This window comes from Micromonospora sp. NPDC047670, from assembly GCF_043204915.1.
Lineage (GTDB): Bacteria > Actinomycetota > Actinomycetes > Mycobacteriales > Micromonosporaceae > Micromonospora.
Genome location: NZ_JBIDDA010000014.1, coordinates 115,343 through 162,074, shown reverse-complemented (window position 1 = coordinate 162,074; position 46,732 = coordinate 115,343). Strand labels below are relative to the sequence as shown.

The 46,732-nt window shown below is 75.5% G+C and carries 10 protein-coding genes; 8 read left to right on the top strand and 2 right to left on the bottom strand.

The window, feature by feature from the left end:
* The 7 genes from ACGF7U_RS26530 to ACGF7U_RS26500 form a co-directional block, all read left to right on the top strand.
* Positions 1-4,155: SDR family NAD(P)-dependent oxidoreductase (locus ACGF7U_RS26530; RefSeq protein ID WP_393111108.1), on the top strand; the 4,155-nt coding region annotated here is incomplete at its 5' end.
* A gap of 47 nt (positions 4,156-4,202) precedes the next feature.
* On the top strand, positions 4,203-15,158 hold the full coding sequence (locus ACGF7U_RS26525; RefSeq protein ID WP_393111106.1) for an SDR family NAD(P)-dependent oxidoreductase: 10,956 nt from the start codon (positions 4,203-4,205) through the stop codon (positions 15,156-15,158).
* Positions 15,159-15,194: 36 nt separating this feature from the next.
* Entirely contained in the window at positions 15,195-20,189 is a 4,995-nt protein-coding gene (locus tag ACGF7U_RS26520; protein ID WP_393111104.1) for a type I polyketide synthase, read from the top strand.
* A 47-nt stretch (positions 20,190-20,236) separates the two neighbouring features.
* Entirely contained in the window at positions 20,237-29,683 is a 9,447-nt protein-coding gene (locus ACGF7U_RS26515; protein WP_393111102.1) for a type I polyketide synthase, read from the top strand.
* Positions 29,684-29,714: 31 nt separating this feature from the next.
* Positions 29,715-35,189, top strand: coding sequence for a type I polyketide synthase (locus ACGF7U_RS26510; RefSeq protein WP_393111112.1), 5,475 nt, complete (start codon positions 29,715-29,717; stop codon positions 35,187-35,189).
* 87 nt (positions 35,190-35,276) lie between these two features.
* Positions 35,277-36,329 carry an ABC transporter ATP-binding protein gene (locus ACGF7U_RS26505; protein WP_393111100.1) on the top strand — a complete coding sequence of 351 codons (1,053 nt, stop codon included), beginning with the start codon at positions 35,277-35,279 and terminating at the stop codon, positions 36,327-36,329.
* Positions 36,326-37,159, top strand: a complete 834-nt coding sequence (locus tag ACGF7U_RS26500) for an ABC transporter permease (protein ID WP_393111098.1) — start codon at positions 36,326-36,328, stop codon at positions 37,157-37,159. The genes ACGF7U_RS26505 and ACGF7U_RS26500 overlap by 4 nt, the downstream gene beginning before the upstream one ends.
* A 413-nt stretch (positions 37,160-37,572) precedes the next feature.
* On the opposite strand, the gene ACGF7U_RS26495 is transcribed toward ACGF7U_RS26500, so the two are convergent.
* Both ACGF7U_RS26495 and ACGF7U_RS26490 read right to left on the bottom strand, forming a co-directional pair.
* Positions 37,573-40,395: an AAA family ATPase gene (locus ACGF7U_RS26495; RefSeq protein WP_393111096.1), complete on the bottom strand. Its 2,823-nt coding sequence runs from the start codon at positions 40,393-40,395 to the stop codon at positions 37,573-37,575.
* A gap of 679 nt (positions 40,396-41,074) precedes the next feature.
* Positions 41,075-43,927, bottom strand: a complete 2,853-nt coding sequence (locus ACGF7U_RS26490; protein ID WP_393111094.1) for an AAA family ATPase — start codon at positions 43,925-43,927, stop codon at positions 41,075-41,077.
* Between the two features lie 1,408 nt (positions 43,928-45,335).
* Here ACGF7U_RS26490 and ACGF7U_RS26485 point away from each other — a divergent pair.
* On the top strand, positions 45,336-46,715 hold the full coding sequence (locus ACGF7U_RS26485; RefSeq protein WP_393111092.1) for an AMP-binding protein: 1,380 nt from the start codon (positions 45,336-45,338) through the stop codon (positions 46,713-46,715).
* The last annotated feature ends 17 nt before the right edge of the window (positions 46,716-46,732 follow it).

Genomic DNA, 46,732 nt, shown 5'->3' with positions numbered 1-46,732 from the left:
GGTGCGGACGGTACGGGTTGGGGTGAGGGTGTCGGTGTGCTGCTGGTGGAGCGGCTGTCCGACGCGCGGCGTAACGGTCACCGGGTGTTGGCGGTGGTGCGGGGTAGTGCGGTCAACCAGGACGGTGCGTCGAACGGGTTGACGGCGCCGAACGGTCCGTCGCAGCAGCGGGTGATCCGCCAGGCGCTGGCCTCGGCGCGGCTGTCCACGGCGGACGTGGACGTGGTGGAGGCGCACGGCACCGGCACGACGCTCGGCGACCCGATCGAGGCGCAGGCGCTCCTGGCCACCTACGGGCAGGACCGGGACGAGCCCCTGCTGCTCGGTTCGGTGAAATCGAACATCGGGCACACCCAGGCCGCCGCCGGTGTCGCGGGTGTGATCAAGATGGTGCTGGCGATGCGGGAGGGCGTGGTCCCGGCGACGCTGCACGTGGACGAGCCGTCGCCGCACATCGACTGGTCGGCCGGCGCGGTGGAGTTGGCGACGGAGTCCCGGCCCTGGCCGGGAGTGGACCGTCCCCGCCGGGCGGCGGTGTCGTCGTTCGGCATCTCCGGCACGAACGCGCACGTCATCATCGAACTGCCCGAGGACGTGCCCGCCGAGCACGCGGAGCCCGCCGCCGATGACGGCGCGGACCCGGGCCCGGGGCTCGTCGCCTCGGACGTCGTCGTGTGGCCGCTGTCGGCGCGGTCGAACGCCGCCCTCGCCGGTCAGGCGGCCCGGCTGGCCCGCTACGTCCGCCAGCACGGGGATCTGGACCCGGCGGCCGTGGCCTGGTCCCTCACCACCACCCGTTCGACGTTCGACCAGCGGGCGGCCGTGGTCGGTGCCGGCGTCACCGAGCTGCTGGCCGCCCTGGACGCCCTGGCCGCCGGCGCGCCAGCGGGCAACGTGGTCACGGGCACCGCGTCCGGTCATGGTGCGGGTCCGGTGTTCGTGTTTCCGGGTCAGGGTGCGCAGTCGGCGCGGATGGCGGCCGGTCTGGTGGGTCGTGCGCCGGTGTTCGACGCGCGGCTGGCGCAGTGTCAGCGTGCCCTCGCCCCGTACCTGGACGTCGATCTGGTGTCGGTGCTCACCGGTGAGGACGAGTCGTGGCTCGACCGTGTCGAGGTCGTGCAGCCGGTGCTGTGGGCCGTCGGCGTCGCCCTCGCGGCGGTCTGGCAGCACGCGGGTGTGACCCCGGCGGTGGTGGTCGGTCACTCGCAGGGCGAGATCGGCGCGGCCTGTGTGGCCGGCATTCTCACCCTGGAGGACGCGGCGAAGGCCGTGGCGTTGCGGTCGCGGGCGCTGACGGTGCTGCGGGGTACGGGGACGATGGCGTCGGTCGACCTGTCCGCCGACGCGGTGGCCGAGCGTCTTGCGGGGTTCCCGGGTGTCGGGGTGGCGGCCGTGAACGGTCCGTCGACGGTGGTGGTGTCGGGTCCGCCGCAGCCGGTCGCCGATCTCGTCGAAGCCTGCCAGGCCGACGGCATCAGGGCCCGGTTGATCCCGGTGGACTACGCCTCCCACTCCGCGGCCGTGCAGGACGTCGCCGAGCGGTTGCGTGCCGACTTGGCCGACATCACCCCCCAACCGGGCCACACGCGGCTCGTCTCGACGCTGACCGGGGACTGGGTGGACCCGGTGTCGATGACGGCTGACTACTGGTACGACAACCTGCGCCAGACGGTGCGGTTCGACGCCGCCGTGCGCGTCGCCATCGCCGCCGGGCACAGCGTGTTCGTGGAGATCAGCCCGCATCCGGTGCTCACCATGCCGGTCACCGCGATCCTCGACGACACCGGCACCAGCGGGTACACCCTGGGCAGTCTGCGTCGCGGTGACGACGACCCGACGCGCCTGCTGACCAACCTGGCCACCGCCCACGCGATCGGCCTGCCCGTCGACCTGACCAAGGTCCTCGCCGAGACCGACACCGTCGACCTGCCCACGTACGCCTTCGACCGGGACCGGTTCTGGCCGACCGCGACGACCGGGCAGGGCGGCGCCGACGAGGCCCCGAGCGGCGTCGACTCCGCGTTCTGGGCGGCCGTCGAGCGGGAGGACCTGGCCGCGCTCGCGGAACTCACCGCGCAGAGTGCCACGGAATCCCTGGAACGGCTGGGTGCGGCCCTGCCCGTGCTCGCCTCCTGGCGGCGGCAGCAGCGGGAACGGTCCACCCTGGACGACTGGCGGTACCGCAGCGTCTGGCAGCCGTACACCGGAACGCCGGTCAGCTTCCTCCCCGGCGCCTGGTGGGTCGTCGCCGACGAACGGCACCCGGAGGAGGGCGAGGCCGCCGTCGCCGAGCTGGGCCGCCGGGGCGCCGACGCCCGACTGGTGCTGCTGCCGGAGATCCTGACCGACCGGGCCGCCCTCGCCGCGCACCTGGCCACCGCGACCCGGACCGCCGACGGCGGACCGGCCCCGCTCGACGGGGTGCTGTCGCTGCTCGCCCTCGCCGACGGCGCGGTCGACGACACCCAGCCGGTGCCGCCGTTCCTCGCCCGGTCGCTGGCGCTGATCCAGGCCCTCGGCGACCTCGACGTGGCCGCGCCGCTGTGGTGCGTCACCCGGGGCGCCGCCGGCACCACCCGGGGCGGAACCCCCGGTCGCCCGGAGCAGTCGCTGCTCTGGGGCCTCGGCCGGGTCGTGGCCCTGGAACACCCGCAGCGGTGGGGCGGCCTGGTCGACGTCCCGGCCACCCTGGACGACCACGGCTGGGACCTGCTCTGCGCCGCGCTCACCGGCCTCGACGGCGAGGACCAACTCGCGGTCGACGGCGCGACCATCCTGGTGCGCCGGCTCGTGCGGGCGCCCGGCGGCGCGGCCGTCACCGACGAGGCGGGCTACCCGGGCACCACGCTGGTCACCGGCGGCACCGGCGCGCTCGGCGCGGAGGTGGCCCGCTGGCTGGCCGCCCGCGGCGCCGAGCACCTGCTGCTGGTGAGCCGCCGGGGCGCGGACGCCCCGGGCGCCACCGCGCTGGTTCGCGAGCTGACCGACGCCGGCGCCCGGGTGACCGTCGCCGCCTGCGACGTGGCCGACCGGGCGGCGCTGGCCAAGCTGCTCGACGAGGTACCCGCCGACGCGCCGCTGACCAGCGTGGTGCACGCGGCCGGTGTGCTGGACGACGGGGTGCTCGACGGGCTCACCGCCGAGCGGCTCGCCACCGTCCTGCGGCCCAAGGTGCTCGGCGCGCTGCACCTGCACGAGCTGACCGTCGACCGGGAGCTGCGCGCGTTCGTGCTGTTCTCCGCGATGGCCGGCCAGCTCGGCGCCGCCGGCCAGGGCAGCTACGCCGCCGCCAACGCCTACCTCGACGCCCTCGCCGAGCAGCGGCACCGGCAGGGCCTGCCGGCCACCTCCGTCGCCTGGGGCCCCTGGGCGGCCGGCGGGATGGCCGCCGCCGACCAGGCGGTCGAGGAGCGCCGCCGGCGTACGGGCGTGGCCCGCCTCGACACCGAGCCCGCCCTCACCGCGCTCGCGCGGTGCGTCGCGGGCGGCGAGCCGGCGACGCTGGTGGCCGCCATCGACTGGGCCCGGTACGTCCCCGGGTTCGTCGCCGTGCGGCCCAGCCCGCTCATCGCGGGCGTGGCCGAGGCGCGGCGCGCCGCCGCCGAGCGGGCCGAGGGCGCCGGCGTGTCCGCGGAGTCCCTGGCCGCCCTGCTCACCGGGCAGACCGACGCCGAACGGCGCAAGACCCTGCTCGAGCTGGTACGCGGCCAGGCCGCCGCGGTGCTCGGGCACGCCTCGATGGACGCCGTCGAGCCGGACCGGGCGTTCCGGGAACTCGGCTTCGACTCGCTGACCGCCGTCGAGCTGCGCAACCGGCTCACCGCGGCCACCGGCGTCCGGCTGCCCGCCACGGTGGTCTTCGACTACCCGACGGCCGCCGGGCTGGCCGAGTACGTGCGGGCCGCGATCGTCGACGGCGGAGTGGTCGGGGTCGCCCCGGTCTTCGGCGAACTGGACAGGTTGGAAGCGGCGCTCTCCGGCTCGGCGCCGGACCGCAGCGCCCGGATTCGGATCACCGAGCGGCTGCGGGCGTTGCTGGCCTCCCTCAACGAGGCCGACGCGCCGGCGGACGGCGACACCGTCGCCGAGAAGCTCCAGGACGCGACGCCGGACGAGGTCTTCGACTTCATCGACCGCGAGCTGGGGATGTCCTGACGTGATCGCTGCTGCGTCGACGGGTCAACACAAGGAGTGCGCGGTCCATGGCTGACGAGGCGAAGCTTCTCGACTACCTCAAGCGGGTCACCGCTGACCTGCACCAGGTGCGGCAGCGCCTGCGCGAGGTGGAGGCCGGTGAACAGGAACCGGTCGCCATCGTCTCCATGAGCTGCCGGTTCCCCGGCGGGGTGCGGTCGCCGGAGGACCTGTGGGAGGTGGTCGCGTCCGGCCGGGACGTGGTCACCGACTTCCCCGAGGACCGCGGCTGGGACCTCGGGTCGCTCTACGACAGTGACCCGGAGCAGGTCGGCACGTCGTACACGCGGCAGGGCGGCTTCGTCCACGACCTGGCCGACTTCGACCCGGGCTTCTTCGCGATCTCCCCGCGCGAGGCGCTGGCGATGGACCCGCAGCAGCGCTGGCTGCTGGAGACCTCGTGGGAGGCCCTCGAACGGGCCGGCATCGACCCGCACTCGTTGCGCGGCAGCCGCACCGGCGTCTTCGCCGGCAGCACCGGGCAGGACTACGGCACCGTGCTGATGGGCGCCGCACAGGGCCTGGAAGGGCACCTGATGACCGGCAACGCCGGCAGCGTCGTCTCCGGCCGGATCGCCTACACCTTCGGCCTGGAGGGGCCGGCGGTCACCATCGACACCGCCTGCTCGTCCTCCCTGGTCGCCCTGCACCTCGCCGGGCAGGCGCTGCGGCAGCGGGAGTGCACCCTGGCCATCGTCGCCGGGGTCACCGCCATGTGCACCCCGGCCGCCTTCGTCGAGTTCTCCCGGCAGCGCGGGCTCGCCGCCGACGGCCGGTGCAAGGCGTTCGCCGCCGCCGCCGACGGCACCGGCTGGTCCGAGGGTGTCGGCGTGCTGCTGCTGGAGCGGCTGTCGGACGCGCAGCGCAACGGCCACCCGATCCTCGCCGTGGTGCGGGGCAGCGCCGTCAACCAGGACGGCGCGTCCAACGGCCTGAGCGCCCCGAACGGGCCCTCCCAGCAGCGGGTGATCCAGCAGGCCCTGGCCAACGCCGGTCTCGCCGCGGGCGGCGTGGACGTGGTGGAGGCGCACGGCACCGGCACCCGGCTCGGCGACCCGATCGAGGCGCAGGCCCTGCTCGCCACGTACGGGCAGGATCGGGGCGACGCCGCGCCGCTGCTGCTCGGCTCCGTCAAGTCGAACATCGGGCACGCCCAGGCCGCCGCCGGGGTGGCCGGCGTGATCAAGATGGTCATGGCGATGCGGCACGGCGTCGTGCCGCCGACCCTGCACGTGGACGAGCCGACCCCGGAGGTCGACTGGTCGGCCGGCGCCGTCTCGCTGGTGACCGAGGCGACGCCGTGGCCGGCGGTGGACCGGCCCCGCCGCTCGGCCGTCTCCTCGTTCGGGGTGTCCGGCACGAACGCGCACACGATCCTGGAGCAGGCGCCGGCGCCCCAACCCGCGCCGACCGACGCCGCGCCGGTCGTCCAGCGGCCGGTCGTGCCGGTGCTGGTGTCCGCCCGGGACGCCGCCGGCCTCGCCGGGCAGGCGGAGCGCTGGGCCGTCCGGCTGGCCGCCGACGAGACCCTGCGCCCGCTGGACGTGGCCTTCTCGTCGGTCACCTCCCGGTCCACCCTCGACCACCGCGCCGTGGTGCCCGCCACCGACCGAGACGACCTGCTCGCCGGGCTCCGGGCGCTGGCGTCCGGCGCACCGGCGGGCGGTGTGGTCGTGGGCCAGGCCGGCAGTCGGGGTTCGCTGGCGGTGCTGTTCTCGGGTCAGGGCGCGCAGCGCGCGGGCATGGGCCGGGAACTGTACGCGGCGTTCCCCGTCTTCGCCGCCGCGCTGGACGAGGTGTGCGGGCAGCTCGATCCGTTGTTGCCGCGTCCGTTGCGGGAGGTGCTGTTCGCTGCCGAGGGTTCGGCCGAGGGGGCGCTGCTGGATCAGACGGTGTTCACCCAGGCTGGTCTGTTCGCGGTCGAGGTGGCGTTGTTCCGGCTGGTGGAGTCGTTCGGTGTGGTGCCGGACATGGTCGCGGGGCACTCGATCGGTGAGGTGACCGCCGCGTACGTCGCGGGTGTGCTGTCCCTGGGCGACGCGTGCGCGTTGGTGGCGGCGCGGGGCAGGTTGATGCAGGCGTTGCCGGCCGGTGGCGGGATGCTGGCGGTGGCGGCGGGCGAGGCGGCGGTGGTCGAGTCGATCGCCGGGCTGGGCGACCGGGTGGGGATCGCGGCGGTGAACGGGCCGACGTCGGTCGTGGTGTCCGGGGCCGTCGATGTTCTCGACGAGGTGGAGCGGCTCTGGAAGGAGCGCGGGGCGCGGACTCGTCGGCTGGCGGTGAGTCACGCGTTCCACAGTCCGTTGATGGAGCCGATGCTGGCGGAGTTCCGCACGGTCCTGGACGGGCTGGCGTTCGCGGCGCCGGTGCTGCCGTTGGTGTCGAACGTGACCGGCGCCCTCGCCGACGCCGAGGAGGTCCGCAGCTCGGAGTACTGGGTGCGGCACGTCCGTGAGGCGGTGCGGTACGCCGACGGCATCACCGCGCTGCGGGCGGCCGGGGTGGACACGTTCCTGGAGGTCGGCCCGCAGAGTGTGTTGACCGCGATGGCGGCGGACATCCTGCCCGACGACGACGTGCTGGCGGTCGCCGTCCAGCGCAGGGACCGGCCGGAGGCGCACGCGCTGCTGCACGCCCTGGCCGAGCTGCATGTGCACGGCGTGCCGGTGACCTGGCGGGAGTGGTTCGCGGACACCGGCGCGCGGCGGGTCGACCTGCCCACGTACGCCTTCCAGCGCCAGCGCTACTGGCCCGAGGCGGGGGCGGGATGGACCGGAGACGTCACCGCGGTCGGTCTGCGGCCCGCGCGGCACCCCCTGCTCGGCGCCGCCGTCGGCGTCGCGCACGCCGAGGGCTTCCTGTTCACCGGGCGGCTGGCCCGGCGTACCCACCCGTGGATCTCCGACCACGTCGTCTTCGACACCGTGCTGCTGCCCGGCACGGGCTTCGTCGAACTCGCCCTCCAGGCCGGCGCGCACGTCGGCGCGGACCACGTCCGCGAACTCACCCTGGAGTCGCCGCTGATCCTGCCCGAGACCGGCGGCGTGGACATCCAGCTATGGATCGGCCCGGCCGACGAGACCGGCTGCCGCTCCGTGTCCCTGCACTCCGCGCTGGACGGCGACCCGGCCGACGGCGCCGGGGAGCGGACCTGGACCCGCAACGCCAGCGGTGTGCTGGCCGGCGGCCCCGCCGGACCGGGCGGGCCCTCGGGTTGGTCCGACCTGACCGCCTGGCCGCCGCCGGGAGCGACCGAGGTCGCCACCGACGACCTGTACCTGAACCTCGCCGCCCAGGGCTACGACTACGGTCCGTCCTTCATCGCGCTGCGCTCCGCCTGGCGGCGCGGCGACGACCTCTTCGCCGAGCTGGCGTTGCCGGAGGCCCCCGCCGCCGAGGCCGACGGGTACGGACTGCACCCGGCGCTGCTCGACGCGGCGCTGCACACCCTCGGGCTGGCCACGCCCGCCGCCGCGCCGGCCGGGGCCGGCATCCCGCCCGGATACGGCCGGCTGCCGTTCTCCTGGAACGACGTCGCCCTGCACGCCGCCGGTGCGGCGGCGGCCCGGGTGCGGGTCTCGCACACCGGAGCCGACAGCATCTCGCTGCTGCTCGCCGACGTCACCGGCGCGCCGATCATCTCCGTCGGCTCCCTCGTCCTGCGGCCGGTCTCCGCCGACCAGCTCCGCACCGCCGGAGGTGGCGGGACGGAGTCGCTGTTCCGGGTCGAGTGGGCCCCGCTCGCCCCGGCCGCCGGGCCGTCGACCGTCGACTGGGCGGTGGTCGGCGACGCGCCGTCCCTCACCGAGGCCGTCGCGGCCACCGGGACGGCCGTGTCGGCGTACCCCGACCTGACCGCCCTGGCCACGGCGATGGACGACGGGGCGGACGTGCCCGGCGTGCTGGTCGTGCCCTTCCTCGACCCGCCCGCGTCGGCCGACGTGCCGCGCGTCGTCGCCGAGGTGACCCACCGGGCGCTCGCCGTGCTCCAGCAGTTCCTGGCCGACGACCGGTACGCGGCCTCCCGGCTGGTCGTGCTGACCCGGGGCGCGGTCGCCACCGACCGGGACGCCGACCTGACCGACCTGGCCGGCGCGGCGGTGATCGGCCTGCTCCGCTCCGCCCAGTCGGAGAACCCCGACCGGTTCGTGCTGGTCGACGTCGACGACGTGGCGGGCTCCGCCGCCGCGCTCGTCCCGGCCGTCGCCACCGACGAGCCGCAGGTGGTGATCCGCTCCGGCGTCGCCGCCGGTGCCCGCCTCACCCGCGTCCCGGCCGTGGCCGAACCGCCGGCCGCCCCGTTCGACGGGGAGGGGACCGTCCTGATCACCGGCGCCACCGGCACCCTCGGCCAACTGATGAGCCGGCACCTGGTGACCGCGTACGGCGTCCGGCACCTCATCCTGACCAGCCGGCGCGGCCGGGCGGCCGAGGGCGTCGACGAGCTCTGCGCGGAGCTGGCGGCGCTCGGCGCGACCGTCACCGTCGCCGCCTGCGACGTGGCCGACCGGACCGCCGTGGCGGAACTGCTGGCGGGCATCCCGGCGGAACGCCCGCTCACCGCCGTCATCCACGCCGCCGGCGTCCGCGACGACGGCGTGATCTCCTCCCTCACCCCGGAGCGGATGGACGGCGTGCTGCGGCCCAAGGTCGACGCCGCCTGGAACCTGCACGAGCTGACCGCCGACCTCGACCTGAAGGCGTTCGTCTCGTACTCCTCGCTCGCCGCCACCGCCGGCGGACCGGGCCAGGGCAACTACGCCGCCGCCAACGCGTTCCTCGACGGGCTGGCCCAGCACCGCAAGGCACGCGGGCTCACCGCGCTAACCCTCGCCTGGGGCCTCTGGGCCGACCGCAGCGGCATGACCACCGAGCTGGACGACGTCCACCTCAACCGGATCTCCCGCTCCGGCGTCGCCGCCATGGAGGCCGAGGAGGGGCTCGCCCTCTTCGACGCGGCCTGCCGCACCACCGACGCCGCACTCGTCCCGGCCCGCCTCGACCTCGCCGCGATGAAGGCGCAGTTCGCCGGCGGCAGCATCCCGCCGCTGTACCGGGCGCTGATCCGCACGCCCGCCCGCGCCGCCGCCGCGGCCACCACCGGCGCGTCCCTGGTGCAGCAGCTCGCCGCGCTCGGCGACACCGACCGGGCCGCCGCGCTGGTCGAGATCGTCCGGGGGCAGGCCGCCGCCGTGCTCGGCTACCCCGACCCGGCGGCCATCGAGCCGCGCCGGGCGTTCGGCGAGTTCGGCTTCGACTCGCTGACCGCCGTCGAGATGCGCAACCGGCTCAACAACGCCTTCGGGATGCGGCTGCCGGCCACCCTCGTCTTCGACTACCCGACCCCGCACGACCTGGCCACCTTCCTGGGTACGGAGATCGCCGGCACCCCGGTCCCCGTGCGGCCCACGACCGCCACCGTGGCGGTCGGCGACGACGAGCCCCTCGCCATCATCGGCATGGCCTGCCGGCTGCCCGGCGGCGTGTGGTCCCCCGACGACCTGTGGCGGCTCGTGGCCGACGGCGTCGACGCGATCACCGGCCTGCCCACCGACCGGGGCTGGGACCTCGACGCCCTCTACAGCCCGGACCCCGACGCCAGCGGCACCTTCTACACCCGGGGCGGCGGCTTCCTCGACGGCGTCGACCGGTTCGACCCCGGCTTCTTCGGCATCTCGCCCCGCGAGGCCCTGGCCATGGACCCGCAGCAGCGGCTACTGCTGGAGACCACCTGGGAGTCGTTCGAGTCCGCCGGCATCGACCCGACCGCCGTGCGGGGCAGCAGCACCGGCGTCTTCGTCGGCACCAGCGGCCAGGACTACGGCTCGTTGCTCGCGTACTCGCCGGAGGCCGCCGAGGGTTACCTGCTGACCGGGATGACCAGCAGCGTCATCTCGGGCCGGGTCGCGTACACGTTCGGCCTGGAGGGGCCGGCGGTGTCGCTGGACACGGCCTGCTCGTCGTCCCTCGTCGCGCTGCACTGGGCCGGCCAGGCGCTGCGGCGCGGCGAGTGCGACATGGCCCTCGCCGGCGGCGTCATGGTGATGGCCACCCCGACCGCGTTCGTAGAGTTCTCCCGCCAGCGCGGCCTCGCCGCCGACGGCCGCTGCAAGTCCTTCGCCGCCTCGGCGGACGGCACCGGCTGGTCCGAGGGCGTCGGCATGCTGCTCGTGCAGCGGCTCTCCGACGCCCGCCGGCAGGGCCGCACGGTCTACGCCGTGGTACGCGGCTCGGCGGTCAACCAGGACGGCGCGTCGAACGGGTTGACGGCGCCGAACGGTCCGTCGCAGCAGCGGGTGATCCGCCAGGCCCTCGCCTCGGCGCGGCTGTCCACGGCCGACGTGGACGTGGTGGAGGCGCACGGCACCGGCACGACGCTCGGCGACCCGATCGAGGCGCAGGCGCTGCTCGCCACCTACGGGCGGGACCGACCGGCCGACCGGCCGCTGCTGCTCGGCTCGATCAAGTCGAACATCGGGCACGCGCAGGCCGCCGCCGGCGTCGCCGGTGTGATCAAGATGGTGCAGGCGATCCGGCACGGCCTCGTCCCGGCGACGCTGCACGTCGACGAGCCGTCCCCGCACATCGACTGGACGTCCGGCGCCGTGGAACTGGCGACCGAGTCCCGGCCGTGGCCGGCGGTGGACCGTCCCCGCCGGGCGGCGGTGTCGTCGTTCGGCATCTCCGGCACCAACGCGCACGTCATCATCGAGCAGGCCGACGAGCCGGCCGAGGCCCCCGCCGCGACCGGCCCGGGCCTGGTGGCCTCGGATGTCGTGGTCTGGCCGGTGTCGGCGCGGTCGAGGGCCGCCCTCACCGGTCAGGCCGCCCGGCTGGCCGAGTATGTGCGCGGGCACGACGGTCTGGACCCGGCGGCGGTCGGCTGGTCCCTCGCCACGACCCGGTCGACGTTCGACCAGCGGGCCGCCGTGGTCGGTGCCGGCGTCGCCGAACTGCTGGCCGGCCTGGATGCCCTGGCCGCCGGTGCGCCGGCGGGCAACGTGGTGACGGGCACCACGTCTGGTCATGGTGCGGGTCCGGTGTTCGTGTTTCCGGGTCAGGGTGCGCAGTCGGCGCGGATGGCGGCCGGTCTGGTCGGTCGTACGCCGGTGTTCGACGCAAAGCTCGCCGAGTGCCAGCGGGCCCTCGCCCCGTACCTGGACGTGGACCTCGTCTCGGTGTTGACGGGCGAGGACGAGTCGTGGCTTGAGCGGGTGGAGGTCGTGCAGCCGGTCCTGTGGGCCGTCGGCATCGCCCTCGCCGCGCTTTGGCAGCACGCCGGTGTCACCCCGGCGGCGGTGATTGGTCATTCGCAGGGTGAGATCGGCGCGGCCTGTGTGGCGGGGATCCTGTCGCTGGAGGACGCGGCGAAGGCGGTGGCGTTGCGGTCGCGGGCGCTGACCGTGCTGCGGGGCACCGGGACGATGGCGTCGGTGGACCTGCCCGCCGAGGCCGTCACCGCCCGCCTGGACGGGTTCCCGGGTGTCGGGGTGGCGGCGGTCAACGGCCCGTCGACCGTGGTGGTCTCCGGTCCGCCGCAGCCCGTCGCGGACCTTGTCGACGCCTGTCAGGCCGAGGGTGTGCGGGCGCGGTTGATTCCGGTGGACTACGCGTCGCACTCGCCGGCCGTGCAGGAGGTCGCCGAGCGGCTGCGTGCCGATCTGGCCGACATCGTCCCGCAGCCCGGTCACACCCGCCTGGTGTCGACCCTGACCGGGGACTGGGTGGACCCGGCGTCGATGACGGCGGACTACTGGTACGACAACCTGCGCCAGACGGTGCGGTTCGACGCCGCGGTGCGCGTGGCGGTCGCCGCCGGGCACAGCGTGTTCGTGGAGATCAGTCCGCATCCGGTGCTCACCATGCCGGTCACCGCGATCCTGGACGACACCGGCACCAGCGGGTACACCCTGGGCAGTCTGCGTCGCGGCGACGACGACCCGACCCGGCTGCTGACCAACCTGGCCACCGCCCACGCGATCGGCCTGCCCGTCGACCTGACGAGGATTCTCGCCGAGACCGACACCGTCGACCTGCCCACCTACGCCTTCGACCACCAGCGGTACTGGGTGGAACCCCCGGTCCACCGGGCGCAGGACGTCAGCTCCGCCGGCCTCCAGGACGCCGGACACCCGCTGCTCAGCGCCACGCTGACCTTCCCGGACAGCGAGCGGATGGTCTTCACCGGGCGGCTGTCGGTGCGTACCCACCCGTGGCTCGGCGAGCACCGGGTGATGGACAACATCCTGCTGCCCGGCACCGCCTTCGTGGAGCTGGCCACGTACGCCGGCGAGCAGGCGGGCTGCCCGACGGTGGAGGAGCTGACCCTGCTCGCCCCGCTCGTCCTGCCCGAGATGGGCGCGCTCCAGGTGCAGCTGATGGTCGGCGACCGGGACGACGACGGGCGGCGCACCGTCCAGCTCTACTCGCGGCCCTACCGGGACGGCTCCGACGAGATCCTCGCCGACGTGGCCTGGACCTGCCACGCCACCGGCCTGCTCGCCCCGCGGCCGGCCGAGGGCGCCGCGCCCGCCTTCGACCTCGGGGTGTGGCCGCCGCCCGGCGCGACCCGCGTCGAGTCCGACGACTTCTACTCCGGCATCGAGGCGACCGTCTTCGGGTACGGCCCGGCGTTCCGCGGCCTGCGCGCCGCGTGGACCCGCGACGACGAGGTCTTCGCCGAGGTCGAGCTGCCCGCTGACCACCACGCCGAGGCCGGCCGCTTCGGCGTGCACCCGGCGCTGCTGGACGGCGCGTTGCAGGCGATGTCGATCGGCGGCTTCCTCGGCCGGATGGGCGACGGCGCGGACGCCACCGTGCCCCGGCTCCCGTTCGCCTGGACCGGGGTCTCCCTGCTCGCCGCCGGGGCCACCGCCCTGCGCGTGCGCGTCGCCGCGGCCGGCGAGGTCGGTGTCTCCTTCCAGGTGGCCGACGCCACCGGCGCCCCGGTGCTGCACGTCGACTCGCTGATCATGCGCCGGGTCACCGGCGACTCGCTCGGCGCGGCCCGCTCCGGCCGGCACGAGTCGCTGTTCCAGGTGGACTGGCCGGCGCTGCCGGTGCCCACCGGCCCGGTGCCGGCGGCCACCCGCTGGGTGGTGCTCGGCGGCGACGATCTGGCCCTCGCCGCCGCCTGCGAGGCGGCCGGTGCACGGGTGCGCACCGACGTCGACCTCGACTCGCTGGGCGACCTGCTGGCCGGCGGCGAGCCGGCCCCCGAGGTGGTGATCGTCCCGGTCGGCGGCGTCGGCGACCCGACGGACCCGGCGCTGGCCGGGCAGGCGCGGGCCACCACGCACCGTGCCCTCGCCGCGTTGCGGACCTGGCTCGCCGACGACCGGTTCGCCGAGTCCCGGCTGGTGCTGGTGACCCGGGACGCCGTCGCGGCGGGGGAGCAGCCGGTGGTCAACCTGCGCCAGGCCCCGGTCTGGGGCCTGCTGCGCACCGCGCAGCTCGAACACCCGGGCCGGTGCCAGTTGGTCGACCTCGACGACGCCGCCGACAGCGCCGCCGTGCTGGCCGCCGCGATCGCCTCCGGCGAACCGCAGCTCGCCGTGCGGGCGGGGCAGGTCCGGACGCCACGGCTCGGGCGGGTCCCGGCCGGGGTGGACCTGCTGCCCGGCGGGATCGACCCGGACGGCACCGTGCTGATCACCGGCGGGACCGGGGTGCTGGGCCGCATCCTGGCCCGCCACCTCGCGACCACCCACGGCGTACGGCATGTGCTGCTGGCCGGGCGGCGCGGCGCGGCGGCCGACGGGATCGGCGACCTGGTCACCGAACTCGCCGGCGCCGGCACGGAGGTGACCGTCGCGGCCTGCGACGCCGCCGACCCCGACGCACTGTCGGCGCTGCTGGCCGGGGTGCCCGCCGAGCACCCGCTCACCGCCGTGGTGCACGCCGCCGGCGTCCTCGACGACGGCGTGCTGGAGTCGATGACCCCCGAGCGGGTGGACGCGGTCGCCGTGCCGAAGATCGACGCGGCGTGGCACCTGCACCGCCTCACCGCCGACGCGAACCTCGCGGCCTTCGTGCTCTTCTCCTCGGCGGCGGCGACGCTGGGCAGCGCCGGCCAGTCCAACTACGCGGCGGCGAACGCCTTCCTCGACGCCCTCGCCGCGCACCGGCGGGCCCGCGGCCTCGCCGGCGTCTCCCTCGCCTGGGGCCTGTGGGAGCAGGCCAGCGGCATGACCGGCCACCTCGACGACGCGGACGTGCGGCGGATGGCCGAGCAGGGCGCGGCGGGCCTGGCCACCGAGCAGGCGCTGGACCTGTTCGACGCTTCCTGGCGGCTCGACGCGGCGGCGGTCGTGCCGATGCGGCTGGACGTAGGGACGCTGCGGACGCAGGCCGAGTCCGGCACCCTCGCGCCGATGCTCCGGGCGCTGGTCCGGGCGCCGATGCGACGCTCCGTCGACGCGGCCGGCACCCGCTCCGGCGGGGTGCAGCTCGGCCAGCGCCTCGCCGGGCTGGCCGGGCCGGAGCGGCAGAAGGTGGTGCTGGACGTGGTCCGGGCGAACATCGCCGCCGTCCTCGGCCACGCCGGCGCCGACGCCGTCGACCCGAACCGGCTCTTCACCGACCTGGGCTTCGACTCGCTCACCGCCGTCGACCTGCGCAACCGGCTCAACGCCCTCTCCGGGCTGCGGCTGCCGGCGACGCTGGTCTTCGACTACCCGACGCCGACCGCGCTCGCCGAGAAGCTGACCGGCGAGATCGCCGCCGACGAGGCGCCCTCCGCCCAACCCATCTTCCAGGGCATCGACACCGTGGAGAGCCTGCTCAACACCATCCCGCTCGACCCGGCGGCCCGGGCCCGGTTCACCGCCCGGATGCAGGACCTGCTCGCCAAGGCGTCCGACCTGGCGGCCGTGCCCGCCGCCGAGTCGGACCGGCCCGATCTCGACTCGGCCAGCGATGACGAGATCTTCGACTTCATCAGCAAAGAGTTTGGAATCTCCTGAGATGACCGACTTCCGAACCGAGGCAGGTGCCACCCGATGAGCGACGACAAGCTGCGGTACTTCCTCAAGCGGGTGACCGCCGACCTGCACGAGACCAGGCGCAAGCTGCAGACCGTCGAGGCACGCGACCAGGAGCCGCTGGCCGTCGTCTCCATGAGCTGTCGCTTCCCCGGCGGCGTCCGGTCGCCGGAGGACCTGTGGGAGCTCGTCGCCGACGGCCGGGACGCCCTGACCGAGTTCCCGGACGACCGGGGCTGGGACCTGGAGGCGCTCTACGACCCCGACCCCAACAAGCCGGGCAAGAGCTACACCCGGGTCGGCGGGTTCCTCGACGGCGCCGGCGACTTCGACCCGACGCTGTTCGGCATCTCGCCGCGCGAGGCTTTGGCCATGGACCCGCAGCAGCGGTTGCTGCTGGAGACGTCCTGGGAGGCCATCGAGCGGGCCGGCATCGACCCGCTGTCGCTGCGCGGCAGCTCTACCGGCGTCTTCGTCGGGCTGAGCACCTCCAACTACGGCATCGGCCTGCCGCACGTGCCCGAGGGCGTCGACATGTACCTCGGCACCGGCAACACCACCAGCGTCGCGTCCGGCCGGATCTCGTTCACCCTCGGCCTCAACGGCCCGGCCGTCACCGTGGACACCGCCTGCTCGTCGTCGCTGGTGGCCCTGCACCTCGCCGTGAACGCGCTGCGTCGCGGCGAGTGCGACCTCGCCATCGCCGGTGGTGTCACCGTGATGGCCACCCCCGGCGTCTTCGTCGTCTTCTCCCGGCAGCGCGGCATGTCCGTCGACGGCCGGTGCAAGGCGTTCGCGGCCGGCGCGGACGGCACCGGCTGGGGCGAGGGCGGCGGCGTGCTGGTCGTGGAGCGGCTGGCCGACGCCGAGCGCAACGGCCACCCGGTCCTCGCCGTGATCCGGGGCAGCGCCCTCAACCAGGACGGCGCGTCCAACGGGCTCACCGCCCCCAACGGCCCCTCCCAACAGCGGGTCATCCGGCAGGCCCTCGCGAACGCCCGGCTCGGCACCGCCGACGTCGACATGGTCGAGGCGCACGGCACCGGCACCACCCTCGGCGACCCGATCGAGGCGCAGGCACTCATCGCCACGTACGGGCAGGACCGACCGGCCGACCGGCCGCTGTGGCTCGGCTCGGTGAAGTCGAACATCGGCCACACCCAGAGCGCCGCCGGGGTCGCCGGGCTGGTCAAGATGGTGATGGCGCTGCGCAACGGCGTCATGCCGGAGACCCTGCACGTCGACGAGCCGTCCCCGCACGTGGACTGGACCGCCGGGGCGGTGTCCCTGCTCACCGAGTCCAAGCCGTGGCCGGAGCTGGACCGCCCCCGCCGCGGCGGCGTCTCCTCGTTCGGCGTGAGCGGCACCAACGCCCACGTCATCCTGGAGGAGTACCGGCCGCGCGTCGCCGCCCCCGGGACCGTCGACGGGGAGGAGGCCGCCGAGGCCGTCGCCGTCGAAGCCGCGCGACGGCCCGGCCTGATCGCCTCGGACGTGACGGTCTGGCCCGTGTCGGCCCGGTCGAAGGCCGCCCTCGCCGGCCAGGCGGTCCGGCTCGCGCGGCACGTGCGTGAGCACGGCGACCTCACCCCGGCGGCGGTCGGCTGGTCCCTCGCCGCCACCCGGTCGACGTTCGACCACCGCGCCGCCGTGGTCGGCGCGAACGCCGCGGACCTGCTGGCCGGGCTGGACGCCCTGGCCACCGGCCAGCCGGCCGGCAACCTCGTCACCGGCACGGTCACCGGGGCCGGCGCCGGCCCCGTCTTCGTGTTCCCGGGCCAGGGCGCCCAGTCGGCGCGGATGGCCGCCGGCCTGGTCGGTCGTACGCCGGTGTTCGACGCGCGGCTGGCCGAGTGCCAGCGGGCCCTCGCCCCTTACCTGGACGTGGATCTCGTGTCGGTGCTCACCGGCGAGGACGAGTCGTGGTTGGCGCGGGTGGAGGTGGTGCAGCCGGTGCTGTGGGCCGTCGGCGTCGCCCTCGCGGCCGTGTGGCGCGCGGCCGGCGTCGTGCCGGACGCGGTGGTCGGTCACTCGCAGGGCGAGATCGGCGCGGCCTGCGTGGCCGGCATCCTGACCCTGGAGGACGCCGCGAGGACCGTGGCGCTGCGCTCCCGCGCCCTGGCCGTGCTGCGCGGCACGGGGACGATGGCGTCGGTGGACCTCTCGGCCGACGCGGTCGCCGATCGCCTGCCGGCCTTCCCGGGCGTCGGGGTGGCGGCGGTCAACGGCCCGTCCACCGTCGTGGTGTCCGGCCCGCCGCAGACCGTCGCCGACCTGGTGGCGGCGTGCCAGGCCGAGGGCCTGCGCGCCCGGCTCATCCCGGTGGACTACGCCTCCCACTCCGAGGCCGTGCAGCAGGTCGCCGAGCAGCTCCGCGCGGACCTGGCCGACGTCACCCCGCAGGCCGGTCACACCCGGCTCGTCTCCACCCTCACCGGCGACTGGGTCGACCCCGCCTCGATGACCGCGGACTACTGGTACGACAACCTGCGGCAGACCGTGCGGTTCGACGCCGCCGTGCGCGTCGCGATCGCCGCCGGGCACAGCGTGTTCGTGGAGATCTCCCCGCACCCGGTGCTCACCATGCCGGTCACCGCGATCCTCGACGACACCGGCACCAGCGGGCACACCCTGGGCAGCCTGCGCCGCGGCGACGACGACCCCACCCGCCTGCTCACCAACCTCGCCACCGCCCACGCGATCGGCCTGCCCGTCGACCTGACGAAGGTCCTCGCCGAGACCGAGGTCGCGCCGCTGCCCACGTACGCCTTCGACCACCAGCGGTTCTGGCTGGACGGCAGCGGCGGCCCCGACCTGGAGAGCCTGCTCCAGGGCGCGGCCGACCCGAGCGACGCCAGCTTCTGGGCCGCCGTGGAACGCGGGGACCTCACCGCCCTCGCCGAGACCGTCGCCACCGAGGACACCCCGCCGCACGAGGCCCTCGACGCGCTGCTCCCGGCCCTGCCGCTGCTCACCTCGTGGCGCCGGCGGCGCCGCCGCCAGTCCGACATCGACAGCTGGCGCTACCAGGACACCTGGAAGCCGCTGACCGGTGTCGCCAACCGGGGCATGACCGGCACCTGGGTCGTCGTCCTGCCCACCGGCGACATCATCGAGCCCTGGCAGGACGCCTGCGTCGAGGCGTTCACGGCGGCCGGCGCGACCATCGTCCCGGTCCCCGTCTCCACCCCCGACGTCGACCGCGACCTGTTCGGCAAGCTGCTGCGGGAGGCGCTCGTCGGCGCGTCGCGCGGTGACGACGAGGTCGCCGAGGTGACCGCCGTGGTCTCGCTGCTCGCCTTCGACGAGCTGGCCCACCCCCTGCACCCGTCCGTGCCCGGCGGCTTCGCCGCCACCGTCGCGCTCTTCCAGGCCCTCGGCGACATCGGCCTGCGCGCCCCCATGTGGAGCGTCACCTCCGGCGCCGCGTCGGTGGGCCTCACCGACCTGCTGCGCTCCCCGGTGCAGTCGCTGGTCTGGGGCTTCGGCCGGGTCGCCGCGCTGGAGCACCCGCAGCGCTGGGGCGGCCTCGTCGACCTGCCCGAGGCCGTCGACGCGCACTCCGCCGACCTGCTGGTCGCGGCCCTCACCGCCGCCGGCGAGGAGGACCAGATCGCGGTACGCCCCGGCGGCCTGCTCGCCCGCCGGCTCACCCGCGTCCCGCTCGGCGACAGCCAGCCGGCGAACCCGTGGCAGCCGTACGGCACCGCGCTGGTCACCGGCGGCACCGGCGCGCTCGGCGGGCACGCCGCCCGCTGGCTGGCCCGCAGCGGCGTGGAGAACATCGTCGTCGTCAGCCGGCGCGGCATGGCGGCGCCGGGCGCCCAGCAGCTCGTCGACGACCTCACCGAACTCGGCGCCCGGGCCACCGTGGTCGAGTGCGACGCCGCCGACCGGGACGCGCTGGCCGCCCTGATCGACGCGATCCCCGTCGAGTACCCGCTCACCGCGGTCGTGCACGCCTCCGCCGTGCTCGACGACGCCATGATCAACGACATTCGGGTGGAACAGATCGAGCGGGTGCTCCAGGCCAAGGTCGACGTCGCGTACAACCTGCACGAGCTGACCATGGACCTGGACCTCTCCGCGTTCATCATGTTCTCGTCCTTCGCCGGCAGCGTGGCCAGCTCCGGTGTCGGCAACTACGCCCCGAGCAACGCGTTCCTCGACGCGCTAGCCCAGCACCGGCGCGGCCTCGGCCTGCCCGCCACCTCCATCGCCTGGGGCGCCTGGGCCGGCGGCGGCATGGCCGACGGCCCGCTCGGCGAGCTGCTGCACCGGCACGGCGTGCCCGAGATGACGCCCGACGCGGCCATCGCCGCGCTGCACCAGGCCGTGGACCACGGCGAGGCGTTCCTCACCATCGCCGACATCGCCTGGGAACGGTTCTCCGTCGCCTTCACCGCCACCCGGCCCGGCCCGCTGATCAGCGACCTGCCGGACGTGCGCCGGCTCCAGACGGCCGAGAAGGTGGCCAGCGTGGAGGCGGGCGACGGCCCGGACTCGTTGCAGGACCGGCTCGCCGGGCTGCCCGCCGCCGACCGGCTCGCCGTACTGCTCGGCCTGGTCCGCAGCCAGGTCGCCGCCGTGCTCAACTACCCGTCCGCCGAGTCGGTGGACGAGCACCGGGCGTTCCGGGAGCTGGGCTTCGACTCCGTCACCGCCGTCGAGCTGCGCAACCGGCTCGGCTCGGCCACCGGCGTGGCCCTCCCGGTCACCCTGGTCTTCGACTACCCGACCCCGACGACCCTGGCGGAGTACCTCTTCGCCGAGGTCGCCCACGACGACGTGGTCACCCCGACCGCGCTCCTCGACGACCTCGACCGGATCGCCGACAACCTCGACGTGGTGGCGCGGGACGAGGCGGCGCGGGTGCGCGCCACCGTACGCCTCCAGGCGATGCTCTCCCGGCTCGGCCAGGACAGCGGCGGCGCCGACATCGGCCGGCACCTGGACGACGCCACCGACGACGAACTGTTCGCGATGGTGGACAAGGACCTCGGCATCTCCTGACCCCAGCTCCGGCTCTCTCCCGTCCCTCCCGAGGAAGCGGCACTCCGATGGCCAATGAAGACAAGCTCCGCGACTACCTCAAGCGGGTCATGGCGGATCTCCACGACACCCGCCGCCGGCTCAGTGAGGCACAGTCGCAGGAACTGGAGCCGGTGGCGATCGTGGCGATGAGCTGCCGGTTGCCCGGCGGGGTGCGCAACCCCGACGACCTGTGGGAGCTGGTGCGGGACGGCCGGGACGCCGTCACCCCGTTCCCGGACGACCGGGGCTGGGACCTGGAGCGGCTCTACCACCCCGACCCCGACCACCCGGGCACCTCGTACGCCCGGGAGGGCGGGTTCGTCGACGGGGCCGGGGACTTCGACTCCGCCTTCTTCGGCATCTCGCCCCGAGAGGCGCTGACCATGGACCCCCAGCAGCGCCTGCTGCTGGAGACGTCCTGGGAGGCCGTCGAAGCCGCCGGGATCGACCCGGCCTCGCTGCGCGGCAGCCGGACCGGGGTGTTCGTCGGCACCAACGGGCAGGACTACGGCACCCTGCTCATGATGTCGCCGGACGGCGACGAGGGGCACTCGATGACCGGCGGCGCGGCGGCCGTCGCGTCGGGCCGGGTGTCGTACACGCTCGGGTTGGAGGGGCCGGCCGTCTCCATCGACACGGCCTGCTCCTCGTCGCTGGTGGCGCTGCACCTCGCCGTGCAGGCCCTCCGGGCGGGGGAGTGCGACCTGGCCCTGGCCGGCGGGGTGACCGTGATGGCCACCCCCGGCCTCTACATCGGATCCAGCCGGCAGCGCGCCCTCTCCCCGGACGGGCGGTGCAGGTCGTTCGCCGCGTCCGCCGACGGCGCCGGGTTCTCCGAGGGGGTCGGTTGGCTGCTGGTCGAGCGGCTGTCGGACGCCCGTCGCAACGGCCGCCGGGTCCTCGCGGTGGTCCGCGGCTCCGCCGTCAACCAGGACGGCGCGTCCAACGGGCTGACCGCGCCGAACGGGCCGGCACAGCAGCGGGTGATCAGCCAGGCCCTCGCCTCGGCGCGGCTGTCCACGGCGGACGTCGACGTGGTGGAGGCGCACGGCACCGGCACCAAGCTGGGCGACCCGATCGAGGCGCAGGCGCTGCTCGCCACGTACGGGCAGGACCGCGGGGAGGCCGCGCCGCTGCTGCTCGGCTCGGTGAAGTCGAACATCGGGCACGCCCAGGCCGCCGCCGGCGTCGCCGGGGTGATCAAGACCGTGCTGGCCATCCGGCACGGGATCGTCCCGGCGACGCTGCACGTCGACGCGCCGTCCCCGCACATCGACTGGACGGCGGGCGCGGTGGAACTGGTCACCGAGGCGCGACCGTGGCCCGAGACGGGCCGGGCCCGGCGGGCCGCCGTGTCCTCCTTCGGCATCTCGGGCACCAACGCCCACGTGATCATCGAGCAGCCGGACGAGCCGGCCGAGGACCGCCCGTCCGACCCCGCCCCCGGACTGGTCGCCGCCGACGCGCTCATCTGGCCGGTGTCGGCGCGGTCGAAGCCCGCCCTCGCGGGCCAGGCCGCCCGGCTCGCCGCGTACGTGCGCGGGCACGACGGTCTGGACCCGGCGGCGGTCGGCTGGTCCCTCGCCACGACCCGGTCGGCGTTCGACCACCGGGCGTCGGTCGTCGGCGCGGACACCGGGGAACTGTTGGCGGGCCTGGACGCGCTCGCGGGCGGGCTGCCGGCGGGCAACGTGGTCACGGGTGTGGCCTCGTCCCACCCCGCCGGTCCGGTGTTCGTGTTTCCGGGTCAGGGTGCGCAGTCGGTGCGGATGGCGGCTGGTCTGGTGGGTCGTGCGCCGGTGTTCGACGCGCGGCTGGCGGAGTGTCAGCGTGCTCTCGCCCCGTATCTGGACGTGGATCTGGTGTCGGTGCTCACCGGTGGGGACGAGTCATGGTTGGCGCGCGTCGAGGTCGTACAGCCCGTGTTGTGGGCCGTCGGCGTCGCCCTCGCCGCGCTGTGGCAGCACGCCGGTGTCACCCCGGCGGCGGTGATTGGTCATTCGCAGGGTGAGATCGGTGCGGCCTGTGTGGCCGGGATCCTGTCGCTGGAGGACGCGGCGAGGGCGGTGGCGTTGCGGTCGCGGGCGCTGACGGTGCTGCGGGGTTCGGGGACGATGGCGTCGGTGGACCTGTCCGCCGAGGCCGTCACCGCCCGCCTGGACGGCTTTCCGGGTGTCGGGGTTGCCGCGGTCAACGGCCCGTCGACCGTGGTGGTGTCGGGTCCGCCGCAGCCGGTCGCGGACCTGGTGGAGGCGTGTCAGGCCGAGGGCATCAGGGCGCGGTTGATTCCGGTGGACTACGCGTCGCACTCGCCGGCGGTGCGGGAGGTCGCCGAACAACTGCGCGCCGATCTGGCCGACATCGTCCCGCAGCCCGGTCACACCCGCCTCCTCTCGACGCTGACGGGGGACTGGGTCGATCCCGCAAGCATGACGGCGGACTACTGGTACGACAACCTGCGGCAGACCGTGCGGTTCGACGCCGCCGTGCGCGTGGCGGTCGCCGCCGGGCACAGCGTGTTCGTGGAGATCAGCCCGCATCCGGTGCTCACCATGCCGGTCACCGCGATCCTCGATGACACCGGCGCCAGCGGGTACACCCTGGGCAGTCTGCGTCGCGGTGACGACGACCCGACCCGGTTGCTGACCAACCTGGCCACCGCCCACGCGATCGGCCTGCCCGTCGACCTGACGAGGATTCTCGCCGAGACCGACACCGTCGACCTGCCCACCTACGCCTTCGACCACCAGCGGTACTGGCCCGCGCCGCCCGTCTTCCCCGCCCAGCAGGACGGCGAGCCGGACATCGACCGGTGGCGCTACCGGATCACCTGGCCGGCCCTGCCCGACCTGCCGCTGGACCGGCTCGACGGGACCTGGCTGGTCCCGATCCCCGCCGCGCTGGTCGACGAGCCGATCGTCGTCGAGGTGCTCGGCGCGCTCGGCAGCGTCGGCGCGGACGTCGTACCCGTCGAGGTGGACGCGATGACCGACCCGGCGGAACTGGCCGACCTGCTGCGCGCCGCGCTCCCCGCCGACGGCGGCCCCGCCACGGTGCTGTCGCTGCTCGGGCTGGACGAGCGGGCACACCCCGAACACCCCGCCACCTTTCTGGGCGTCACCGGGACCGTCCTGCTGGTGCAGGCGCTCGGGGCGCTCGACGTCGAGGCGCCGCTGTGGTGCGCCACCCGGCGCGCCGTCGCCGTCGACGCCGGGGACCCGCCGCCGCACCCGGCGGCCGCCGCGGTCTGGGGCCTCGGCCGCGCGGTCGCCCTGGAACACCCCGACCGCTGGGGCGGCCTGGTCGACCTGCCGGAGGCCCTCGACCCGTGGACCGGCATCCGGCTCTGCGCGGCGCTCGGCGACAGCGGCGGCGAGGACCAGCTCGCCGTCCGCGACTCCGGGGTATTCGCCCGCCGGCTCACCCGGATCACCGAGCCCGAACCGACCCCCGCGCCCGGCGCGACGCCGGACGACACCTGGCGGATGCGCGGCACCGTGCTGATCACCGGCGGCACCGGCGGGCTGGGCGGGCACCTGGCCCGCTGGGCGGCCCGCTCCGGCGCCGCGCACGTCCTGCTGGCCAGCCGGCGCGGGCAGGACGCCCCGGGCGCCGCCGAGCTGGCCGCGGAGCTGACCGACCTCGGCGTACGGGTGACCGTGGCCCGCTGCGACGTCACCGACCGGGCGCAGGTGGCCGACCTGCTGGCGGGCGTCCCCGGCGACGCCCCGGTGAGCGCCGTGCTGCACACCGCCGCCGTCCTCGACGACGGGATCGTGGACACCGCCACCCCGCAGCGCCTGGACACCGTCGCCGGGCCCAAGAGCCTCGCCGCCGTCCACCTGGACGAGCTGACCCGCGACCTGGACCTGGACGCCTTCGTGCTGTTCTCCTCGGTCGCCGGCACCACCGGCAACGCCGGGCAGGGCGCGTACGGGGCGGCGAACGCCTTCCTCGACGCCCTCGCCGAGCGGCGCCGGGCCGAGGGCCGGCCCGCCCTCTCGGTGGCCTGGGGCGCGTGGAGCGGCGCCGGCCTGCCCGCCGACAACGAACGCGCCCAGCAGCGGCTTCGCCGCGGCGGCATGGTCGGCATGGATCCCGACCTGGCCGTCGAGGCCCTCGCGCGGGCGCTGCGGCGCGGCGAGACCACCACCGTCATCGCCGACATCGACTGGACCCGGTTCGCCCCCGCGTTCACCCTGGTCCGGCCCAGCCCGCTGATCGGCGACCTCGCCGAGGTGCGGGAGGCCAACCGGCCGGACGCGCCGGAGACCGGCGCGGAGGAGACGGACGTACCGTCGGCGCTGGCCCGGCGGCTCGCCGGGCACTCCCCGGCGGAGCGCTCGGCGGCGCTGCTGGAGCTGGTCCGCCAGTGCGCGGCGACCGCGCTCGGCTACGGCGCGGCCGACGACATCCCGGCCACCCGGCCCTTCCGCGACCTCGGCCTGGACTCGCTGACCGCCGTCGACATGCGCAACTTCCTGGCCACCGCCACCGACCTGCGGCTGCCCGCGACGCTCGCCTTCGACTACCCGAACCCGACCGTGCTCGCCGCGCGCCTCGACGAGCTGCTCACCGGGGTCGCGCCGGACGTCGCGTCCCCCGCCCCGGCCGCCCCGGCCGCGGACGACGAGCCGATCGCCATCGTGGCGATGAGCTGCCGGCTTCCCGGCGGGGCGGACACCCCGGAGCAGCTGTGGCAGCTCCTCGCCGCCGGCGGCGACGCGATCGGCGGGTTCCCCACCGACCGGGGCTGGGACCTCGACCGGCTCTTCGACTCCGACCCGGAGAACGAGGGCACCAGCTACGCCCGGGAGGGCGGCTTCGTCGCCGGGGTCGCCGACTTCGACGCCGCCTTCTTCGGCATCAGCCCCCGCGAGGCCCTGGCCATGGACCCGCAGCAGCGGCTCCTGCTGGAGGCGTCCTGGGAGGCGATCGAGCGGGCCGGGATCGACCCGACCGCGCTGCGCGGCAGCCCCACCGGTGTCTTCGTCGGCACCAACTACCAGGACTACCGCAACCTGATGTACAGCACCGAGGGCGCCGAGGGGCACCTGATGACCGGCAACGCCGGCAGCGTGCTCTCCGGCCGGGTGTCGTACACCCTCGGGCTGGAGGGGCCCGCCGTGTCGGTGGACACCGCCTGCTCCTCGTCGCTGGTCGCGCTGCACTGGGCCTGCCAGGCGCTGCGCCAGACGGAGTGCTCCCTCGCCCTCGTCGGCGGCGTTACCGTGATGTCAACTCCCGGCGTGTTCGTCGGCTTCAGCCGGCAGCGGGGGTTGGCTCCGGACAGCCGGGTCAAGGCGTTCGCCTCCGCCGCCGACGGCACGAGCTGGGGCGAGGGCCTCGGCGTGCTGCTGGTCGAGCGGCTGTCCGACGCCCGCCGCAACGGCCATCCCGTGCTCGCGGTGATCCGGGGCAGCGCCGTCAACCAGGACGGCGCGTCCAACGGCCTCACCGCGCCGAACGGGCCGTCGCAGCAGCGGGTGATCCGGCAGGCCCTCGCCAACGCCCGCCTCACCGCCGCCGAGGTGGACGCCGTCGAGGCGCACGGCACCGGCACCCGGCTCGGCGACCCGATCGAGGCGCAGGCGCTGCTGGCCACGTACGGGCAGGACCGCCCGGCCGACCAGCCGCTGCTGCTCGGCTCGATCAAGTCCAACATCGGGCACACCCAGGCCGCCGCCGGGGTCGCCGGAATCATCAAGATGGTGCTGGCCCTCCAGCACGGCTACCTGCCGCGGACCCTGCACGTCGACGAGCCGACCAACCAGGTGGACTGGACCGCCGGTGCGGTCGAGCTGCTCGACGAGGGCCGCCCGTGGCCGGTCACCGACCACCCGCGCCGGGCCGCCGTCTCCTCGTTCGGGATCAGCGGCACCAACGCGCACACCATCCTGGAGCAGGCCCCGGAGCCGTCCGACGCGCAACAGCCGGCGGGGGACCCGGCCCGGTTGCCGGTGGTGCCCGTGCTGCTGTCGGGACGCACCGCGACCACGCTGGCCGCCCAGGCGGCCCGCTGGGCCGAGCAGCTGACCGGGCCGCAGGCCCCGTCGACGGTCGACGTCGGCTGGTCCTCGGTGGTCTCCCGGGCCGCCCTGGAACACCGGGCCGTCGTCCTCGCCACCGACCCGTCCACGCTGGGCGACGGGCTGCGCGCCCTCGCCGCCGGGGAGGACTCGCCGCTGCTGGTCACCGGCGCGGCCGCCCCCCGGCCGAAGGTGGCGTACCTGTTCTCCGGCCAGGGGGCCCAGCGGGCCGGGATGGGCCGCGAGCTGGCCGAGGCGTTCCCCGTCTTCGCCGCCGCGCTGGACGAGGTCTGCGCCGCCCTCGACCCGCACCTGCCCCGCCCGCTGAAGCCGGTGCTCTTCGCCGCCGCCGGCACCCCGGACGCGGAGCTGCTGGACCGGACCGAGTTCACCCAGCCGGCGCTCTTCGCCGTCGAGGTGGCGCTGTTCCGACTCCTCAAGGCGTGGGGCGTCCGCCCCGCCGCGGTCGCCGGACACTCCATCGGCGAGTTCGCCGCCGCCCACGCCGCCGGGGTGCTCGCCCTGGCCGACGCCGCCGAGCTGGTCGCCGCCCGGGGTCGGCTGATGCAGGCGCTGCCGGCCGGCGGCGCGATGCTCGCCATCGCCGCCACCGAGGCCGAGGTGACCGCCGCGCTCGGCGACCGCGCCGACCGGGTCTCGGTCGCCGCCGTCAACGGCCCCGCCGCCGTGGTGGTGTCCGGGGCCGGCGACGCCGTCGAGGAACTCGCCGCCGAGTGGACCGCCCGGGGCGTACGGATCCGGCGGCTGACGGTCAGCCACGCGTTCCACAGCCCGCTGATGGACCCGGTGCTCGACGACCTCGCCGCCGTCGCCGGCCGGCTGCGGTACCAGGACCCGACCGTCCCGATGATCTCCACCGTCACCGGCGCGCCGGTCGACGCGACGGAGATCGGCACGCCGGAGTACTGGGTACGGCACGCCCGCGACGCCGTGCGCTTCGCCGACGCCGTCACGGCGCTGCGGGACCACCACGTCACCGGCTACGTCGAGATCGGTCCGGACGGGGTGCTGACCGCCCTGGCCCAGGCCGTCCTCGCCGACGGCGCCCCGACCGGCGGCCGGGCCCCGCTGGTCGTGCCCACCCTGCGCCGGGAACGTCCCGAGCCGGCCACCCTGCTGCGGGCGGTCGCCGCGCTGCACACGCACGGTGTCCCGCCGGACTGGTCCACCCTGTACGAGGGCACCGGCGCCCAGCGGGTCGACCTGCCCACGTACGCCTTCGACCGGCAGCGCTACTGGCCGGAGCCGCCGCCGTGGGCCAGCCTGACCGCCGAGGACGACCGCACCGAGGTCGAGCGCCGCTTCTGGGCGGCGGTCGAGGCCGAGGACCTCGACTCGCTGGCCCGCGACCTCGACGTGCATCCCGACCAGCCGTTCCAGGCCGTGCTGCCGGCCCTGTCCGCGTGGCGGCGGCGCGGCCGAGAACGGTCACTGGTGGACGGCAGCCGGTACCAGGTGCGCTGGGAGCCCATCGCGGAGACCACGGCGGAGCAGGACGCCGGCCGCTGGCTGGTGCTGCTGCCCGCCGACCGGGCGGACGACCCGGACCTGCACTCCTGCACCTGGACCCTCGGCGGGGACGTGACCACCGTGGCCGTGGACACCGCCACCGGCCCCGACGAGCTCTGCGCTCGGCTCGCCGACGTCCTCACCGAGGCCCTCGGCGCGGCCGACGAGCCGTTGTCGATCCTCTCCTTCCTCGGCCTGGACGACGCCCCGCACGCCGAGCACCCGGCGCTGCCCCGCGGCCTCGCCGCCACCGTGCACCTGCTCCAGCAGCTGACCGACCTCGACGCCCGGGCCCGGCTCTGGTGCGTCACCCAGGGCGCGGTCGGGGTCGGCGACGGCGACGTCCCGGCCAACCCCCGGCAGGCGATGCTGTGGGGGCTGGGCCGGGTGGCGGCGCTGGAGCAGCCCGCCCGCTGGGCCGGGCTGGTCGACCTGCCCACCACCGTCGATCCCTGGACGTCGATGCGGCTCGGCGGCATCCTCACCGGCGGCGGCGCCGAGGACCAGCTCGCCGTCCGCGCGTCCGGCGTGCTGGTCCGGCGGCTCGCCCCGGCCGTCACCGCCGGGGAGCCCGAGCCGTGGCAGCCCCGCGGCACGGTGCTGATCACCGGCGGCACCGGCGCGCTCGGCGGGCACGTGGCCCGCTGGGTGGCCGGTGCCGGCGCGGAGCGGGTGGTGCTGACCAGCCGGCGGGGCACCGACACCCCGGGCGCGGCCGACCTGCTGGCCGAGCTGACCGGCCTCGGGGTGGACTGCCGGGTGGCCCGGTGCGACGCCGCCGACCGGGCCGCCATGGCCGCGCTCCTGGTCGACCTGCGGCGGGAGGGCCCGCCGCTGCGCGCGGTGGTACACGCCGCGGGGGTCAGCGAGGTGGTGCCGCTGGCCGACACCACCCTGGAGGACCTGGCGTACGTCATCGCCCCGAAGCTGTCGGGCGCCGAGCACCTCGACGAGCTGCTCGGCGACGCCGAGCTGGACGCGTTCGTGCTCTTCTCGTCCATCTCCGCCGTGTGGGGCAGCGGCGGGCAGGGCGCGTACGCGGCCGGCAACGCCTACCTGGACGCGCTCGCCGAGTGGCGGCGCGGCCGGGGCCTCGCGGCCACCTCCGTCGCCTGGGGCCCGTGGACCGAGTCGGGCATGTACACCGACGGCGCGGCGGAGCAGCTGCGCCGCCGCGGCCTGCGGGTGATGCCGCCGGGCGTGGCGATGGCCGGCCTGCGACACGCCCTGGCGGCCGATGACACCTGCGTCACCGTCGCCGACGTCGACTGGGCCACCTTCCAACCGCTGTTCACCGCGCTGCGGCCCAGCCCGCTGCTGGGCGACCTGCCCGCGGTGCGCGCGCTGGCCGCCACCCCGGCCGACGCGCCGGACGGGCCGGCGCCCGCCGGCCCGGACCTGCTCGCCGGGTTGCGGGCCCTGCCCGCCGACGAACGTCGGGCCGCGCTGCTGGAGATGGTGCGGGTCGACGCGGCGAAGGTGCTCGGCCACACCTCGGGCGACGTGATCGAGACCGACCGGGGCTTCCTGGACCTCGGCTTCGACTCGCTCACCGCCGTGGAGCTGCGCAACCTGCTCACCGCGGCGACCGGGCGCGACCTGCCCACCACGGTCGTCTTCGACTACCCGACGCCGGCCGGCCTCGCCGACCACCTGTACGAGGAGCTCTTCCCCGACGCCGACGCCGACGCCGGCGACGGCGGCGACGAGGAGACGGTCCGGCGGGCCCTCGCCGCGATCCCGCTGGACGAGCTGCGCCAGGCGGGCCTGCTCGACCAGCTGCTCCAGCTGGCCCGTACGAGCGCCGGCCCGGTGGCCGTGGCGCCCGCCGCCCCGGCCGCGCCGGAGGCCCAGATCCACGAACTCGACGTCGCCGGCCTGGTCCGGATGGCCCTGGAAGGGTCCGACTCGTGACCCGGCCCGCCCTGAGGAGCCCCCGATGAGTGTGTCCCTGGACGAGGTCGTCAGCGCGCTGCGCGCCTCCCTGCTCGACAACCAGAAGCTCAGGCAGCAGAACCAGCAGCTCACCGCCGCGCTCGGCGAGCCGGTGGCGATCATCGGGATGAGCTGCCGGTTCCCCGGTGGCGTCGGATCGCCGGAGCAGCTGTGGGACCTCGTCGCCGCCGGCGCCGACGCGATGTCGGCGTTCCCCGACGACCGGGGCTGGGACCTGGGCGCGCTCTACGACACCGACCCCGACAGCCGGGGCACGTCGTACGTGCGGGAGGGCGGCTTCCTCTACTCCGCCGGGGACTTCGATCCCGCGTTCTTCGGCATCAGCCCCCGCGAGGCGCTCGCCATGGACCCGCAGCAGCGGCTGCTGCTGGAGACCGCCTGGGAGGCGTTCGAGCGCGCCGGCATCGACCCGACCACGCTGCGCGGCGCGCCCACCGGCGTGTACGCGGCGACCAGCAGCCAGGGCGACTACGCCGCGCTGCTCTCCGGCGTCAGCGGCGGCGTCGAGGGTTACCTCGGCACCGGCAGCGCGGCCGCCGTGGCCAGCGGCCGGATCTCGTACGCCCTGGGGCTGGAGGGGCCGGCGGTCACCGTGGACACCGCCTGCTCCTCGTCGCTGGTCGCGCTGCACCTGGCGTGTCAGGCGCTGCGGCTGGGGGAGTGCACGCTGGCGCTGGCCGGCGGGGTGTCGGTGATGGCCACCCCGACGGTCTTCGTCGAGTTCTCCCGGCAGCGCGGGCTGTCCACCGACGGCCGGTGCAAGTCGTTCGCCGCCGCCGCCGACGGCACCGGCTGGTCCGAGGGGGTGGGCATGCTGCTGGTCGAGCGGCTCTCCGACGCCCGCCGCAACGGCCACCCCGTCCTCGCCGTGGTGCGGGGCAGCGCCGTCAACCAGGACGGTGCCAGCAGCGGCCTGACCGCCCCCAACGGCCCCTCCCAGCGTCGGGTGATCCGGCAGGCGCTGGCCAACGCCGGGCTGACCGCCGGCCAGGTCGACGTGGTGGAGGCGCACGGTACGGGCACCACGCTCGGCGACCCGATCGAGGCGCAGGCGCTGATCGCCACGTACGGGCGGGAGCGGCCCGCGGACCGGCCGCTGTGGCTGGGGTCGATCAAGTCGAACATCGGGCACACCCAGGCGGCGGCGGGTGTGGCCGGGGTGATGAAGATGGTCCTCGCCATGCGGCACGGGGTGCTGCCGCCGACCCTGCACGTCGACGAGCCCACCCCGCACGTCGACTGGTCCGCCGGGGCGGTGTCCCTGCTGACCGGGGCGCAGCCCTGGCCGGACACCGGGCAGCCGCGCCGGGCCGGCGTCTCCGCGTTCGGGATCAGCGGCACCAACGCGCACGTCATCATCGAGCAGGCCGCCGAGGCGGACGCGGTCGCCGCCCGGCCGGCCGGTACGCCCGCCCCGCCGACCCCCTGGATCGTCTCCGCCCGGTCCGCGCCGGCCCTGGCCGGACAGGCCCGCCGGCTGCTGGACCACCTGGCCGCCCACCCCGACCTGGCCCCCGCCGACGTGGCGTACTCGCTGGTCACCACCCGGGCGGCGCTGCCGCACCGGGCCGCGGTGACCGGCGACGACCGGGACGCCCTACTGGCCGGCCTGCGCGCCGTCGCCGAGGACCGGCCCGCCCCCGGCGTGGTGCGCGGGGTGGCCCGCCCGGCCGGCAAGCTCGCCCTCCTCTTCACCGGCCAGGGCGCGCAGCGCCCCGGAATGGGCGCCGACCTGCACCGCCGGTTCCCCGTGTTCGCCGCCGCCTTCGACGAGGTGGCCGGGGAGCTGGACCGGCACCTGAGCCGCCCGCTGCGCGAGGTGGTGTTCGCCCGCCCCGGCTCGCCCGAGGCGGAGCTGCTGGACCGCACCGAGTTCACCCAGCCGGCGCTGTTCGCGTACGAGGTGGCCGCCTACCGGCTGGTCACCGCGTGGGGCCTGCGCCCGCAGCAGCTGCTCGGACACTCGGTCGGCGGGCTGGCCGCGGCGCACGTGGCCGGCGTGCTGTCGCTGGCCGACGCGGCGACCCTGGTGGCCGCCCGGGGTCGGCTCATGCAGGCGCTGCCGGCCGGCGGGGCGATGCTGGCGGTCCGGGCGTCCGAGGCCGAGGTGGCCCCGCTGCTCGACGACCGGGTGGCGCTGGCCGCCGTGAACGGCCCCGCCTCCGTGGTGCTCTCCGGCGACGAGGACGCCGTGCTCGCGGCCGGGGAGCGGCTCGCCGGCCGGGGCGTGCGGACCCGCCGGCTGCGGGTCAGCCACGCCTTCCACTCCGCGCGGATGGACGCGGTGCTGGCCGATTTCCGGGTGGTGGCCGAGAAGGTCACCTGGCACCCACCGACCCTGCCGGTCGTCTCCGACCGCACCGGCGCGCCGCTCACCGCCGCCCAGGCCACCGACCCGGGCTACTGGGTCGACCACCTCCGGGACACCGTCCGCTTCCACGACGGCGTCGCCACCCTGGCCGCCGCCGGGGCGGCGACCTTCCTGGAGCTCGGCCCCGACGGGGCGCTGACCGCGATGGCCCGGGAGTGCCTGCCCGACGCCGACGCGGCGGCCTTCGTCTCGCTGGGCCGCCGCGACCAGCCGGAGCCGGCCGCCCTCCTCGCCGCGCTCGCCGCCGTCGACCTGCGGGGCGCCGGCGTGGACTGGCCGTCCCTCTTCGCCGGCACCGACACCGCCCGGGTCGAGCTGCCCACCTACGCCTTCCACCACGAGCGGTACTGGCCGGACCCGCCCGTCCTCGACCTCACCCAGCCCGCCGCCGCCAGTCAGGACGAGGAGTTCTGGGCCGCCGTGGAGCAGGAGCGGCCCGCCGCCCTGGCCGCCGCGCTCGGCCTGGACGCCGACGGGCAGGACGCGCTGACCACGCTGCTGCCCGCCCTCGCGGCCTACCGGGAGGGCCGGCGCCGCCGGTCCGCACTCGACGGCCTGCGGTACCGCACCGGCTGGGTGCGCGTCGATCCACCGTCCGTCGGCGCCGGCGCGACCCGCGATTGCCTGGTGGTCGCCCGGACGGGGACCGACGCCCCGGCGCTGCTGGCCGCCCTGCGCGCCGAAGGGCTCGACCCGGTGCTCGTCACCGTTGGCGACGACCCGGACGAGGTCGCCCGGGCGCTGCCCGCCGGGTCCGCGCCGTCGCTCGTGGTCTCGCTGCTGGCGGCGGGGGGGCCGGCCGGGGGCACCGCCGCGCTGGCCGGCACCGCCGCGCTGGTCCGGGCCCTCGGCGAGGCCGGGAGCGGCACGCCGGTGTGGACCGTGACCCGGGGCGCGGTCGCCGTCGGCGCGGACGATCCCGCGCCCGACGTCGCCGGGGCGTACGTCTGGGGGCTGGGCCGGGTGCTCGCGCTGGAGCAACCGCGCCTGTGGGGCGGACTGGTCGACCTGCCGGCGCACCCGGACGACGCCGCCCTCGCGGCGCTCGCCCGCCTCGTCGCGGCCGACGGCGACGAGGACCAGCTCGCGGTCCGCTCCGGCGGGGTGTACGCGCGGCGGCTGTCCCGCGCCCCGGCCGCCCCGGCCGCCGACGAGGGTTGGCGGCCCCGCGGCGCGGTCCTGGTGCACGGCGCGGCGGGGGTGCGTGCCCCGCACCTGCTGCGGTGGCTCGTGGACCGCGGCGCGACCCACCTCGTCCTCGCCGGCCCCGCGGCCCCCGCCGGGCTGACCGGGCCGGGCGTCGCCGTCACCGCCGTCGACGACCCCGACCGGCTGCCGGAGGTGCTGGACCGGCTGGCCGCCGACGGCACCGCGGTCCGCACCGTCCTGCACGTCGCCGACTCCGACGGGGCCGGCGAGCCGGTCGCGGCACTGCGCCCGAGCGACCTGGCCGGCGCCGTGGCCGCCCGCGCCGCCGCCGTGGCGCAGCTCGACCGGGCCTGTGCCGACCGGCCGGTGGACGAGTTCGTCGTCTTCGCCTCCACCGCCGCCGTCTGGGGCGGTGGGGGCGCGGCGGTCGCCGCCGCCGCCGGCACCGGACTGGAGGCGCTGGCCGCGCACCGCCGTGCCGCCGGCCGGCCGGCCACCGTCGTCGCCTGGGTGCCCTGGGCCGACGAGGTCGGCGACCCGGCGCAGCTGCGCCGCCGCGGGGTCCGCCCGCTCGCCCCCGACCTGGCCGTCGCCGCGCTCCAGCAGGCGATGGGCGGCGGCGACGACCACGTCGCGGTCGCGGACCTGGACTGGCCCGCGTTCGTGCCGGCCTTCACCGCCGTACGGCCCGCTCCGCTGCTGCGCGGCGTGCCCGAAGCGACGGCCGGCGCCGGACGGGACACCCGACCCGACGGCGAGGTGGCCGACCCGGCGCGGGTGCTGCGCGACCGGCTGGCCGGCGCCCCCGCCGCCGAGCGGCACCGGATCCTGCTGGACCTGGTCCGGGCGCGCGTGGCCACGGTGCTCGGGCACGCCTCGCCCGGCGCGGTCGAGGCCGACCGGGACTTCCTGGAACTGGGCTTCGACTCGCTGACCGCGCTTGAGCTGCGGGACGCGCTGCGCCACGAGACCGGGGCGGAGCTGTCCGCCACGCTGCTCTTCGACCACCCCACCCCGACGGCGCTGGCCCGCCACCTGCTCGCCCAGCTCGTCGACGGCGACGCCGACGCGGCCGGGGCGGCCCCGGACCCCGGGACACCCGCCTCCGGCGGCGCCGGCGGTGGGCTGCTCGGCGGGCTGTTCAACCAGCCCAAGGCGCGCGAGGATCCCGCCGGGTACGCCGAACTCCTGGTCAAGCTCGCCCAGTTCCGGCCCAGCTTCGGCGAACCGGCGCAGCTCACCCGACCGGCGGGCATCCTCCGGCTGGCCGGCGGCGGCACCGGCGCGCCACTGGTCTGCTGCTGCACCATGTCGCTGCTCTCCGGAGCCCACGAGTACGCCCGGCTGGCCGCCGGTTTCCGCGGCGTGCGGGACGTGTGGGCCCTGCCCAACCCCGGCTTCGGCGTGGGCGAGGAGCTGCCCGCCGACCTCGACGCCCTGCTGCGGGTGCACGCCGACACGGTGCTGCGTGCCGTCGGCGCCGGCCCGTTCGTGCTCGCCGGCCACTCCGGCGGCGCGATGGTCGCCAACCTGCTCGCCGGCGAGCTGGAACGCCAGGGCCGGTCGCCGGCCGCCGTCGTGCTGATAGACACCTACCCGGCGAACAGCGAGGTGCTGGGCAGGTGGGTGCCGCAGCTGCTCGACGGGATGATCGACCGGGACAGCGCGTACACGCCGATGGACGACTGGCGGACGACCGCCTGGGCGGGCTACCTGCCGCTGTTCATGGAGTGGCAGCCCGCCCCGATGGCGGCGTCGACCCTGCTGGTGCGGGCCAGCGAGCCGCTGGGGGAGTGGGACGGCGACAAGGACGGCTGGCGGTCCAGCTGGCCGTACCCGCACGAGGCGGTGGACGCGGCCGGCGACCACTTCAGCATGGTCGCCGACCGGGGGCCGGAACTCGCCGGCACGGTGCAGCGGTGGCTGGCCGCGCGGGGCCTGTGACCGGTGCCGCCCCTGGCGTGCCCCTAGCGCCCCCTATCGGCGCACGTACATCTATCGGACCGACGTTCCAGGACGGAGCATGACGACGTGGACGAGGCAGTGGTGGTCACGGAGCTGGTCAAGCGGTACCAGCCCAACATGCCACCGGCGGTGGACGGACTGAGCTTCTCCGTCGGCGCCGGTGAGGTCTTCGGCCTGCTCGGGCCGAACGGTGCGGGCAAGACGACGACGATCGGGGTGCTGACCACACGGGTGCGGGCCACCTCGGGCCGCGCCCGGGTGTGCGGCGCGGACGTGATCGGCGCGCCCGCTGTCGCGCGGCAGCTGCTGGCGGTCGTACCGCAGCGGGTGAACCTGGACCGGGCGCTGACCGTCCGGCAGAACCTGCTGTTCCACGCGGCGTACCACCGGGTGCCCCGGGCGGAACGCATCCGGCGGGCGGACGAGCTGCTGGAGCAGATGGGGCTCAAGGAATTCGCGAACCACCGTACCGACTTCCTGTCCGGCGGCCTCGCCCAGCGCACGATGATCGCCCGGGCGCTGATGCACTCGCCCCGGGTGCTCTTCCTCGACGAGCCGTCCGCGGGCCTGGACCCGCAGTCCCGGCTCTTCGTGCACGACCGGATCGCGGAGCTGAAGCGGTCCGGGGTGACCGTGGTGGTCACCACGCACGACATGGACGAGGCGGAGAAGCTCTGTGACCGCGTCGGCATCGTCGACCACGGCAAGCTGCTCACCCTGGACACCCCGTCCGCGCTGACCCGTACGCTGCCGGGCAGCAGCACCCTGACCCTCGTCGTGACCCCCGGCGCCCCCGCCGAGGAGATTCGGGCCGCGCTCGACGCCATCCCGGACGTGGAGCAGGTGGAGCACTTCAAGGTGACCGCCCCGGCGCCCGCCGCCGCGCCGGGGTTCCCCGGCATGCCACCGATGCCGATGCCCGCGCCGGCCCCCGACGCGCCCGCCGATCCGGACGCCCCGCTCTCCTTCCGGGTCTACACCAGCACCCAGCCGGCCAACGCCATCCCGATGGCGATGAAGATCCTCGCCGACCTGGGCTGCGAGGTCCGTGACCTCAACATCGGCCAGCCGAGCCTGGAAGACGTCTTCATCCACCTGACCGGAAGGGAACTTCGGTGAGCGTCGCCGCCCCCGCCACCCCGTCCGCGCCTCCGGCCTCGCCGCCGCCGGTGCGCGCGCTGGACCAGTTCGCCACGTTCCGGGCGGTGCTCTCGCGGGACCTGTTCGTCACCGGCCGGGAGCTGGTCGGCTTCCTGCTCCAGGTCTTCATCCAGCCGCTGTTCATGCTGCTGATCTTCGGCAAGGTGCTCGGCGACCTGGGTTACGCCAGCGACGACTTCGCCAACGTGCTGCTGCCCGGCGTCATCGCGCTGAACGCCTTCCTGATCGGGCTGGAGAACACCGCGCTGCCGATGATGATGGACTTCTCCTTCACCCGGGAGATCGAGGACCGCCTCCTGTCGCCCATGGCGATTCCGCTGGTGGCCCTGGAGAAGATCGTCTTCGGCGGCATCCGCGGGACGATCGCCGGCGTGGTGCTGATCCCGGTCGGCATGCTCATGCTCGGGGTCACCTGGCCCTGGGCGCTCGTTGCCAAGGTGATCGGGGTGCTGGTGGTCGGCGCGCTGGTCGGTGCGGCGGTCGGCCTCGCCTTCGGCACGCTGGTGCCGACGCAGCACATCCAGATCATGTTCACCGTGGTGATGACCCCGCTGATGTTCACCGGCGCGACCCAGTTCCCGCTGCTCGGCCTGGACGGGCTGCGCTGGTACCAGGTGATCTGCGCGCTCAACCCGCTCACCTACATCAGCGAGGCGACCCGGGCGCTGGTCGCCCCGCCGGGGGTCGAGTCCGTGCCGCTCTGGATCTGCATGACCGTGCTCGCCGGCGTCTTCGTGATGTTCTCGCTGATCGGCATGCGCGGCTTCCTGCGCCGCTCGATGGACTAGGCGTCCGGGCCGCCGCCGACCCGGCGGTGACCGCGGACGCGCGCAGAAACCTCCGGGTGAGGTGGGACTTGCCGGTCCCACCTCACCCGGAGGTCTTCGTGTGCCAGATCGTCGCGGCCCCCCGCCAGCAGCAGCACCTCCTGCCGCCCGCGCGGCGGCTGCCGGGGCCGACGCTGCGGGTGGACGGCGTTGGCCGCCCGCGCACCGCACGTGCCGGCCCACCCGCACGCGCGGGTCATCGTCGGCCGCGGCGCCGCCAACGCCGTCCACGTCGGCGCGCCGCGGCTGGCGATGCCGTTCGCGGGGCGGCCAGCCGGCGCGGCGCGTCGCACCGTCGGGGCCGTCGCCACCGGGCGTCGTACGCGCCGAGGGGGCGCCGCGCGGATGAGCGCGGCGCCCCCTCGGCGCGTACGTCAGGACGCCGCGCCCTGCGTCTCCTCGGTCAGCCCCTCCGCGTACGCGACGAGCCGGGACGGCAGGTCGGTGCGCCGCTTCACGTCCAGCTTGCGGTAGACCCGGGTCAGGTGCTGCTCGACGGTGCTCACCGTGATGAACAGCTTGCTGGAGATCTGCCGGTTGGTGTGCCCCTGGGCGGCCAGCGCGGCCACCCGGCGCTCGGCGTCGCTCAGCCCGTCGTCGGGTTCCTGCATCTCGGCGGCGCTCGGGTACGCCGGCAGCCCGCTGCCCGGCTCGCGCCGGATCAGGCGCTGGGCGAGCACCGACGCGCCGCAGTCCTGGGCCAGCTGGTAGGCCCGGCGGACGAGCAGCCGGGCGCGGGCGGAGTCCCCGGCCCGTTGCAGCGTCTGGCCGGTGTCGCCGAGGGCCCGCACGAGCTCCAGCCGGTCACCGCTGGCCTGCAGCAGGCTGACCGCCTCCGAGAGCAGCTTGCGCCGATGGTCCTGGGCGGCGGTGGTGGCGAGCAGCCGCAGCGTCCGGCCCCGGGTCCGGTCATCGACCCCGTGCGGCACCCGCAACTGCTCCTGGAGGAGTTGCGTGGCCTGCGTCTTGTTGCCGACGCTGAGCTGCACCCGGGCCAGCTCCAGCCGCCACGGCACCAGCCCGGCCGCGTCGATGCCCCAGGCGCGCATCAGCTCGCCGCACCGCCGCAGGTCGGTGATCGCGGCGTGGGGTCGGCGTACGGCCAGGTGGTGCCGCGCGCGGGCGGCCAGGTAGTGCAGGCCCAGCGGGGTGCGGAACATGCCGGGCGGCACCGGGTGGGCGAGCCAGCGGTCCGCCTCGGACAACCGGACCGCCTCGGTGGCGCAGGCGACCAGTGTGGCCAGCGGACCCGCGACCGCCACCCCCCAGGCCGGAGCGGGGATGTCCGACAGCGCGGTCCGGGCGTGGTGCTCGGCGCCGGGCAGGTCGCCGACGCGCAGCGCCGCCTCCGCCCGGACCGCCCGGATGACGGCCCGCCACACCGGGGCGTGCCGCGCGGCGGGCCGGTCGAGCAGCACGTCCCCCCACGCGGCGGCGCGGTCCGACCGGCCCGACCAGAGCAGCGCCAGCAGGGGAGCGGTCAGCAGACCCAGTGAGCCGTCGTCGGTGTGGTGACGCTGGAGGAGCTGTTCGGCGGTCGCGACGGTGTCGTTCTCCGCCGCCGGCGTCAGCGCGGCGTGCAGCACCGTAACGGCCTGCAGGAGCGGACTGATCGTGGTCGGCGCGCTCGCCGCCCGGCTCCAGGTGCTCGGGGTCTCCCGCACGGTGGCCAGATGGTCCGGGTGGGAGAGGGCCACCAGCAGCTGCATCATCCGCAGCCGCGCGGCGGCCCCGGCCGAGCCGGGCTGCTCCTCGGCGGAGAAGGCGCTGACGGCCTCGGTGGCCTCCTCCGCCCTGCCCTGCCAGAGCAGGTACGGCACGGCGGACAGGCCCGCGTCGGTCGACCACCCGGCAGCCCGTGCCGTCTCCACCAGCTCGGTGAGTTGCCCGTTCACGGCCAGCGGGTTGACCTGCCAGCGCGCGTTCACCAGCATCTCGGTGGTGGCGGTCCGCTGTCGATCGTCCACGCACGCGCGGGAGACCAGGCGCAGGCAGGCGGCGGCCACGTCGGGCCGGCCCGACGCCAGGGCGTGTCCGGCGGCGTCCTGGAGCACCGGCACCACCCAGGGCGCGTCCGCCCAGCCGGCGGCCACCAGGTGCTCGGCGACCGCGCTCGGCTCGGCGCCGTGGTCGTGCAGGACCTCGGCGGCCCGCTGGTGCAGGCTCCGCCGCTCGTCGGGGGAGATGTCGGCGAGGATCGAGTGCAGGATGCGCGGGTGGCGCAGCTGGTCGGCTTCCATCAGACCCGAGGTGCGCAGCACCCGCACCGCCGGGGCCGTGGATTCGGGCACCACGTCGAGGAGGTGGCCGAGCAGTTCGGTCGGCGCCGGCCGATTCAGTACGGCCAGTGCCTGCGCCACCCGGCGCACCCCCGGCTCGTGCCGGTAGAGGCAGCCGAGCACGGCCTGGTCGAACGCGTCGCCGACGGCCGGGCAGGCCTCGTCGCCCGGCTCGCCGCTGGCCCGCTCCTCGAGCAGCGCCCGGGTGAGCAGCGGGTTGCCCCCGGTCATGTCCACGCAGCGTGCCGCCGCCTCGCGGGCGTCGGCCGTCCCGGCGTCCCCGTCGATCAGCCGGGCCACGGCGTCCACGGTCAGCGGCGGCAGGGCGATCCGGGAGAAGTGCGGCTGGCTGAGCAACTCGGCGCGGAACAGCGGGTGCGGCGGGCGCAGCGTCGACGCCTCGGCGAGCACGACCATGATCCGGGCGTGGCGCAGCCGGCGGGTCACGTAGAGAAGGCAGTGCAGCGAGGCCGGGTCCGCGTGGTGCACGTCGTCGATGGCCAGGACCAGCGGTCCGGTGCCGGCCAGGTCGAGCAGGGTGGCGAAGAGGCCGTGCAGCAGCGGAGCCCAGGCCCGGTCACCCTCGGTGGCCTCGCCGCCGGGCTCGGGCAGGGGCGCGGTGGTGGCGTCCCGCAGCAGGTCTTCCACCCGGGCCGCCGCCTCGGGCGCGAGCCGGGCACTGTGGAACAACTGCCCGATCACTCCCAGGTGGAGCCCTCGCTCGGCGCGGGAACCGGCGGCGCTCATCACCTGCCCGCCGGCGGCGGCCGCCCACTCGCTGAACGCCTCCAGCAAACTCGTCTTCCCGCTGCCGACGGCGCCGGTGACCAGCGCGACGTGTCCTCGTTGCTGCTCCTCGCACGCGCGGAACGCCCGTTGGAGACGGGTCGTCTGCTCCTCCTGCTGCACCAGCACCACGTGTCAGCCCTCCTCGTACGCGGCGCGGAACCGGAACCCCGGTGTCACCGACGCCGCCCCCCCCTTGCCGGACAGCCGCCCCTCCGCCGCGCCTACCGGGGTAGGGGTGGAGCGCACCGGGCCGCCATGCCGGGTGGACCTGGAAATTCTTCGCCGGACCGTGCCGTCGGCCGGACGGTCTGTGCGCTCAGGCGAGTCTGGCATCGGGGTGGTTGTGCGACAACCGGCGTGAGACCCCATGGTTTCGCGCACAAACCTGCGGACTTGATGGGGTGTTAGGGGTTGCGCGAATCGCGACAAGGGGGTGTCGAGATTGGCCGGACGCCGGGAATGACGACCCGATGAACGAACGGTGTCGGCGCTACGCCCCGACGGTGTCATACCGCGGCCCAGGGCGCTGCCCCGTCCGGCGGAGTGTGACCGGGTGAACAGCGACCCACGCGGGGGCGGACGGACGCCGACCCCGGGCCCTTCCGGGGGCGCGGGCAGGGCCCGGGGGAAGCACCACCGAGCCAGGCCGGTCGGCGGCCCGTGACGGTCAGCGCCTCCGGGACCGGTCGGCGGCCGACGACGGTCGGCGGGAGCGAGGGCCGGCGGGGTGGCCGACGGCGAGCGGGGGCCGACGGGGCTGCCGACGACGGTCGGTGGGAGCGGGGGCCGGCGGGGCGGCCGGTGAAGGTCAGCGGGACCGGGTGCCGGGGGGACGGCGTGCCGGGTCGCCCGGACCCAGCGCCGGGGGGTCCAGCATGGTCGCGCCGGGCCGGTGCAGCCGCAGCCGGGCGGCCAGCTCGCTGCGCGAGTTGACGTCCAGCTTCCGGTAGATCCGGGTCAGCCGCTGCTCGATCGCGCTGACCGTCAGGAACAGCCTCTCGGCGATCTCCCGGTTGGTGTGGCCCTGGGCGGCCAGGGTGGCCACCTGGGACTCCGCGTCGTTGAGCCCGTCGACCACGACGGCCGTCTCCAGGCGCTCCTCCGCGGATCCGGCGCCGGACCCGGCGGTCGGAGTGGTGGGCCGCAGCAGCGGGATGCCGCACTCCTCGGCGAGGACCCGGGCCGCCCGTGCCGCGACGCGGGCCTCCCGCCGGTCACCGGCCTGCTGGTACGCGTGACCGAGGTCGGTCAGGTTGTGCGCCAGCTCCATCCGGTCACCGCACTGCCGCAGCAGCCGGACGGCACTGCGCAGGTGGGTGATCCGGTCCGGCCCGTCCTCGGCGGCGGCCAGCACGCGCAGGGCGGCGGCCCGGTATCGCAGCTGGACGGGCCGCAACCGGGCCAACTCCTCCCGGACCAGCTTCCTGGCCTGCTGGCGGCGGCCCATCCGCAGCAACGCCCGCGCCGACTCCGTCCGCCACGGGACGAGACCCGAGAAGTCCAGCCGCCAGGAGGCCATCAGCTGCCCGCAGAGCTGGAAGTCGGCCAGCGCGGCCTCGGGGCTTCCCGCGGCGAGCGCGTGCACCCCGCGGGCGTGCAGGTAGTGCAGCCCGACCGGGGTCTCGAACATCGCCGGCGGAACCGGCACCTGGAGGCAGGCCGCCGCCGCGTCGAGCTCGTTCATGAAGGTGAGAGCCCGCAGTCGGACGGCGAGCGGCATCCCGATCACCACTCCCCAGCCCTTCAGCGAGAGCTGGCCCAGCGCCTCGTCGGCCAGCTTCTCCGCCCTGGGCAGGTCACCGAGCCGGCCGCTGATGGACGCCCGGAGGGCCGCGAGCGTCGCCGAGGGGCTGGGATAGTGCGGGGCGGCCGGGTTGCGGGCCAGCCGCTCGCACCAGCCACCGGCCAGGTCCAGTCGATCGGCGTAGATCATGGCGATGATGGCGCAGACGCTGGTCCACATGCTGGGCTCGTCGTCCAGCCCAGCGGTGGACAGCGCCCGCTCGGCCTGCTCGACCGAGGCGGCGTCACCGCGTTCGAGCACGGCGGACATCAGGGTGGCTCCCTCGAGTCCCCGCTTGACCTTGGCCAGGATGAGCGGGTTCCGGAGGGTGGTGGTCGGCGCGGGCCGGTCGACCATGACCCCGGGATAGAGGGTGGCCATCCAGCCGGTGGTGACGAGCAGTTCGGCGGCGGACCGCGGATCCGCGCTGTCGGCCCGCCGGCCGAGGTGCTGGACGAGCTCGACGGCCTTGTCGATCTCACCGTGCCAGAGCAGGTACTGGATCGGCCCCGCCGCCTGCTGGCTGCCGAGGTGACCGGCGCGCACGGCGGTGGCGACGCCGATCAGGTGGGGGACCGCCGCCTGCGGGTCGAGCCGCCACTCGGCGCGGGCCAGCGCGGAGCGGATCAGCGCCCGCAGGTAGTCGCCGGCGGACCCTCGGTTCGCCCGGCGCAGATACCGCAGGGCGGCCTCCACCTCGCCGTCGAGCAACGCCTGCTCGCCGGCGTCCAGCAGAATCTGCGCCATCCAGGGCTCGGCCAGCTCGTCCACCTTGACCAGGTGCGGGGCGATCCGTGCCGGCGGCGCGCCGTCTTCGTGCAGCAGGCAGGCCGCCTCCAGGTGCAGCCGGGCGCGTTCCTCGGCGGTCATGCCGTCGAGCACCGCCTGGCCCACCGCCGGATGGCGCAACCCTTCCTCGACGATCAGGCCGGCGCTGGTCGAGCCGTCGATCGCGCCCAGCGCGGCCCGCGACCGCACGTCGACGAGGTGGTGCAGCAGGTTGCCGTGCAGGGGGTCGCCGGTCACGGCGAGCACCCGGGCGGTGTTGAGCACCAGGTGGTCGCAGCGGTAGAGGCAGCTCAGCACGGCTTCGCGGAACGACTCTCCGGTGACCGGGTGGTCCGCGGGCCGGGCCGAGGCGGCCTGGTCGTCGGCGAGCGCCTGCACCAGCAGCGGATTGCCGCCGGTGATCCGGTGGCTCTCCGCGGCGATGGTCCGGGCGACCGGGACACCGAGACGGTGGGCGAGCAGCTGGAACGTCCCCTCGGTGGTGAGCAGCGGGAGCCGGATGCGGTGCAGTCGCGCGGGTTGCAGCAGTTCGGCGTAGACCTCGGGGCGCCACGGCCTCGTCCTCGGCGCCTCGGTCAGCAGGATCAGCACGGGTAGTCCGGCGATCCGCCGGGCCACGTAGTCGAGGCACCGAAGCGACGGCACGTCGGCGTGGTGGACGTCGTCGACCGCGATGACCAGCGGTCCCTGCGTGGTCAGTTCGAGCAGGGCACCGCCGATCGCGGCGGTGGTCCGGGCCGTGTCCTCGTGCTCCGCGTCGTCGGCGTCGGCCCAGGCGAGGGCGCCCGCGTCCAGCAGCCGTCCGACGCGTGCCCGGTCGTCCGGGCTCAACGAGGCCGCCCGGACGAGCTGGCGGACGACCTCCAGGGGGACGGTGCGTTCGGCGCGGGAGGCGCTGGCGCCGAGGATGCGCGCGCCGGCCTCGCCGGCCCGGCGGGCGAAGGTCTGCACCAGCGCGGTCTTGCCGGAGCCCACCGGTCCGGTCAGCACGGTCACCGTTCGCCCCGTGGGGGTGCCGCCGGTGGCGATCAGCTCCGCGAGCCGGCGCTCCAGCAGGTCGAGCTGGCACGACCGCTCGGTCAGCTCCATCGACGCGGCCCCCGGGGGAGCGGGCGGCCCGCGGTCACCGGGCGCGCTGCCTGCCCTGCGCGGCCCTGGAGCTCGACGAAATCGGAGACCGGCAATTCTTTACCCATTCCAATATTGGTAAATATAGACCATCATCAAGGAGGGCTGGAGCGTCGTCGACCGACTTGGCGCATGCTGGCTGGCGAGTGGCGCGCCCCACCGACGTCGGCGATAATTCCCCAGCCCATCCGGGCCGGTCTCCCCCTATCGACCGCTGTGATGGTGGGAAGTATGGCAGTTCGGCAATTGGGCGGCAAGCCGAGGTTTGTAAAGGATGGGCAAACACCGCTTTGGTGCCGCCACGTGCGTGCGCGGCGTCCGACGGACGATTGACAGCAGAAAGTCGCCGATCCGTCTCGCAACGTGACCGAGTGCCGCAGCGGTCCCGTTGGCCGCCTTTTGTGCGCCGTCGGCCGCCGGCGGTCCGGGCCCTGTTTCGCCGTGCGCGACCGCCTGCCGGGCCCGCGGGCGCGCGACGTGGGTCGGTCCGGCTCGACCCGGCCGTCCCGTCGCCCGGTCCGGGAATCCCACCTTGCCGGGGTTCCGCCGAAAGGCGCGGTCCATGGGTCGTCGCCGGGCCCGTACGTACTGCTCAGCCCGGTGCCGGGGCTGCGGCGGCGCCGGGGGGCGTCTCGTCCGCCCCTCCGGTGTCGCGCGCGCCGCCCGGCGGCGCCCATCGGTCCGGCCGCCGGGACCGTGGAGTTCGCCGGGCCCGCCCAAAGGCGTGGGTCTCGGGCCACTTTCCGGTTGTTCACGAGGGATTCCTGTTTGCGGCCGTAATGCGTTCGCTGCGCGACGGTGTCCCGCTTCCACCGTCGTGCCGGGCGGAGTGAACGGCGCTTCCCGGTATGACCCGTCCGTACGCCCCCGATTCGGACGTTTGGGAATATTGAACAGCTATGTCGTCAAAGATGAATTATGCGCTCAGTGGCCCCCGGGTGAGTGCCCGGCGGGGCGGCGCCGTCGACGATAATTGCGTTGGCCCGGTCGGTCGATATTGATTCCTGCAATCAATCCGAGGTCGGTCGGAAATTCGCCGCCAGCTCGAAACGATTGTTCGCGACCGCGCGGCCGGACGCCGTTTCTCCACAGTGTCGTGCGGAAATTCGGGCCGTCAGGTCAGCCGCCGCCGGGGTTGTGGTGGCATCGCGTCCTACCTGGCCTGCCGCGCCCGGGGCAGGGGATCCGGCCGGCCGGCTAGGGGTTGTGCCGGACCTGGCCGCAGCCTAATTTCGGGGCACCCGCGTTCATGGGCGGGATGGCCGGATATGGGGCTGCCCGAGCCCCATGATGTGAAGGGTCCTGTGGCCGCCGTGATGTCCCAGCCGTTGCCGCGACTCGTCCACGTCCCTGGCAGGGGATAACGCAGATGACGCTGCTGCCGGCGCTGCGGGGATCGGGCCCGGACCGGGCCGACGCGGTCAGGGTGGCCGGCGGCATGCTCTCCAGTGAGGCCCTGCTCGGCTGCGTCACCGCGGTCGCCGACCGGATCCGGGGGGCGGGAGTGGTCGCGATCGACGCCACCCCGACGCTGGAGACGGTGGTGGGCATGCTCGGCGCCCTCCACGCGGGCGTTCCGCTCGTGCCACTGCCGCCCGGCGCCGACGCGTGCGAGCGGAGACGGATCCTGCGGCAGTCGGGGACGACCGTGCTCCTCGGTGGCGGCCGGCCCGAGACGCACCGGCTGCCCACGGTCCCGGTCGACCTGCGCCAGCGCTCCTCGACGCACCACCCCGAGCCGAAGCCGGGCGCCGACGCGCTCATCCTCCACACCGGAGGCGCCGCCGGGCCGTCGCGCGGAGTGCGCATCTCCCGTCGTGCCATCGCCGCCGACATCGACCTGCTGGCCGACGCGTGGCGCTGGAGCGGGGAGGACGTCGTGGTCCAGGGCGCGCCGCTGTTCCGGGCGTACGGCCTGGTCGTCGGGCTGCTCGGAGCCCTGCGGCTGGGCAGCCGCTTCGTCCACCTCGACCGGAACGCCGCCGCCGGGCCGATCGGCACCATGTACCTGGCGCTGCCCGCGCAGTGGCGGCGGATCGCGCGCAACGGTCCGTGGGCCCGGTCGTTGGCCGCGGCGCGGATCCTGATCTCCGCGGACGCCCCGCTGGCCACCGCCGTGGCCGAGCGGCTCCGGCTGCTCACCTCGCACTCGCCGGTCCAGGGGTACGGCACGACCGAGACCCTCATCGCGGTGACCGGCCGGGCCGGCGACCCGCCGGCCGCCGGCGCCGTCGGCACCCCGCTGCCCGGCGTGGAGACCCGGGTGCTGGACGGCGAGGCCCGGCCGGTGCCGGCCGACGGGGAATCGGTCGGTGAGCTGAGCGTCTGCGGGCCGACGCTGTTCAGCGGCTACGTCGGCGGCGGGAAGGGCGGGGCCGGTCGGTGGCACGCCACCGGTGACCTGGCCACCGTGGCCGCCGACGGGTCACACCGGATCATCGGGCGCCGGGGGCTCGACGTGGTGCAGTGCCGGGGCCGGCGGGTGCACGCCGGCCAGGTCGAGGAGGCGCTGCTGAGCCATCCCGGCGTCCGGGACGCCGCCGTGGTCGGCACACCGCACCCCACGCTCGGTGAACAGGTCACCGCGTACGTCGTCGCCGCCGAGGAACTGACCGCGCAGGTGCTCATCGACCACGTCGGGCGGCACCTCTCGGCGGCACACCGCCCCCGGCGGGTGCACTTCGTCGACGAGTTGCCCCGCACCGCGCTGGGTCGGATCAGGAAGTCCCTGCTGGCCGCCGTCGGCTGAGCCCGGCGGTCGGAGCC

Excerpts from the sequence above, each read along its gene's own strand:
- ACGF7U_RS26525 (WP_393111106.1), top strand. The coding sequence starts at position 4,203 with ATGGCTGACGAGGCGAAGCTTCTCGACTACCTCAAGCGGGTCACCGCT.
- ACGF7U_RS26520 (WP_393111104.1), top strand. The coding sequence starts at position 15,195 with ATGAGCGACGACAAGCTGCGGTACTTCCTCAAGCGGGTGACCGCCGAC.
- ACGF7U_RS26515 (WP_393111102.1), top strand. The coding sequence starts at position 20,237 with ATGGCCAATGAAGACAAGCTCCGCGACTACCTCAAGCGGGTCATGGCG.
- ACGF7U_RS26490 (WP_393111094.1), bottom strand. The coding sequence starts at position 43,927 with ATGGAGCTGACCGAGCGGTCGTGCCAGCTCGACCTGCTGGAGCGCCGG.
- ACGF7U_RS26485 (WP_393111092.1), top strand. The coding sequence starts at position 45,336 with ATGACGCTGCTGCCGGCGCTGCGGGGATCGGGCCCGGACCGGGCCGAC.